Source organism: Xaviernesmea rhizosphaerae (genome assembly GCF_001938945.1).
Taxonomy (GTDB): domain Bacteria; phylum Pseudomonadota; class Alphaproteobacteria; order Rhizobiales; family Rhizobiaceae; genus Xaviernesmea; species Xaviernesmea rhizosphaerae.
The window spans coordinates 1-55,802 of sequence record NZ_MKIO01000031.1; the positions used below are offsets into that span (position 1 = coordinate 1).

Sequence of the window (55,802 nt, forward strand, 5' to 3'; positions counted from 1 at the left end):
GCGCGCATACCTTCTTCTCAAGCATATGCATCGCTGCAACCGTTATCTTTTGGTTGTGATTTATGAGTCCTGAGCCTAGCTCTTTGCGCGCGTCCGCGCGGTAAGCTTGTTTCCGTCGGGATCGCGCAGATAGGCGACGAAGACGCCATTCGGTCGTTCGGTGGGCGGAGTTTCGATCGACATGCCGCCATGGGCGACGCCCGCATCGTGCCAGGCGCGGACATGCTCGGCGCTTGCGGCGGCGATGCCGATGGTGCCGCCATTTGCGGCGGTGGCCGGCTTGCCGTCGATCGGCGTCGTAATCATCAGCCTGCCGCCCTCATGGGAATAGATCAGCCTGCCTCTGGCGTCCTTCTCCCCCGGCTTGCCACCCAGCGCGGCAAAGGTTGCATCATAGAAGGCTTGCGAGCGATCGATGTCGTTGCTGCCGATCATGATATGCGTGAACATGCTCTTTCTCCACAAACAAAGCGGGCCGTGGGCCGGCGCGGTTCGACGATGCGGATCCCGCGCCGCAAGGACCCTTGCGCCTTCCAGGATATAGAAAGAGAATCGTGCTGTGCACAGCGCGGTCAGGCTGCGCAGGCCTTCAGCTGAACCTTCCGCTTTTTCAGAAAGCCTGCAGATTCTGAAAAAGTTGACAGCTGTCGACAAGCCGAGAGCATCGGACTGAAAGTCGTCTGCAGCCCGATGCTCTCGCTTTTGTTTTTGCATCGGATTTTCCAAAAACCGGTTCCCACTTTTCGGCCCGATGCTCCAAGGGCGCCCCCCCTATTGCGCCCGCTGCAACATGCCGAAGAGGTCGCGCGGATCATCGGGGTCGGCGATCATGTCCAGCATGGCGCAAAGCCCGGTGTCCTTCAGCCTGGCCCTGACATAGGCGAGGGCGGAAAAATCCTCGACGGCGAAGCCGACGCTGTCGAACAGCGTGATCTGCCCGGCCTCGCGCCGGCCCGGCGCCTCGCCGGCAATGACCTTCCACAATTCAGTGACCGGATAATCGGCCGGCATCTGCTGGATTTCGCCCTCCACCCGCGTCTGCGGCGGATATTCAACGAACGTGTCGGCGCGCAGAAGAATGTCGGGATGCAGCTCGGTCTTGCCGGGGCAATCCCCGCCGATCGCATTGATGTGTACGCCGGCGCCGACCATGTTGTCGCTGAGGATCGTGGCGCGCTGCTTGTCGGCTGTGCAGGTGGTGACGATATCGGCCCCTTCCACCGCTTCCTCGGCCGAGCGGCAGACAATCAGCCTCAGGCCGCTGTTCTTCAGGTTGCGCCTTGTCTTCTCAGTGGCGCGCGGGTCGATGTCGTAGAGGCGGACGGTGTCGATGCCGTTGACGGCCTTCATCGCCAGCGCCTGGAACTCGGCCTGCGCGCCGTTGCCGATCAGCGCCAGCACTCGCGCATCGCGCGGCGCCAGATGGCGGGCGGCCATGGCGGAGGTTGCCGCCGTGCGCAGCGCTGTCAGCAGCGTCATCTCGGTGATCAGCACGGGATAGCCGGTGGAGACATCCGCCAGCAGGCCGAATGCGGTCACCGTCTGAAGGCCGCTGCCCATGTTCTTGGGATGGCCGTTGACATATTTGAAGCTGTAGGTCTCGCCATCCGACGTCGGCATGAGCTCGATCACCCCATCGCGCGAATGGCTGGCGACGCGCGGCGTCTTGTCGAACAGCGCCCAGCGGACGAAATCCGCCTCTATCGCGTCGGTCAGCTCAGCCAGCACGGTTTCGATGCCGATGGCATGGACGAGGCGCATCATGTTTTCGACGCTGACGAAGGGGACGAGGGCCTTCTGCGAGGGCGGCATCAGCACGGCGGGATCTCCTTGGAGCATCGGACCGAAAACTGGGAACCGGTTTTCGAGAAAATCCTATGCGGGGAACAAAATCCCAGAGCCTTAGATTGCCTATGACTTTCAGTCCGATGCTCCGGGCAAGAACATGCGCAACTGTAGCGGCAGGCGCTGCCTGGCCGAAAGCGCAATCCCGTGCTATTTCAGTCAGAAATTTACGCAATTTGCGCAGGGTGACCTGACAATGTGTTCGGTCTTCTCCGACAGCTCGGGGCAAAGGCCGAGGACGAGCGAGGAGGTGGAGATGACAGTGGAGACCTATGTGCCGGACGCGCTCGACCGGCGGCTGATCGCCCATCTTCGCGCCGATGGCCGGGCCTCGCTGTCAAAGCTCGCCGATGTGCTGGGCGTGGCACGCGGCACGGTGCAGAACCGGCTGGAGCGCTTGATGGAGACCGGCACGCTGCTGGGCTTCACCGTGCGCGTGCGCGAAGATTACGACGCGCAGTCTGTCCATGCGGTGATGATGATCGAGGTAACGGGCAAGGCCACCATCCAGGTCGTGCGCCGGCTGCGCGGCTTTGCCGAGATTCAGAGCCTCCATACCACCAATGGCAAATGGGATCTCGTGGCCCGCATCCGCGCCGCCACGCTCACTGATTTCGACCGCGTGCTGCGCGAAATCCGCATGATCGACGGCATCGCCAACAGCGAGACGAGCCTGCTGCTCAGCACGGCCTGAAAAGGCGTCGGGCGGACCATGAGGAGGACAGGGCTGCTAAAATGCGGTCTCATACCAAGTGTCGATGATAGGGACCTATAGGATGGCTCAGGTCTGGTTTCTGGCTAGGCGCGATGGGCAGCGCGATGCTGTCGCATCGGGCAAGCATCGCAACGACGCCAGAGACCAGACCTGAGCCACCTTCGGCAGTCTTTCCGGGCCTTCTGGCGTTGTCGAGGCTCTTGACCGATGCAGTGGCATCGATCTGCGAACCTCTCCTAGCCAGAAAACCCGGAAAGCCTGTCCTATAGGTTCCTATCATCGACACTTGGTATCACAGGCGCAATACGCGCGCCGCTCATCCCTTACCGCCATCATCGACATCCTGAGCGGCAAACCAGTCGGCATAGGGCGTGTTCCTCACCATGCGGCGGTTGAAATCCGGCGCGCCATCCTGCCACCAGACCGGCCCGCGCTCGCCGAGCGCAATCTTGGCGGCATCGACGCGCTGGCGCGCTTGCGCCGTTGCGGCCGCATCGCCCTTGCTGTCGCGCACCGCTCGTCGCGCCGTCATCAAGGCTTTTACCCAATTCGTGCGACCGGCTTCGTCGAGTGCAGGATTGCTGCGCCGCCAAAGCCGACCGCGCACGACGAAATAGCGGCCGTCGGGCGTCTCCGGATGATCGGTCATTGGCTGAGCCCTTGCATTACAACAGCCTGCGCTGGTCGGCCTCGCCGGCTTGAACAGGGTCTGTCCCCTGCCGCCGCGCGATTTCGGTCTCGGCGCTGAAGCGGATATCGCCATCCCGGTCACGCGCCAGTTCGGCTAGCCGCTCAAGGCTCAGACGGTCCCAGCTCTTGCCGCGCTCGGGGCCATTTGGCACGCGCGGCAGCAGGCCGGGTTCTCGGCTCCAGCGCAGCAGATCCCCAAGCGGCGCGGCCTCCAGCAGATCGCGCAGATGGTGGGCGGCGACATAGGCATCGGGCAGGGCGCGATGCGCCGGCAGGCCCAGCGCATGATCCAGCCCTTCCGGCCGACGCAGGTAGCGCAGCATCTGGTTGGAAAAACGCGGCAGCTCGGGCCAGACCCGCAGCGCGCATTTCCAGGTGCAGATCCACGGTGTCGCGCCAGTCAGCCGCGGCGTGCAGTAGCGTTGCTCAAAGGCGGCGCGATGGGCGGCCAGCGCCAGAATCGGACGCTCCGGCCGCAGCACCGACGGCGCCGCCTCCTTCCAGAAGGGCGCGCCTGCCACGTCCTCGTCGCGAATGTGATGGATGGCCATGGTGTCGGCCGAGATTGGATGCCCAGGATTGATCAGCATGGAGCCGCGCCGCTCAGAAACCACCCAGCGCCCGTCATCCCTGCGAATGACATCCTGCCAGCCGATCTCGCAGACATCGTCACGGCCATTGCCGGCGGTTTCGAGATCGATGACGCGCAGGCAGGGCTCGGCCAAAAGGGCGGGTGGGGTCTGATCGACAGGCATGCCTATCAAGTTCCGGCGCGCGGGCCTTGTTCCCGGTCCTTCTTTCGCGCCCTCAATCTTTTGTTCCCGTGATGCGCTGGCAGGACGCGATAGCGGCCGCGCTGCTGCGGGGAGTCGACGCGGCGGACGGCACAGCCGTTTTCGGCGCGGATCGGTGGCACTTTATAATGCACGGATGAGACCGCCAAACCACATCCGGTCGATGTGGAGGCGGCCGACGGGCGGAGGCGTACAACGGATCAAGCATCGCGACCTCTCAAGTTTACCCGCCTCGGTGGTACGGAATGCGCCTTTTATTAACATTCGAACATTAGAAATAATGCCCATATCGATCGAACTGCATCAGAATTCCCTAAATTCATGAACGCTGCTCCCTTTACTCGAACGCATACCACGTTTGCGAGCAGCCATTTCGAAGCAATTGGCGGCATCTGCGTGATGATGCCCGGAGGAAAAAGAGGTCGCGATGTCATTTTTCAAAAACGCTTCCATTCGGATGAAAATATGTTCGATCATCGCGCCGATCTGCATCGTTGGCATGGCTTGCTCGTCTTACATGGCTAACAACTACAAAGATGCTGACAACTCATACTCTGATCTCGTTGCGCAGGACGGTGTTGCAGCGGTAATGACATCGCGGGCTGTGTCCTCAATGATCTTCATCCCCTACGGAATTTATCAGGCTGCCTCTGATCATGCTGGCGCCGACGAGCTGAAGACTGCTCACAAGAACCTGGCCGATAGCAAGCCAAACATCATCGCAAGGATGGAAGAGGCGGCAACACTTGTCCCGGACACCGCTGCAACACTGAAGCCGCTGCTGGATAGCGCAGGCTCTCTCATCACGACCTATCAAAAAGCCATGGACCTCGTTGACGCGGGAAAGCGCAAGGAAGCCTTGGCGATCCTGAAGGATGCCGATCCGGCGCTCATTGCATGGCGCGAAGCATTACGGCAGTTCAACACGCAGCGGCAGAAACACATTATCGCCGAAAGCGATGCGCTGACGGATCAGACCAACTCGACTATCCTCGTGTCGCTTGCCATGATCGTCACCATCTTCCTCCTGGGGGTCGTAATCGCGCTCTTTGTCGCGTCCTTCGCCATTACTGGACCAATCGCGAAGCTGGCACGGCGGATGGGCTCACTGGCGGCAGGCGACACAGCGGCTGACATCGACGGCATCGATCGCAAAGACGAAGTCGGCCAGATGGCCAGGGCGGTCGAGGTCTTCAAGGAGAATGCGGTCGAGCGTCTTCGACTCGAGCGATCCGTCGAGGCCGATCGCTCCCTGTCGGAGCAGGAGCGGATGGAGCGCGACAGGGAGAAAGCCCGCCAAGCCGAGGATATCCAGTTCGCAGTCGACAGCCTCGCCGATGCTTTGGCAAGGCTGTCAGATGGCGATGTCTCCCACCGGCTCCCGCATCCCTTCGTCGCGAATCTGGACAAGCTGCGCAATGATTTCAACCTCTCGGCCGCCAGGCTTCAGGACGCGCTGAAAAGCGTTGCCCAGAATGCACGCGGTATCGATGCAGGCGCCAACGAGATCAAGAATGCCGCCAATGATCTGGCGAAGCGGACGGAGCAGCAAGCGGCCGCAGTGGAAGAGACGGCCGCCGCGCTCGAACAGATCACCACCACCGTGCGCGATTCCACCAAGCGGGCTCTGGAGGCGGGGCAGCTGGTGGCACGCGCCAAGGCGGGCGCGGAGCACTCGGGCGAGGTGGTGCGTGAGGCCGTGCGGGCCATGGAGCAGATCGCGACATCGGCCGACGAAATTTCCAGCATCATCGGCGTGATCGACGAAATTGCCTTCCAGACCAATCTGCTGGCGCTCAATGCCGGCATCGAGGCCGCGCGGGCGGGGGAAGCCGGCAAAGGCTTCGCCGTGGTCGCCCAGGAGGTGCGCGAACTGGCGCAGCGCTCGGCCCGCGCAGCCCAGGAGATCAAGACGCTGATCACGACCTCGAACGGTCAGGTGTCGCGGGGCGTTCGCCTTGTCGGCGATACCGGTGCGGCCCTGACGACGATCGTTTCTGAGGTTCAGGAGATCAACCGCCACGTGGCGGCCATTGTCGAGGCGGCGCAGGAGCAGTCCTCGGGCCTCCAGCAGATCAACACCGCCGTCAGCCAGATGGATCAGGACACACAGAAGAACGCGGCAATGGTCGAGGAATCCACGGCGGCCAGCCACGGCCTCGCCAGCGAAGTGTCCTCGCTCAACAATATGCTGTCCCGGTTCAAGATCGACAGGGAGGCTTCCTCGAGCAGGGGCCGACCGGCACCGGGGAGCGCCGCTCCAGCGCCGGTCAAAGGCAGTGCTCCGAGAAGGGCTGCCTTTGAAGGAAACGCAGCGCTCGACCTGTCGAAGGACCAGTGGCAGGAGTTCTAGATCATGATTCGACCGGAGTGGAAAAGGGATCGATTAGCGCACGCTTGAAACGAAAGAGATTAGAGCGCCGACCGGATTCATCAGATCGGCGCTCTCTCAATTCTGTCCAATCTTTTGTTTCTGTATCGGATCTTTCGAAAACGGGTAAGGCCGGCCCAGCCCGATGATCTGCCCTTTTACCAACGACAGCGATGCCGAATGGCGCGACCGACTGGGACCATTGTCGCCGCATCGCCTATCTGTTCTCCCTCCGCAAGAGCAGGCGGATCACCCATTCCGCCGCCACATGCAGCAGTATGCCCACCACGCCGCTCAGAAGCACCTCTGCCCCGCGCAGCAGGCCAACCTCCCAAATGGGCAGGCCCGGCGTGGCGGTCAGGAAGACGATCGGGCAGGTCCACATGCAGACCTTGAGCAGCGGCCAGCGCCGCGCGGCGACGGCCGCCAGCGCCACGGCGATCGCCACCTCCGCCGTCGTCCCGGCCTCGGCCCAGCGCGCGACCAGGCCGACGAGAACGGCAATGGCGACGCCGAGCAGCGTGCCGAGAAAGCGGCCGATCGTCGCCTGCTGCGTGTCGCCGAGCCGTTCCTGGCTGACGATCACGCCGGACATGGCGGCCCAGACGGGATGCGGCAGGCCGACCGCCTGGGCCAGAAGGATGGAGACCGTGGCGGCAGCGGAGCAGCGCAGGACGAAGAGCAGATCGCGCAGCCGCGCCTCGCGCCGCGCGGCCGCCCCGGTCTCACCGTCAGCCTCAGCGCAGGACATTGGTTCTGGCAAGCTCCAGCACCTCGCTGCCCCGGCCGCTGATGATCGCCTTGAGCATGTAGAGGCTGAAGCCCTTGGCCTGTTCGAGCTTGATCTTCGGCGGCATCACCAGCTCCTGCTTCGCGGTCACGACATCGACCAGCGCCGGGCCCGGATGGGCGAAGGCAGCCGACAGCGCCGCGTCGAGATCCTCCGAAGCCTCAACCCGGATCCCCTTGACGCCCATGGCATTGGCCATGGCGGCGAAATCCGGGTTCTGCAGATCCGTTCCGGTATCGAGATAGCCGCCGGCCTTCATCTCCATCGCCACGAAGCCGAGCGAGCCATTGTTGAAGACCACGATCTTCACTGGCAGGCCGAGCTGCGACAGGCTGATGAAATCGCCCATCATCATACTGAAACCGCCATCGCCCGACAGTGAAACCACCTGACGGGCGGGCGCGGCCGCCTGCGCGCCGATGGCCTGCAGCATGGCATTGGCCATGGAGCCGTGATTGAACGAGCCGAGCAGACGGCGCCGTCCGTTCATGGCGAGATAGCGCGCCGCCCAGACCGTCGGCGTGCCGACATCGGCGGTGAAGATCGCGTCGTCGGCAGCAAGCTCGCTGATGCGCCGGGCGAGATATTGCGGATGGATCGGCCGGCCGGCCGGCGTCGGCGTGGCCAGCTCGTCCAGCCCTTCGCGCGCTTTCCGATAATGCTTGAGAGCGGTATCCAGGAAGCCGCGCTCGTCGCGCGGGGGAAGATGCGGCAACAAGGCGTCGATCGTCTCGCCGACATCGCCGACCAGTCCCTGCGTCAGGCTCGCCCGGCGGCCGAGCGCGCCGGGGTCACGGTCGATCTGCAGGATGGTCGCCTTTTCAGGGTAGAAGGCGCGATAGGGGAAGTCCGTGCCGAGCATCAGCAGCGTGTCGGCCTCTTCCATGGCGTGGTAGCCGGAGGAAAAGCCGATCAGCCCGGTCATGCCGACATCGAAGGGATTGTCCCATTCCACATGTTCCTTGCCGCGCAGCGCATGCACGATCGGGGCCTTCAGCCGGTCGGCCAGCGCCACGAGGCGGTCATGATGGCCGGCGCAACCGCTGCCGGCGAGAATGGTGATGGCCTTGCCTTTTTCCAGATGGGCGGCCAGCTGCGCGAGCTCGGCATCGGCCGGGATCAGCCGGGGTTGCGCGGGCAGGGCCGGCGCGGGCGCGCGCTCCACCGGCGCGGCCGAAAGCGCGACATCACCGGGAATGACGAGGACCGCCACGCCGTTGCGGCCGATCGCCGTGTTCAGCGCGCGATGCAGCACCCCGGGCATCTGCGCGGGGTTGGAGACCAGCTCGATGAAATCGGCGCATTCGCGGAAAAGCTCCTGCGGATGGGTTTCCTGGAAATAGCCCAGCCCGATCTCGGATGAGGGGATATGCGCCGCGATCGCCAGCACCGGCACATGGTTGCGCTTGCAGTCGAACAGGCCATTGATGAGGTGCAGGTTGCCCGGCCCGCAGCTTCCCGCGCAGACGGCGAGCTTGCCGGTCACGGCGGCCTCGGCGCCAGCGGCGAAGGCGGCGGTCTCCTCATGGCGCACATGCATCCATTCGATCCGGCCCAGGCGGCGCAAGCTGTCGTTCAGTCCGTTCAGGCTATCGCCCGTGACACCCCAGATGCGCTCCACCCCGGCATCGGCCAGGCTCTGCGCCAGCAGATCGGCGACGGTCATCGACATGTGTGGTCTCCTTGATTTGCGTCATAAAGGCATTGCGCAAGAGACTTGTCGCCCGCACCGGGAATGTCCACAGCGCCGCGGGCGGCCATTGGTCATGGCAGCCGTGCCCGGTCTGCATGACTTGCCTGCATGCCTTCCGGCCCGCGCCCCACCTTTTTGCATGACGGACGAACGCTGTGTCGGGACCCGACACGCCTGCATAGGAAAGGCCGCGGCGCACCGGCGGATGCGTCGCGGCCTGGACCGGGGTCGGATCGAGCGGGGATCAGGCCGCGAGCGGCACGCCGGTGCGGTTGCGCCGGAGGATGAGGATCACCGTCGCGGCGCCGCAGACGGCGGCGATCGGCAGCAGCGTATAGAGGAGCTGCTGCGGGCCCATGCCGCTGGCGAGCAGCCAGCCGGCCACGAGCGGACCGACGATCGAGCCGACGCGCCCGACCGAAACAGCAAGGCCGACGCCGACGCCGCGCACCTCGCCTGGGTAGCATTGCGGGGCAATGCCATAGAGCAGCGCCTGCACGCCGATCACCGTCGCGCCAATGAAGGCGCCAGCCGCAAGCGCTGCGGGAACGCTGCCCGCCGGCACCATGGCGAGAAGCGCGATCGCCAGCATCAGCCCCGCAAAGCCGAGGGCTGACGCCAAGGCCGGGCGTGTACCATCGAGCAGCCGGCCGCCGAGAATCGCCCCGGCCGCTCCGCCAATATTGAAGACGATCTGCACCAGAGAGGCCGTTTCGCGGGCAAAGCCGAGCGAAACGAGAATTTGCGGCAGCCAGTTGAGCAGGAGGTAGACGACGATCAGGCCGAAGAAGAAGGCAGCCCAGAGCAGCACGGTCTGCGCCAGCACGCTGGGGCCGAGCAGCACGTCGCGCCGGCGCGCCGGCCCCCTCGCATCGCGCACCACCCGAAACGGCGCCATCAGCACCTGAAGCGGCACGACAAGCAGCAGCGGCAGGATGCCGCCGACCACGAAGATGGTGCGCCAGTCATCATGCAGGCCGACCATGGCGACGAGGCTTGCCAGCGCCCCGCCGAGCGGCACGCCGGCATACATGAAGGCGACGGCCCGTCCGCGCCGCTCGGGCGACACGGATTCGGCGGCAATGGCGATGAGGTTCGGCAGTGCGCCGCCAAGGCCGACGCCGGTGAGGAAGCGCATCGCCACGAGATGCTCGAAGGTGTCGGCGAAAGCCGTGCCGATCGAGAACAGGCCGAAGGCTGCGAGCGACAAAGCAAGCCCGGTTCGCCGTCCCCAGCGATCGGCGATCACGCCGCCGCAGAGCGCGCCGAAGACGAGGCCGAAGGTGGCCGCCGAAAAGAACAGCCCCACCTGGTCGGGCACGAGCTTGAAGGCGGGCACGAGCTTGGGCGCGGCGACGCCGGCCGCCTGAAGATCGAAGCCTTCGATGATAGCCGCGAGGAAAACGAGCGCAAGCGCGCGCGTCCCCGCACCGGTGTGCGTGGTTGTGGTCATGATTTTCTCCTCCCAGAGACCGCCCCTGCGGCGGCGACGCTGATGATCGACCTGCGACTGCCTCGGGCGAGGGATGGCTCCGACATCCCCCGAAACCCGATCCTCCATCGATCGGCCGCATTCTCCTGAAACCGCCCTGCAATCTTCTAGGGCGCGCGCCGGTCGCCCGGCGCCTCAGTGTCATCGGAACGGCACCCCGGACACATCAGCCGGCCCGCCGCTCGCCTTCCTCGTTTCTGCATCGGCCTGAACCAAAACTGGTTCCCACGTTTTTGGGCCGATACAGGGTCTTCGTTTGCGCATCGGCTTGAACCGAAAACCGGTTCTCACTTTTCGGGCCGATGCGGATGCTCGTCAGGTCTCCTTCCAGACGCGCGCCAGCAATTGGCGCAGCAACGCCCGCTCTCCCGGCGTCAGCGCGCCGAAGGTCCGCTCCTCCTGCGCCATGGCGCGCTCGCGCCAGTCGGCGAGCATCGTCGCGCCCAGGGGGCTCAGATGCAGAAGCTGGATGCGCTGGTCCTCGGCGTCCGCACGGCGCTCGATCAAGCCCTTCGCATCGAACTCCGCCAGCATGGGCGCCAGATTGGCCCGCTGCAGCCGCGCCTGCCGGCCGATCTCGGCGGCCGTAATGCCCGGCATCTCGTCGATCAGGCAGAGCACGGTAAAGGAAACCGGCTTGATCTCGTCGCCCAGCGCCTCGGCAAAGCCCGCGAGGTCGAGAATGGAGGTCCGGCGCAGATGATAGCCGAGGAGGTCGTCCAGCACGGGCGCCCTTGCCATCTCGATCTCTCGTGCCTTCGATCCCACTTCCGTTCCTCTTCCGAAAATCGCCGCAGCAGCCTCTTGTCAGTTCAATACCGTTATGTCATATAGCAGTCAATCGCTATTTCACATAGCAATGTTCGAGAGCCGGGAGCCTCGAACGTCTCGGGAGGAGACAAGATGACGACCGACACCCTGTTTCGCAGGATGAATCCGATCAGCGGCGAGATCGCGAGCGAGGCCCCCGCGCAGACGCCGGATGACGCCCGCGCCGCCGTCGACGCGGCCGCAAGCGCGATGCCGGCCTGGGCCCGGCTCGGTCCCAATGCCCGCCGCGCCGCGCTGCTGAAGGCGGCCGATGCCGTTGCCGCTAAGGGCGACGCCTTCGTCGCGGCGATGATGGCGGAGATCGGCGCCACCGAGGCCTGGGCCCGCTTCAACATCATGCTCGGCGCCTCGATGCTGCGCGAGGCCGCCGCACTCACCACGCAGGTCGCGGGCGAGGTCATTCCCTCAGACAAGCCGGGCTGCCTGGCCATGGCAATGCGCGAGCCGGCAGGCGTCGTGCTCGGCATCGCCCCCTGGAATGCGCCTGTCATCCTCGGCATCCGCGCGATCGCCACGCCGCTCGCCTGCGGCAATGCCGTGGTGTTCAAGGCCAGCGAGCTCTGCCCGCGCACGCATAGTCTGATCGTCGAGGCGCTCGGCGAAGCCGGCCTGCCGGAGGGCGTGGTGCAGCTCGTCACCAATGCGCCCGAGGATGCGGCCGAGGTCGTCGGGGCGCTGATCGACCATCCGGCCGTACGCCGCGTCAACTTCACCGGTTCCACCGCCGTCGGCCGCATCATCGCCGTTCGCGCGGCACAGAACCTCAAGCCCTGCGTGCTGGAGCTCGGCGGCAAGGCACCACTTCTGGTGCTGGAGGATGCCAATCTGGACGAGGCGGTAAAGGCCGCCGCCTTCGGCGCCTTCTTCAACCAGGGGCAGATCTGCATGTCGACGGAGCGGATCATCGTCGTCGACGCCGTCGCCGACGCTTTCCTGGAAAAATTCGCCGCCAAGGCCCGCACGCTCGTCGCCGGTGATCCGCGCGAGGGCGCGGCACCGCTGGGCGCCGTGGTGGATGTGAAGACGGCCGAGAAACTCTCCGGCCTGATCGAGGACGCGGTCGCCAAGGGAGCAAATGTGATTGCGGCCGGCGAGGCCAGCGGCGTGCTCGTTCCCGCCCACATCGTTGCCGACGTCACCGCCGGGATGCGGCTTTACGCCGAAGAGAGCTTCGGCCCCGTCGTTGCCGTCATCCGGGCGCGCGACGAGGCGGATGCCATCCGCATCGCCAATGATTCCGACTACGGCCTTTCGGCCTCGGTCTTTTCCGGCGATGCCGCGCGCGGGCTCAAGGTCGCCCGCCAGATCCGCTCCGGCATCTGCCATGTGAACGGCGCAACGGTGCATGACGAGGCGCAGATGCCTTTCGGCGGCGTCGGCGCCTCCGGTTACGGCCGCTTCGGCGGCAAGGCCGGCATCGCCGAGTTCACCGAGCTGCGCTGGATCACGGTCGAGACCGAACCCGGCCACTTCCCGATCTGAGCGCGTCGGCCGTTCGGCCGCACCCTTTACCTTCCCCGTATTTCACCGATTGAACAGGACATGACCATCATGACCGAGACTGCGAACACGACCGATATCGTCAGCGTCGAGATTTCCGAGCGCATCGCCTGGGTGAAGCTCAACCGCCCGGAAAAGCGCAATGCCATGAGCCCGGCCCTGAACCGGCGGATGATGGAGGTGCTGGACGCGCTGGAGTTCAGCGAGGATGTCGGCGTTCTCGTGCTGACCGGCGAAGGCAGCGCCTGGACGGCGGGTATGGACCTCAAGGAATATTTCCGTGAGACGGAGGCCAAGGGCCTGGCCGGCGTCCGCCAGAGCCAGCGCGAGAGCTATGGCTGGTGGCGTCGCCTGCGCTGGTATCAGAAGCCGACCATCGCCATGGTCAATGGCTGGTGCTTCGGCGGTGGCTACGGCCCGCTCTTTGCCTGCGATCTGGCCTTTGCCGCCGACGAAGCCAAGTTTGGCCTTTCGGAAATCAACTGGGGCATCCTGCCCGGCGGCGGGGCCACCAAGGTGGCGGTGGAACTGATGCCTTTCCGCCAGGCGATGTATCACGCCATGCTGGGCGAGCCGATCGACGGGCAGAAGGCCGCCGCCTGGGGCCTCGTCAATGAAAGCCTGCCGCTTGTTTCCCTAAAGGAGCGGGTTACCGAAGTTGCCAAGGTGCTGCTGGCCAAGAACCCGGTCGCGCTCAAGGCCACCAAGGATGCGGTGCGCCGCGTCGGCGTCATGACCTATGACGAGGCCGAGGATTATCTGGTGCGCGCGCAGGAAGCGGCCAATTCCTACGACAATGAGGGCCGCAAGGAAGGCATCCGCCAGTTCATCGACGAGAAGACCTACAAGCCCGGCCTCGGCGCGTACGACAAGAGCAAGAAGCACGGCTGAAGTCGGTTCCACTGGGAGGAGGACTGAACTCATGCACGACTGGCTAGCCCCTGATCCGGTGGGCCTGCATGCGCAGGCGCGCCCGGACAAACTCGCCCTTGTCGATCTCGCCTCCGGGAGGCGCTGGACCTACAGGGCATTCGACCGGGCGATCGAGCAGGCGCGCGCCGTGCTCGACGCTCTGGGTCTCCGGCCGGGCGACCGGCTGGCGGCCATTGCCCGAAATTCTGCCGATCTTGTGATCGCGCAGCAGGCCTGCCTGCGCTCGGGCCTGATCTTCACCCCGCTGAACTGGCGGCTGGCGGCAGCCGAGCTCGACGCGATCCTTGCCGATTGCACACCGGCGCTCATCCTTGCGGACGGCTCCGCCGCCGGCTTCACCGCGCCCGCCGGCGCGCGGCTGATGGAGGTCGCGGCGTTTGCCGCCCGCTATCAGACCGCGGCGCCGGGCCCCCGCGGCCCGGCCCGGAATGCCGGCGAGCCCTGCGTGATCCTCTATACCTCCGGGACATCAGGCCTACCCAAGGGCGTGATCCTGACGCCGCAGACGCTGTTCTTCACCGGTGTCAATTTCGGCGTCCTGGGTCAGGTCTCGGCGAATTCTGTCTTCCTGGCGGAATCACCGATGTTCCATGTCATCGGCCTGGTCACCTCCATCTGGCCGGCGCTGGTGCAGGGCGGCACGGTGCTGGTCTCCTCCGGCTTCGACCCTGCCATGACCAATGCGCGGCTGGCCGACCGCGCGCTGGCGATCACCCATTATTTCTGCGTTCCGCAGATGGCCCAGGCCCTGCGCGATGCGCCGGGCTTTGCGCCGGATACCTGGTCGTTGGCCGCGCTGTTTACCGGCGGCGGGCCCAATCCGCCGGCCAATATCCGCTGGTGGCTGGAGCACGGGGTGCGGATGGTCGACGGCTATGGCATGACGGAGGCGGGAACGATCCTCGGCATGCCGCTCGACCCCGCGCTGATCGGGGCGCATGCCGGCGCGGTCGGCCAGGCGGGACCCGCCACCGCAATCCGCATCATCGATGAAGAGGGCGGCGACGTGCCGGACAATGCGGCCGGCGAGATCATCGTCAAGGGTCCGCACATCACGCCCGGCTATTGGAACCGGCCGAAGGAGCACGAAAGCGCCTTCACCCGGGATGGATGGCTGCGCACCGGCGATATCGCCGTGCGCGATGCCGAGGGCTTCGTGACGATCGTCGATCGCCGCAAGGACATGTTCATCTCCGGCGGCGAGAACGTCTATCCCGTCGAGATCGAAAGCGTGCTGGCCGAGCATCCGGCGGTTGCGCTCGCGGCGGTGATCGGCGTGCCGGATCCGCGCTGGGGCGAGGTCGGCCACGCCTTCATCCTGCTGGCGCCGGGACATGAAGGGAGCGAGAGCGAACTTCGCGCGCATTGCGAGGCGCGGCTCGCCCGCTTCAAGGTGCCCAAGCACTTCCGCATCGTCGAGGATCTGCCGCGCACCAGCACCGGCAAGATCCGCAAGAACAGGCTGCGCGAGAGCCTCGTGGTCTGACACCCCCCGAAATCCGCCGTTCGACGCAAGCAAACGATCGCCGCCATGCCGCGGCCTGTTGGGAGACACCATGCGCACGCAAGTCGCCATCATCGGCGCCGGCCCCGCCGGCCTCATTCTCGCCCATCTGCTCCACGCCGCCAATGTCGAGACGATCGTGATCGAGCGCCAGACCCGCGCCTATGTCGAGGGCCGGGTGCGGGCCGGGGTTCTGGAACAGGGAACGGTGGAGTGCCTTGCCCGTCTGGGGCTGGACCAGCGGCTGCGCGCCGAGGGGCTGCGCCATTCGGGCACGCATCTGTCCGCCGATGGCGAGGATTTCCGCATCGACCTCGAACAGGCCTCGGGCGGAGCCTGCGTCACCGTCTATGGCCAGCAGGAGGTGACCCACGATCTCTTCGAGGCGGCGCAAGCGCGCGGGCTGACGATCCTGTTCGAAGCCGGCGATGTCCGCCCGCAGGACATCGAGACGGAAAAGCCCTTCGTCACCTGCCGCACGCCGGCAGGCGAGCAGCGGATCGATTGTGATGTGATCGTCGGCTGCGACGGCTTCCACGGGGTCTGCCGTCAGGCGATCCCCGCCCATGTTCTGCGCAGTTTCGAGCGGGTCTATCCCTTCGGCTGGCTCGGCATTCTCACCGAGCGCCCGCCCGTCAGCGACGAGCTGGTCTATGCCAGCCACGAGCGCGGCTTCGCACTGGCCTCGATGCGCTCGATGACGCGCAGCCGCTATTACATCCAGTGCGACATGGAGCAGCGGCTGGAGGACTGGCCGGACGAGCGCATCTGGGACGAGCTGGCGCTGCGGCTCGGCCCCGCGCTGGGCGCGCGGCTGCAGCGCGGTCCCTCATTTGAAAAGAGCATCGCCCCGCTGCGCAGCTATGTGGCCGAGCCCATGCGCCATGGCCGGCTGTTCCTGGCCGGCGACGCCGCCCATATCGTACCGCCGACGGGCGCCAAGGGCCTCAATCTCGCGGTTTCCGATGTCACCATGCTGGGAGAGGCGCTGGCGGAGTTCTTCGGCGAAGGGTCGTCGGCGGGCATCGACACCTATTCCGCGCGGGCCTTGGCGCGCGTGTGGAAGGCCGAGCGCTTCTCCTGGTGGTTCACCAGCCTCACCCACCGCTTCCCGGACACCGGGGATTTCGAGCGCCGCATGCAGGTGGCCGAACTCGCCTATCTCCGGTCGTCGCCGCGCGCTCAGGCAAGCTTTGCCGAAAATTACGTGGGCCTGCCGCTCGCCTGAACCGCTAAGCCGGACCGGGGTTTGTCTCCGTCGGAAACGACATCCCCGTTTCGGGCATGACCGAGGCATTTCCGGCCCCGACACGATTAACGACACGATCAACCGAACGAGGGCAGACATGAAGAAGGCGATCGTCATTCTGATGAGCTTGACCCTGGGAGTTTCAGCAGTGTCCGCACAGACCGCATCCAGCACCAGCGCCTTGCCCGGCTATGCCGAGGGCGCAGAAGTGATCCGCCTCACCGGCGACCGGCCGCAGATCGACGAGGTCGGCGGCGTCGTCTATGCGCAGGTCACGACCATGCGCGCCAATCGCCAGATGCGCATGAGCCTGCTCGTGCCGCGCACCGAGGATCTGAAGCCCGCCATCCTCTATCTGCCCGGCGGCGGCTTCATGACGACGGATTACCTTAAATTCCAGGAGATGCGGTCCGCGCTGGCACAGGCCGGTTTCGTCGTGGCGGCGGCGGACTATCGCGTCGTGCCGGATGTCTTCCCCGCACCGCTGGAGGATGGCAAGGCGGCGGTGCGCTATCTCAGAGCCCATGCGGCCGACTACGGCATCGATCCCAGGCGCATCGGCGTCATCGGCGATTCGGCCGGTGGCTGGCTCGCGCAACTGCTCGCCACCACCGGGACGGAGAAGGCCTATGACAAGGGAGACTTCCTCGATCAGCCCTCCGACGTTCAGGCGGCCGTTTCGCTCTATGGCATTTCGGATGTGCGCAATATCGGCGAAGGCTTCCCGCCCGAGCTGCAAAAGGCGCATGACTCGCCTGCCGTGACCGAGGCGCTGCTCGTCAACGGGCCCGCCTTCGACACTTTCGCCGGCGCGCCGGTCAATGCCGATCCCGCCAAGGCGCTGGCGGCAGGGTCCATGGGCCATCTCGATGGTCCCAAGCCGCCGATGCTCCTGATGCACGGCAGCGCGGACAGGCTCGTTTCCCCCGTGCAGAGCCGGCAGCTTTTCGAGGCGCTGCGCACGCGGGGCGATCAGGTGGATTACGTTCTGGTCGAGGGCGCCGCCCATGGCGACCTGCCCTGGTATCAGCCGGATCTCATCGACCGCGTCACGGCCTGGTTCAAGAAGAGTCTGGGCGCGCCGATCAAGGGCGCGGCCCATACGGGCCCGCAATCGCATCTTTGACGATCCCTTCGGCGGTGGCAGTGCTCAAGCCTGCCGCCGCCGATGTCAAAGCCGAAATAGTTCAGATCGCATTCGCCACCTTCCGCGCGACATAGAGCGCGCGCAGCTTCAGCGTCAGCGGGCCGGGCTTGCCGGCGCCCACCGGCTGGCCATCGATCGCCACGACCGGCAGGACGAAATTGGTGGCCGAAGTCATGAAGGCTTCCGCCGCCGCCTTGGCCTCCTCGGGCGTGAAGGCGCGTTCCTCGCAAGCGATACCAGCGTTCTCGGCGATCTCGACGATGCTTGCGCGGGTAATCCCGTGCAGGATTGCCTGCGACAGCGGGCGCGTGACCAGCGTGCCCTCCGCCGTGATGATGTGGGCATTGGCGGCGCTCGCCTCGGTCACGAAGCCGTCTTCCACCAGCCAGGCCTCCTCCGCGCCGCGCGCGGTGGCCTCCATCTTCGCCATGGACGGGTAGAGCAGCTGCACGGTCTTGATGTCGCGCCGGGCCCAGCGATGATCGGGCAGCAGGACGACGGAAATGCCTGTTGCGACCTTGGGATTGTCGAGCACCGCCTTTGCCTGGGTGAAGAGCGTCAGCGTGGGGGTCGCGTCCTTCGGATAGGCGAAATCGCGGTCTGCGGTGCCGCGTGAGATCTGCAGATAGATCAGCCCTTCCTCAAGCGCGTTGCGGCGGACGATCTCGCGGTGAACCTCGAGCAGCTCGTCCTGCGACAGCGGGCAGGCGATGCCGAGCTCCGCCATCGAGCGCTGGAGGCGGGCGGCGTGCCCCTGATATTCCAGGAGCTTGCCGCCAACGACGCCGGTAACCTCGTAGATCGCATCGGCAAAAAGAAAGCCGCGATCGAAAATCGACACCTTGGCATCTTCTTCCGGCAGCCAGGCGCCGTTGAGGTAGACAATACGGGACAAGGAAAGGGCCTTTCGGAGACTGTCGCAGGTTGGGCCGAAGCAGGGTCGCTCCGGCGCCGGGCAGGCGAGAGACATAAACATGGCAGGCGGCCGGGGGAAGTCGTCAGCCCCGGTTTTGGCGGGCGAAAGGATGTTGATATCGCCGTCTGCCTGCGATCCGGCCCTGTCGTCCGGTCTTAGGGACGCAGCGGCCCAATGTGAGCGCGATGATCCGTTAAACAGCCTGGCTTGCCTCGGGATCATCAAATGACGACAAGTTTATTGGTGCCTCACATCCACAGTGGCCCTCTATGGCAGGATGCGGGATAAAGCGGCATGTCCGCGCGCTTATCCCCCGCAGACAGGCAAAGGAATCGGGCGAAACTGGAGCGAGGAATGACCATGGCTGATCATGCGCCTCCGGCCTATCCGCGTCTTGCCGCAAGTGGCGACCGCGCCGTCGTCATCGAGCTCTCGGACGAGATTTCCGAGGAGACGAACCGGCGCGTCGTGGCGCTTGCCGAGGATCTCGACCGGCACCCGATTGCCGGTGTGGTCGAGACTGTGCCGACCTATCGCTCGCTCCTCGTCTCCTACGATCCGCTGATATTGCGCGGGCGCGATCTGCGCTCGCTCTTGCTTCAGCGGCTGGCGACCATGCGGATCGATGGCACGCGCGGGCGGCGCCTGATCGTGCCGGTGCTTTATGGCGGCGGGGCGGGCCTGGATCTGGCGGCGATGGCCGAGATGAAGCAGATGCATGCGGCCGATCTCGTCGCCCTGCATGGCGCGGCTGATTACCGCGTCTACATGATCGGCTTTGCGCCCGGCTTCGCCTATCTCGGCGGCCTGCCGGAGGTGCTACACACGCCGCGTCTCGCCGTGCCGCGTCAGCGGATCGAGGCCGGCTCGATCGGCATTGGCGGCAGGCAGGCCAGCATCAATTCGGTCGCCGGGCCCAGCGGCTGGCGCTTCATCGGCCGCACACCGCTGCGCCTGTTCGATCCTGCCCGTGAGGATCCCTTTCTGCTGAAAGCCGGCGATCACGTCCGTTTCCGCGCAATCGATCAGTCTGAGGCCGAAGCGCTGGATGCCGCCGTTGCGGCCGGCACGGCGCAGGCCGACTGGGAGGACGCATGACGAAGCTGATCGTCAAACAAGCCGGTCCGCTGATGTCGGTGCAGGATCTCGGCCGCACCGGCTTCGTGCAGATGGGCGTCTCCGCCTCCGGGCCGATGGATGAGGTCGCCATGCGCATCGCCAACCGCCTCGTCGGCAATCCGCAAAACCATGCGCTGCTCGAATTCGCCGTCTTGGGCGGACAGTTCGAGGTGGACGCACCGACGAGCTTCGCCGTGACCGGTGGTGCGGCGGCCATCACGGTCGACGGCGAACGGGTGGATGGCTGGGCAAGCCATGTGCTGCTGCCCGGTCAGGTCCTGCGCATCGGCGCGCTGACCAATGCCGTCTGGGGCTATCTGGCGCTTTCGGGCGGGATAGAGACCGAGCCGGTGCTCGGCTCGCGCTCCACCCATCTGCGCTCGGGCCTTGGCGGGCTCGATGGCCGACGCCTGGCGCCCGGCGATGCACTGCCGCTCGGAACGCCCGCCGACGATCCGGTCGGCATGCCGCAACGGGTGCTGCGCCTGCCGCTTCCCCGCGCTGCGGGGCCGATCCGCGTGATCGACGGGCCTCAGGCCGGACATTTCGATGAGGCGACGTGGCAGCAGTTCCTGCGCGGGCCCTTCCTGGTCTCCGGCAGCCGCGACCGGATGGCACAGATCCTCGAAGGGCCGCCGATCCGCGCGGCGGGCGGCCACGACATCGTTTCCGACGGCACGGTGATGGGCTCGATCCAGGTTCCGGCCTCCGGCCGGCCGATCGTGCTGATGGCGGAGCGCCAGACCACGGGCGGCTATCCGAAAATCGCCACCATCGCCTCGGTCGACCTGTCGCGGCTGGCCCAGGCCATGACCGGCAGCCTGATCCGCTTCAAGCGCGTGACGCAGGATCAGGCGGAAGACCTCTGGATCGCCCGGCGCCGCTGGCTGGAAACGGCTTGTGCCTGCCTCAACGGGAACGGAGATGCGGGGATGCCCGAAGGAGGCGGGTCTTGACCAATCCACCGGCCGGGCAGGCCTCTTCCCGGATCATCGAGATGATGCTCGCAGGCGCGTGGGCGGGACAGCTAATAGGCGCGCAGGTCGCCCATGCGCGCGACGCCACTCGTGCCCACCTCAGCAACCCTGCCCGCCGCAGCGATCCACAACGGAGACCCTTGTGATGAAATGCCTGATCGTCCAGCCCGTCCATGCGGCAGGCCGCGCGCGTCTCGAGCACGGCGGCGTGACGCCTGTCCTGTGCCCCGATACCGAGCTTGAAACGATCATCGGGCTGATCGGCGATTGCGATGCGGTGATGACCCGGGATGCCGGGCTCTGCGCTGAGGCTATTGTCGCCGCCGACAGGCTGAAGGTGATCGTCGCCCATGGCGCGGGCCATGATGCGATCGACAAGGCCGTTGCCAGCCAGCGCGGCATTCTCGTCTGCAACACGCCGGGCGCCAATGCCCGCTCGGTCAGCGAGCTGGCGCTCGGCCTGGCCATTGCCGCGGCCCGGCTGATTCCGGCGGCCGACCGCGCGGTGCGCGAAGGTTCAAAGGGATTTCGCGAGGCCGAGCACTTCCACGAACTCTTCGGCAAGACCGCGCTGATCGTCGGCTGGGGCGCAACCGCGCAGGGGCTCGGGCGGATGCTCGACGTTGCCTTCGGCATGCGCATCCTCATCCATTCCCCGCGCAGCATGGGGACGCTGCCCTATCCCCGCGCGGCATCGCTGGAGGAGGGGCTCGGCCTTGCCGATCTCATCTCCCTTCACACCCCGCTGCGCGAGGAGACCCGCAACCTCTTGGACCGGCGCGCCTTTGCTGCGGTCAAGCGCGGCGCGATCCTGGTCAACACCGCGCGCGCCGGCCTGATCGACGAGGCCGCCCTTGCCGACGCGATCGCCGACGGCACGATCGCTGGCGCCGGGCTCGACGTGTACACGGCCGGGGCCGCGCAGGGGCTGCTGGGGGCGAGCAACCGCGTGATCTTCACCCCGCATCTCGGCGGCACCACGGGCGAGGCGCTGGAGCGTGTCGCCTTCGCCGCCGCCGGCCATGTGCTGACCGCGCTGTCGGGCGAGCGCCCGGAAACCACCGTCACACTGCCCCTGGTGACGGCATGAGCCACAGGGAAAGGCTGCCGCGGCAAGTCTGTCGCGACCTCAAGCAACGCATTCTCGATCAGCAGCTTTCCTCAAACGATGGGCAGATGCAGCCGCACCCTGGCGCCGCCCTCGGTGATGCCCCACACGCCGCCGCGCGCCGCAATCGCGCGGATCAAGAAGGACAATGCGATCGCGCGCCTGCCCGATGGCGCGCTGCTGGTGCGCAACTTCGCAAACATCGACCTGCCGGAGACGCTGCGCCGCTTTGGGCAAAGAGCCATCGGGTCCTTGGAAGCGGCGACCGTTTGACCGGGACGCTTTTACATTGCCGTCCCATCCGCCGACCGCACAGTCTGTTCAAGACTTGCTGTTGGTCTGACGAAAATGGTGATTTCGAGCACCGAAAGCGCAGAAATTGCCATTTGCAGGCGGCCAACGGCGATTCTTGGACAGACTGTCAGATCTTTCAGACGAAACGGAGCATACCATGCGTTCCCTCTTCCATCTTGCCTATCACGTCACCGATCTTGACGCGGCACGCGGCTTCTATGGCGGCATCCTCGGCTGCGAGGAAGGCCGCTCGACCGAGACCTGGGTGGATTTCGACTTCTTCGGCCACCAGATTTCGCTGCATCTCGGCACGCCCTTCGAGGTCACCCGCACCGGCAAGGTCGGCGACCACAAAGTGATGATGCCCCATCTCGGCGTGATCCTGCCGCTCGACGACTGGTTCGCGCTGGCCGAGCGCCTGGAAAAGGGCGGCATCGCCTTCGATATTCCGCCGGTCATCCGCTTCGAGGGCGAGCCCGGCGAGCAGCGCACCATGTTCTTCTTCGACCCGAGCGGCAACCCGATCGAGGTCAAGGGCTTCAAGGATTTCGACAGCGTCTTCGCCCGTTGACGGCAAGACCCCGGGCGGATCCTTCATCCGCTCGGGCTTGGGTCTGGATAGAGAGCATCAGACTGAAGAAGGGAAAACAGCGTTCGGCCGAGGCTTCCGCGCTCAGGCGGTCAGCCGCTCGGCGGTGAAACGGTCGGTGACCAGCATGTCGATGACGCCGAGGCGCAGGGCGCCGGCGATGGCGTCGGTCTTGGCCTTGCCGCCGGCCAGCGCGATCACGCGGTCCACCTTGGCGAGCTCTTCGAGCGACATGCCGATCACCCGGTCGTCGAGCGGCGTTTTCACCATCCGACCCTGCCTGTCGAAGAAGCGCAGGGAGATGTCGCCGACCGCGCCGGCTTCGGCGAGATCGGCGAGTTCGCGGGCCGAGAAGATATTGCCCGAGCGGGCCAGCAGCTCGGACGGCTCCACAGCGCCGATGCCGACGATGGCGAGCGTGATCGCGCCGAACAGGTCCATCGTGTCGCGCACGAAGGGATCAGCCATCATCAAGAGCTTGGCCTCGCGCGATGAGGTGACGCCTTGGACCGACAGCAGCTTCGGCTCGGCGCCGGTCAGCTTGGCCAGACGGGCGGTGAGCTGGGTGGCATGGGTCTGTACGGAGGGATCGCCCATGCCGCCGAGCGTCTGCACCACATAGCGGGCGCCCGCGCCCTTCTGCGGATGGATGTTCTCCACCATCTTGAAGATCGTCTGGCTCCAGCTGGAAACGCCGATGATCTCGCCGGGCGAGAGCGTGATTTCCAAGAGATGCGCCGCACTTTCGCCGATGCGCGCCATGATCGCGCCGTCCCGGTCCTCCGAGCAATCCACCACCACGGCCTCCGGCAGGCCGAAGCGCTCGCGCAGCGCCTGTTCCAGATCGCTATAGGTGCCGGCCGGCGGGATGACGCTGGTGCGCACGATCCCTTCCGTCTCCGCCCGCTTGAGCATGCGCGAAACGGTGGCCTGGGACAGGCGCAAATGCTCGGCAATCTCCGCCTGCCGCTTATGCTCGACATGATACATCTGGGCCACGCGGGAGATCAGGCGAAGTTCGTTGATGCGACCCATGGCGGCTCCGACAGTTTCACGCGCCCCTTTCAAACCGGTTATCGGCCAAAATGGCTCCATACCCCTTTAGAGCATCGGACCGAAAAGTGGGAACCGGTTTTCGGAAAAATCCGATGCGAAAGCCAAAACCCAGAGTGTTGGAAGGATGTCCGTTTTCAATCCTGCGCTTTGGCCGGCGGCGGGCAGAGGGTCGCGCGCTGGATTGCGTCGGCCCAGACGGCAAGCCGGGTGCTGTCTCTGTCGGGAGCGGGGACGATCTCGTGATGCGCGCGCGGCAGGCGGGCAATCGCATCGAGATCCGGCCAGAGGCCGAGCGACAGGCCGGCGAGATAGGCCGCGCCCAGCGCCGAGGCCTCGGGGGCGGCGCACTGGATCACGGCATGGCCGAGCGTGTCGGCCACCGTCTGCATCAGGAAGCGGTTCTGGCTGGGGCCGCCATCGACATAGAGCGCGCCGAGTGGGGTGGTCGTCTGGTCGCGCATGGCGCGGAAGACGTCGTGAACCTGGAAAGCGAGGCTGTCGGTGACGGCGCGGGCCATCTGTGCCCGTGTGGTGGAAAAATTGATCTGCGAAAACAAAGCGCGCGCCTGCGAATCCCAATAGGGCGCGCCGAGTCCCACGAAAGCCGGCACGAAGCCCGGGCCGTCGGGGGCGGCGGTTGCGGCGAGATCGACCAGCGCGGCGACGTCAGGCAGGCCGAGAATTTCCGCCATCCAGGGAAGGCTGGCGGCGGAGACGAGAATATTCCCCTCGAAGGCAAAAGTCGGCCGCCCCCCAATGCGCCAGGCTACCGTGGTGGTGATACCGTCGCGCGGTGGCACATAGCTGTCGAGCGTGGCCATGACCGAGGAGCCCGTGCCGAAGGTCACCTTGCCATCGCCGGGATGAAAGGCGCCATGGCCGAACAAAGCGGCATGGCTGTCGCCGATGGCGGCGCGGATCGGCGTGCCGTCGGCAATGCCCGGAACGTTCAAGGTCACGCCGAAATCGCCGGCGCTGTCGCAAACCTCCGGCAGCCGTGCGAGATCGACGCCGAACAGGCTGGCCAATTCCGCGCTCCAGACCTGGCGCTCCAGGTCGAAAAGCTGGCTGCGGGCGGCGTTGGCGGCATCGCAGGCATGGTTGCGGCCGCCGGTCAGGCGGTGGATCAGCCAGCTGTCGATCGTGCCCAGCCGGTAATCGCTGCCCGCAGGGGCGCGCTCGCTCAGCCAGCGCAGCTTGGCGCCGGGAAACATCGGGTCGAGCGGCAGGCCGGTGATCGCCTGCACCCGCTCCTGATGACCTGCAGCGATCAGCCGCTCGCAGTCCGGTGCGGTGCGGCGGCACTGCCAGCTCAAGACCGGCCCGAGTGCTTCGCCGGTCTTGCCATCCCACATCGTCACCGATTCGCGCTGGTTCGATAGGGCGACGGCCAGGATCTCGATCCCGGCGGGCGCGGCCGCAAGGCAGGCCGCGATCGCCTCGCAGACCGAAGCCCAGATGCGGTTCGGGTCCTGCTCCACCCAGCCCGGCTGCGGATAGGCGATGCCCACAGGCGATGCGCCGCGCGCCACCAGCGCGCCGCTTTCGTCCACCAGAATGGCCTTGGAATTGGTGGTCCCCTGGTCAATCGCCAGAATGGCCCGCATATGTTTCACTCCCAATGAACTACCGGCGACCCTTCGGTTTGTCCGGCTTCTCCTCTTCACCCGGCCGATGCCCTTTCAGGCCGGGACCGGGTGGCCGCACAGAGGCGGTTGTCCTCTCCGGTCGTCATGCTCGGGCTTGTCCCGAGCATCTGCAACGGCTTAATTTTACTGAGGTCAGCAGATCCTCGGGACAAGCCCGAGGATGACATCAAGGAGAGGTTTCACCTCATCGCAACCTAGTGCAGAGGGAAATCTCCTAACCTCAATTGAAGGCAGACATCGCCAGCAAATCGATCGCGTCGCGCGCTGTGCTGATAAGTCTCAGGCCAGCGCTTTCAAGCCGGCTGAAAACCCGATGCCCACCGGTCATAAAGGCCATCAGGCCTTGCGCTGAACCAGCGCCGCGGCGGCATCGGCGATCGCGGCAGGCGTCATACCATATTCGTCGAGCAGCATTTCCGCAGAGCCCGTATGGGCGAAGACGCCGGGCACGCCGAGGCGTTTCATCGGCACCGGCGCGTGATCGACCACCACTTCCGCCACGGCCGAGCCGAGCCCGCCGAAGATCGAATGCTCCTCGGCCGTGAGGATCGCGCCGGTCTCGCGGGCGGCGGCGATGATGGCCGTCTCGTCGATCGGGCGCACCGTCGCCATGTTGAGCACCCGCGCCGCAATGCCGCGCTCGGCCAGGATGCCGGCGGCGGTGACGATCCGGTGGGTCAGCGTCCCATTGGCGATCAGCGTTACGTCGCCGCCGTCGCGCAGGAGATTGGCCTTGCCCAGCTCGAAGACATGGCCTTCCGGCAGAAGATCGGGCACGCCGACGCGCGACAGGCGCAGGAAGCACGGGCCGGCATAGGAGGCCGCCCATTTCACCGCGGCGGCGGTTTCGATCCGGTCGGCCGGCGCGATGACGGGCAGGTTCGGCAGCACGCGGGTCCAGGCGAAATCCTCGATCGAGTGATGCGTCGGCCCCAGCTCGCCATAGGCCATGCCGGAGGAGATGCCGACCAGCTTCACATTGGCATTGGAATAGGCGAGATCGGCCTTGATCTGCTCCAGGGCACGGCCGGTGAGGAAGCAGGCGGCGGCACAGACGAAGGGCAGGCGGCCGCCATTGGCCAGGCCGGCGCCGACGCCGACCATGTTCTGCTCGGCAATGCCGACATTGACCAGCCGCTCGGGAAACTTGGTCTTGAAGCCGCCGAGCTTGGAGGAGCCGACCGAATCATTGCAGACGGCAACCACGGTCTCGTCGGCGGCGGCGAGCGCCTCCAGCGTCTCGGCGAAGGCGTCGCGGCAATCAAACAGCTTGGGGGAGGAAAGGGGGGCGTTCATTTACAGGGCCTCCGACAGCTCGGCGAGAGCGATGGCATATTGTTCCTTGTTCGGCACCTTGTGGTGCCAGTCGACGCGGTCCTGCATGAAGGAAATGCCGTGGCCCTTGTTGGTGTGGGCGACGATGCAATAAGGGCGACCACTGCGATGCTCGAGCGCCGGAACGACCTCTGCCATGGCATTGCCGTTGATCTCGGCAACCTCCCAGCCAAACGCCTCGAGACGCGGACGCAAGGGCGCAAGACCGTTGGTGTCGGCCAGCGATGCGCCCTGCTGGAACCGGTTGTGGTCGATGACCAGGGTGAGATTGTCGAGGCCGAACTGGGCGGCAGCCATGATGGCTTCCCAGTTGGAGCCTTCCTGCATCTCGCCATCGCCTGTCACCACATAGGTGTGATAGCGCGCGCCAGACAGCTTGGCCGCCTTGGCCATGCCGACCGCAACGGGCAGGCCGTGGCCGAGCGGTCCGGTATTGGTTTCCACGCCCGGCACCTTGTTGCAGTTCGGGTGCCCGTTCAGGCGCGAATGCGGGGCGAGAAAGGTCTCGATCTCCGCTTCGGGCAGGAAACCGCGCTTGGCCAGCGTCACATAGAGCGCGCAGGCCGTGTGCCCCTTGGACAGCACGAAGCGGTCACGCTCGGGAAGCTTGGGCTGGGCCGGATCGATCTTCAGCACGCGGAAATAGAGCGCGGTCAGAATGTCGATCACAGACATCTCCCCGCCAATATGTCCGGCACCGGCGGCAAACACCGCTTCCAGATCGCGCCGGCGGATGGAGCGCGCCATCCGCTCGAGTTCGTGGATCTCCATGGGTTCCTCACTGAATAAATATTCGTATGTAGATATTTTTGCACAGGATGCGCTTTAGTCAAGCGGCTTTTTAACGAAGCTTGCGCGCGGAGCGCCCGCAAGAGTGCGCTGCAGCACCGGAAGCGTGTTGACACCCCATTGGAGAGTTGCTAATGAATTTTCCAACAAGCATGAATATTTATTCTGCTTTGGAGGAGAGGCGGTCCAAGGGGCCGATGACGAGGGAGGAGACGATGTCCGTAGCCGGCATCAATGAGCAGAATCACGCGGCCAAGCCGTCCTTCTCGTGGCTGCGTGGCGCCACCGGCCCGCTGATCGGACTGATCGGCCTGTGCCTCTTCCTGAGCTTTGCCACCGACACCTTCCTGTCGACGCGCAATGGCCTGAACATTCTCGACCAGATCACCGTGCTCGGCATCATGTCGGTCGGCATGACCTTCGTCATCCTCATTGGTGGTATCGATCTGTCGGTCGGCTCGGTGCTGGCCCTGTCGATGATGGTCATGGGCTGGACGGCCAATGTCGCCGGCCTGCCGCTGGGCATCGGTATCATCTTCGGGCTCGCCGCCTCCGCCGTCAGCGGCCTGCTGGTCGGGCTGATGGTGACGATGTTTCGCGTGCCGGCCTTCATCGCCACGCTTGCCATGATGTCGGCCGCGCGCGGCGTGGCCAATATGATTACCGATGGCCAGCAGATCGTCGGCTTTCCCGACTGGTTCATGATGCTCGCCATCGATCGCCATTTCGGCATCCTCACCGCCACCGTCTTCCTGATGCTGGTCGTCGTGATCGTCGCCTGGGCCTTCCTGCAGCTGCGGGCCGAGGGGCGCATGCTCTATGCCGTCGGCGGCAACCAGGAAGTGGCGCGTCTTGCCGGCATCAACGTCACCCGCGTCACCATCGCCGTCTATATCTGCTGCGCCATGCTGGCGGGCCTGGCCGGCATCGTGCTCGCCGCCCGTCTCGACTCGGTGCAGCCCTCGAGCGGCTTCGGCTATGAGCTTGATACCATCGCGGCGGTCGTCATCGGCGGCACCTCGCTGTCGGGCGGCGCCGGCGGCATCGGCGGAACGCTGATCGGAGTGCTGATCATCGGCGTGCTGCGCAACGGCCTCAACCTTCTCAACGTCTCGCCCTTCATCCAGCAGGTCATCATCGGCGTGGTCATCGTGCTGGCCGTGGGTGCCGAGACGGTGCGCCGCAAACGCGGCTGAGCCTGAACACAACGGCCGGGCCTTGAGAGCCGGGCTGGCATGAATTGCCGCGCTGCCAAAGGTGGCGCGGACAGGAAAGGCCCGAGGCGGGAGGAACCTTATCCCCGGGCCGGAACACCACCCCCCGATAATTCAATGGAGGAACGCATGAAACTGTCCCGCATCCTGCTGGCATCCGCTGCCGTGCTCGCGCTGTCGCTCGGCCCCGTCCAGGCCAAGGAGCTGAAGAAGGTCGGCCTCGCCGTTGCCAATCTTCAGGCCAACTTCTTCAACCAGATCAAGCAGTCGGTCGAGGCGGAAGCCAAGAAGCGCGGCATCACCGTCGTCACCGTCGATGCCAAGGGCGATGGCCCGACGCAGGTCAACCAGATCCAGGATCTCCTGACCCAGAACATCGACGCGCTGATCTACATCCCGGCGGGTGCTGCCGCCGCCACCGTTCCGGTCAAGCTCGCCAAGACGGCCGGCGTCCCGGTCATCAATGTCGACCGCAATGCCGAGGGTGCCCCGGGCGATACCTTCCTCGCCACCGATTCCGTCTCCTCGGCCAAGGCCGTCTGCGAGCACATCATCGAAAAGGCCGGCGGCAAGGGCAATATGGTCATCATCCATGGCCAGAAGGGCACGACGCCCGAGGTCGACCGCACCAAGGGCTGCATGGAAGCCGTCAAGGCGCATTCCGGCGTGAAGGTCGTGGCTGAGCAGTGGTCGAACATGTGGAGCCAGGACGAAGGCTTCCAGATCATGCAGAACATGCTGCAGGCCCATCCCGACGTTTCGATCGTCTTCGCCCAGGCTGACGGCCTGGCGCTTGGCGCTGCGCAGGCGATCAAGGTCGCCAATCCCTCGGGCAAGATCGTCGTCGGCGGCTTCGACGGCGACACCGCCGCGCTGGAAGCGCTGAAGAACGGCGTGTTCGACGTGACCGCGACCCAGCAGACCCAGAAGATGGGCCGCATGGCCGTGGACATGGCCGCCAAGATCGTGGCCGGCGAGAAGGTTGCGCCGGTGCAGCTGATGGATGCGACGCTGACCACCAAGGACAATGTCGCCTCCTTCATCGCCGAGCATCCCTGATCCAGGGAAGATCGCCCGGCCAGCCGGCTCATCCGGACGGCCGGGCGCATGCCCCGCAAGCCAGACCTCATGGTCGGCAGGGCATATTCCCTGCCTCCGGCGGCTCCTCACAGCCGGAAGCGGCAGGGCAAAGGCCTTGGGCGGCGCGGATCCTTCTCCCTTCGCGCCGCTGCGGGCTTTCGTGAGACGCATATGCTTGCAGGCCTCGGCCTGCGTCGGGCGCAGCCATGCGCCGGTGGATGCGGGCCATGCGGAGGCCTGACCGCCTCCCTCCTATCCAACTGCCAAATCGAGGTGCGCCATGCGCGAGCCGGTCCTGTCCCTGAAGGGTATTTCCAAGCGCTACGGCCCGGTGCCGGTGCTGAAAGACGTCAGCTTTGACATCCATGCCGGCGAAGTCGTGGCGCTGCTCGGCGAGAATGGGGCGGGAAAATCGACGCTTTCGGGCATCATCGCCGGTTCGCGCAGCCCGAGCGAGGGCAGCATGACCTGGCTCGGCCAGCCTTACGCGCCCGCCAATCCGGCCGAGGCCATCGACAAGGGCGTGGTGCTGATTCATCAGGAGCTGCAGCTGCTGCCGGAACTCTCGGTCGCCGAAAATGTCTTCATCGGCCGCTGGCCCATGAAGAACGGCGTGGTCGACCGGGCGCAGATGGTGCGCCGCGCGCAGGAACAGCTGGCCCGCCTCAATCTGCACATTCCCGCCACGCGCAAGGTCGCGGGCCTCTCCACCGCCCATCAGCAACTGATCGAGATCGCCAAGGCGCTGGCGCTCAATGCCCGCCTGCTGATCCTCGACGAGCCGACGGCGGCGCTGGGCGGCGCGGAGACCGAGGCCCTGTTCGAGCAAGTGCGCAAGCTGCGCGCCGAGGGCGTCGGCATCATCTATATTTCCCACCGCATGGAAGAGATCCGCAAGATCACCGACCGCATCATCGTTCTGCGCGATGGCGAGAAGGTGCAGGAATTCGCCGACAGCGCCACGCCGGTGCGCACCGTCGTGGAGAGCATGGTCGGCCGCTCGCTGGAGCGCATGTTCCCGAGCCTTCCTGAACCTCAGGCAAGCACCGTACTGGAGGTGGAGAAGCTCACCTCTTCCGAAGATGCCTTCCGCGACGTCTCCTTCAGCGTCAAGGCGGGCGAGATCCTCGGCATTGCCGGTCTGGTCGGGGCAGGGCGCACCGAGCTGGTGCGCGCGATCTCGGGCGCCGATCCGGTCGCATCGGGCACGGTCAAGCTCAACGGTACGCCTCTGGCGCTGAAAAGCCCGGCCGACGCAATTGCCCGGGGCATCGTCATGGTGCCGGAGGACCGCAAGGAGCAGGGCCTCGTCGTCGCCCACGGCATCGGCGAAAATCTCGTCTATGCCAATCTCGACCGCTTCTCCAGCCGCTGGCTGACGCCGTCTGCCAAGCGCGCCTTCGCCGACAAGGCGATTGCCGCCTTTGGCGTCAAGGGGCGGGGAGAACAGCCGGCCTCGGACCTTTCCGGCGGCAACCAGCAGAAGGTGGTGATCGCCAAATGGCTGATGCGCGACCCGAAGGTCGTGGTGCTGGACGAACCGACGCGCGGCATCGATGTCGGCGCGCGCGCCGGCATTTACGACATCATCGTCAATCTCGCCCGGCGCGGCGTGGCGGTGATCGTCGTCAGCTCGGACCTCGAGGAGGTGCTCGGCGTCTCCAACCGTATTCTTGTTCTGGCCCAGGGCAACCAGGCCGGCATTCTCTCTCGCGAAGAGGCCAATGACGTCTCCGTCATGGAACTCGCAACCCTGTAAGGAAAGGAAAAGCGATGGGTGAGATCACGCTCAACGCACCCCGTCTGTTCGATCTCTCGGGCAATGTCGCACTGGTGACAGGCGCCGGCAGCGGCATCGGCCAGCGCATCGCCATGGGCCTTGCCCAGTGCGGCGCCGATGTGGCGCTCGTCGACCGGCGCACGGATGACGGGCTGGCCACCACCGCCGCCTTTATCGAGAAGGCCGGGCGCAAGGCGATCCAGATCGCCGCCGATGTGACCACGAAGGTAGCGATGGCCGAGGCTGTCGCCCGCACGGAGGCCGAACTCGGCCCCCTTTCGCTCGCCGTCAATGCCGCCGGCATCGCCAATGCCAATCCGGCCGAGGAGATGGAGGAGGAACAGTATCAGACGCTGATGGACATCAACCTCAAGGGCGTCTTCCTCTCCTGCCAGGCGGAAGCGCAGGCGATGCTGAAACATGGGCGCGGATCGATCGTCAACATCGCCTCCATGTCCGGCGTCATCGTCAATCGCGGCCTCAGCCAGTGCCACTACAATGCCTCCAAGGCCGGCGTCATCCATATGTCGAAGTCGATGGCCATGGAGTGGGTCGGGCGCGGCATCCGCGTCAACACCATCTCGCCCGGCTATACCGCCACGCCGATGAACACCCGCGCGGAAATGGTGCATCAGACCAAGCTCTTCGAAGAGCAGACGCCGATGCAACGTATGGCCAATGTCGATGAAATGGTCGGCCCCGCCGTCTTCCTTCTCTCCAACGCCGCAAGCTTCGTCACCGGGGTCGATCTCCTGGTCGATGGCGGCTTCTGCTGCTGGTGATGGCGATGGGTGCTCTGCTCCAATCCCACACCGCGCCCCGCAAGCTGATCGCCGGAAACTGGAAGATGAACGGCGTGGGCGCCGCGCTGGCCGAGATCGAGGCCATGGCGGCGGCGGCGGAGCGCCTTTCCTGCGATCTCGTGCTCTGCCCCGCCTTCACGCTGATCGAGCGGGCGGCGGGCCTGGTGCGCGACACGCCCGTGAGGATCGGCGCGCAGGATTGCCACGCACAGCCTGCTGGCGCCTTTACCGGCGATATCTCGGCCGACATGCTGGCCGATGCCGGCGCGTCGCATGTCATCATCGGCCATTCGGAGCGGCGGATGGCTTATGCCGAGGCCAATGAGCAGGTGGCCGCCAAGGCGCTCGCCGCCTACCGCGCCGGGCTGACGGCCATCATCTGCGTCGGCGAGACCGAGGCCGAGCGCGATGCCGGCCGGGCGCTCGACATCGTCGTAGCCCAGCTTTCCGCCTCGCTGCCGGACGGCGCGACGGCCGCCAACACCGCCATCGCCTATGAGCCCGTCTGGGCCATCGGCACCGGCCGCGTGCCGGCGGAAGCGCAGATCGCCGATATGCATGCCGCCATGCGCCAGCATCTCTCGGCCCGTTTCGGCATGGAAGGCGTGCAGATGCGCCTGCTCTACGGCGGCTCGGTCAAGGCGGCCAATGCCGCCGACATCTTCGCCGTGCCGCACGTGGATGGCGCGCTCGTCGGCGGCGCCTCGCTGAAGGCCGCAGATTTTCTCGGGATTGCCGCAGCTGCCTGAGCATGCGCGGCGTAAGAAGGAGCACGACATGGCCCGTTTTGACGGCAAGACCGTGGTGATCACAGGCGCAAGCCGCGGCATCGGCGCGGCGATCGCCAAACGCTTTGCCCGCGAGGGCGCGCAGCTGGTGGTCTCGGCCAATGAAGAGGCCGTGCATCAGGTGGCGCGCGATATCGAATCTTCAGGTGGCAAGGCGATCTCGGTCCTGTGCGACGTGACCGACAAGGCCAGCGTGATCGCGCTCTATGACCGGGCTGAGGAGGCCTTCGGCCGCGTCGATGTGTCGATCCAGAATGCCGGCGTCATCACCATCGCCCGGATCGAGGAGATGACGGAGGCGGAGTGGGACAAGGTGCTTGCTGTCAACACCAAGGGCGTCTTCCTCTGCGCACAGGAAGCCATCGCGCGCATGCGCCGGCACGGCCAAGGCGGCCGGATCATCAACACCGCCTCCGGCCAGGCTCGCGACGGCTTCATCTACACGCCGCACTATGCCGCCTCGAAGATGGGCGTCGTCGGCATCACCCAGAGCCTCGCCAAGGAGGTGGCGCGCGACGCCATCACCGTCAACGCCTTCTGCCCCGGCATCATCGAGACCGATATGTGGGCCTATAATGACGAAGCCTGGGGCAAGCTGCTGGGCAATTATGCGCCGGGCGCGCTGATGAAGGAGTGGGTGGAAAACATCCCGATGAAGCGCGCCGGCTCCGGCGAGGATGTGGCCGGCCTCGTCACCTTCCTGGCCAGCGAGGATGCCGCCTATATTACGGGCCAGACGATCAATGTCGATGGCGGCCTGATCATGTCCTGACCCTAAACGTTGAGCATCCATGGGTGTGCGGGGTCCAGTCCGATGTTCTTACCAGCCACCATCGGCGTGCCGGAAAAGATCTGCGGCTGGCCATTCCAGAAGCTGCGCCGGCCCCGCTTCCAGCCGCCAATGACGCGCGGGATCTCCCGCACCGCGTCTGCCGGGCTGGCGCAGTCGATCAAGATGATGGTCGCATCCTCCCCCTGCTTCAGCCCGTAGGACCGCCCCATCAGCTGTGCCGGCGCGCTTGTGACCATCGCGAAGACCTGCGCAAGCTCCGCCTCGCGCGCGAGCTGGGCGATGTTGGCGTAGAGATTGGCCATGCGCAGGAGCGACGCATCGCCATAGGGCGTGAAGGGATTGAGAATGTTGTTGCTGGCAATCGTGGTCAGCACGCCGCATTCGGCCAGCACATGGGCCGGGGCCACGCCGCGCGGCACCAGCATCTCGGCGCCGCGCCCATTCAAAAAGAGGTCGGTGGCGGGCAGGACCGTGAGCGCGATGCCGGCCTCGGCAAGACGGGCGCCGATCGCGCGCACCTGCTCGGACGGCATTGCCGAGAGATTGGTGACATGGCCGATGGAGACGCGCCCGCCCCAGCCGTGCTGCATGGTCGCGTCGATGACGGCAGGAAGGTCGGTGTGGCCGGGGTCGAGGCTGAAATCCAGATGGAAATCCACGGCCACGTCGTGCCGGCGGGCCAGCGTGAAAATCCGCTCGATATGGGTTTCGGCGTCGGGATCGGTATAGGGACAGCCGCCAACGAGATCGGCGCCGGCAGACAGCGCCTCGTCCAGCATGGCATAGGTCGCCGGCTCCTGTGTCAGCCCCTCCTGGGCGAAGGCGCAGATTTCCAGATCCAGGGCAAAGGCATAGTGCGCCTTGATCTTCAGGATGGCTTCGAGCGCGCGAAAGCCTACCCGCGGGTCAACTTCCACGAAACTGCGCATCCGCGTCGTGCCGTGAAGAATCGCCTTCTCCACCACGCGGGCGGCGCGGGCATAGACATCCTCCACCGTAAAACCAGCCTTGGCCCGTGCCGTTTCGCGCACGGCCTCGGCCAGCGTGCCCTCGCAAAGCGTGCAGCGGCCGAGAATGCCGGCCTTGTCCAGATGGATATGGCTCTCCACGAAGCCGGGAAAGGCGAAGGCGCCGCCAGCCTCCACGGTTTCGGCCGCCTCGCAGCGGAGCGCTGGCCCGATTGCGGCGATGCGCCCATCCGCAACCGCGATATCGACAGGTGCGGCGCCCGCTGCTGTCACCGCCTGTCGAATCAAGAGATCCGCCCTCATGCCGATCCTCCCTGAACGGTGATCGCGCCGCCATCGCTGCGCGGATCGTGGGCGCCGCTGAGCGCGCCATCCGCGCCGATGCGGATGATGCCGGCCTGGCCGCCGAGCGGGCTGAGCGCGCCGATGGCCGAAACCGTGTGGCCCAGGGCAGAGAGCGCGGAGAAGGTCTCCGGGCCGGCATTTTCCTCAAGCTTCAGCGAGTCACGGCTGTCAGAGAAGGTCTTGCCCAGGAGGAAGCGCGGCATGGACAGCGCGTCTTGCGGATCGAGCCCATGGTCGATCAGCAGGCTCAGAAGCAGGGCCAGCGTCTGTGGCTGCCCGTCCGCCCCTTGCGTGCCATAGACGAGATGCGGCCGGCCGTCCTTGAGGCCGAGGCCGGGATTGAGCGTGTAGAACGGCCGCTTGCCCGGCGCCAGCCGGTTGGGGCTGTCGGGGTCGAGGCTGAAGGCGGCACCCCGGTTCTGCCAGAGAATGCCGGTGTCGCCGACCACCACGCCGCTTCCCCAGTCGAAATAGATGCTCTGCAACACCCCGGCGCAGCGCCCCTTGCCATCCACCGCGCCGAGAAAGGCGGTATCGCCCGGCCGATGGAGATGCGGCCAGGCCATGGCCCGGACGGGATCGATGCGGGCGGCCTTGGCTGCGAGACGCGCGGGGTCGAGCAGACCCGCCATCGCGGCGCGGCCCGCCTCCTCGGCGAAATCAGGATCGGCGATGAGCTGACGGTCAAGAAAGGCCTGTTTCACCGCCTCGACCAGATGATGATAATGGGCGGCGCGACCGGGCGCCATGGCTGCGACATCGAAAGCCGCGAGCGCGCCGAGAATGCCGAGCGTGGTGATCCCTTGTGTCGGCGGCGGTGGGGCGAAGAGCCTCAGGTCGCGATAGTCGAGGTGGACCGGCTCGGCAAAGCGCGCCTCGGTTGCCGCGAGATCGGCGGCCGTCAGCGGCGAGCCGGCCTCGGCAAGCCCCCGGGCAATGCGCCGGGCCAGCGCGCCCTCGTAGAAGCTGCGGGCACCATCGCGGGCGATGCTCTCCAGGGTGCGCGCGAGATCGGGCTGGCGCTGATGGCCGTCGCCCGTGAAGATGCGCTGGAAGCCCGGCCAGCCCGCACTTTCGCCCGCGCGGAAATCGAACCAGAAGCGCTGCGACCGGCTGACGGGAAAGCCGTCTCTCGCCAGTCGGATCGCAGGCTCGATCAGATCGCCAAGCCCTTCCCGGCCGCCCCATTGTGCACTCGAGATGGCCATCAGCCTGTCCCAGCTATCGACGAGACAGGCCGTCGTCAGCGTTGAGCCAGGACCCCGCATGGGAATGGCCTCCATGCGCGCCGGATCGCTGACGGCGGCGGCCTGGCCGATGCCGAGCAGGCAGGAGACCTCGCCCTTCGCGTCGGCGAGCATCCACACGGCATCGCCACCGAGACCGCAGAAATGCGGATAGAGCACGGACAGTGCTGCGCCGGCGGCGATCACCGCCTCGATCGCATTGCCGCCACGCCGCAGGACAGCCGCGCCCGCTTCGCTCGCGTCGTGATGCGGCGTGACGATCATCGCGCCGGCCTGGCGGCCTTGCCCCGCCGGGCTCTCGCCCCTGGCAACCATCAGGGCAGCACCTTGCCGTTCTCGGCCACCAGACGCCCGCCTTTGAACACGCGCCGGTTCGGCGGCACGGCAACGACCGCCTGCGGCACGTGCTCGGCCTCGAGCGTGACGAAATCCGCCCGCGCGCCGACCGCGAGCCCATAGCCCTCCAGTCGCAGGGCCTTGGCACCGGCCGATGTCACCACGTCGAAGGCGGCGGCCAGTTCGTCGTCCCGGTAGAAACCGGAGCGATAGCCGATGATCTCGGCCCGGCGCAGCATGTCGCCATCGCCATAGGGCCACCAGGAATCGCGGATATTGTCGCTGCCGCTGAAGACGGTGACGCCAGCGTGGCGCAGCAGGGCCACAGGCGGGAAATTGTGCGCGCCCGGCGCATTGGTCATGATCGCCACGCCGCTCAGCGCGATCAGGTCGGCGATCTTGCGCGCCGCATCGGGCGGAAGATCGCCGAGGCCATAGGCATGGCTGACGGCGACATGGCCCTGCATGCCGACCGCCACCGTGCGCGCGCAGATCTCCTCTATGGTGAAGGCGCCAAGCGTGCCGGCATCGTGCAGGTGGATGTCGATGTCCACGCCATGCTTTTCGGCCGTGCCGAAGACGACATTCAGATGGGCGGTCACATCGCGGTCGAAGCTGCCCGGATCGAGGCCGCCGACGAGATCGGCGCCCAGCCCGATGGCGGCGTCCAGAAGCTCGGGCGTGCCCGGGCTCTTCAGGATGCCGCTCTGCGGGAATGCCACGAGCTGGATATCAATTCGGTCGCGATAGGCTTCGCGCACGGCGAGGATGGTTTCGAGCGAGGCGAGCCCCACAGAGCCATCGACCATCACATGGCTGCGCATGCTGGTCGAGCCCTTGGCGATGCAGAGATCGAGCTGGTTGGCCGCGCGCTCCGCCATGGGGGCGGCCTTCGCCATGTTCTCGGCCTGCAAGGTGACGCGTTCGTGCACGTCGAAGCCGTTGGTGCAGGGCCGGTGCGGGACCCAGGCATCGCCATAGAAACTGGTGTCGAGATGAATATGTCCCTCGACAAAGCCGGGGATGACCAGCGCGCCGCCGAGATCGACGCCGCCCGCCGCCGGCGACGCGCCGGCAGTCTCGATGGCGGCGATCCGCCCCTCGCGCACCGTGATGTCGACCAGCCGGCCATCGGCCAGCCGCGCCTGTGTGAACACCGTCTCGGTCATCCTATCAGCCTCTTCGCCTAAACACGTCCTCTGCTTAGCAAAAAGCGGGCCATGCGTCCTGCCGTGCCGCCTTCGCCGCGGGCGCTTCTTTCCTTATGCGCCTGCTGCCCGATAGGCACGCCAACCGCCGAAATGGCTGATATCGGCCTGCCCCGCCACGGCCATGCCTTCGCAGAGAAAGCCCGTGACCTCGGAGCCGTCGTCCAGCGCCAGCTTGCCGACGCCGAGCGGTGCGGGGATGCGGCCGATGAAATCGCCGAAGCCTTCGACCGGCAGCGCCCAGACCTCCACCGCAATGGCCGCGCCGTCGTCGGCCACGCGGATCAGGCCCGGCTTGGGCGGCACCGTGCCACCGAGCGCGAAGAGCCGATAGGCGGGCAGGGTGCTCGCCGCACGCAAGAATATGCCGCCCCGCTCGATCAACTCGTGATTGAGCGGCATGCCCGAAAGATGGGCGCCGACCACGGCGATCTCCCTGTAGCCCTCCGGCAGCGCCGAGGGCTCGGCGGGCGGATAGGGATTGTCCGACTTGCCGAGCGTCAGCCCGGTTTCCCGGTGAAAGGCGGCGGCGATACCGGCCGCGCGCGCCTCTTCGAAGCCGGGCGCCAGGAAGGTAACCCCGAGCGGCAGGCCGTCGGCGCGGAAGCCATTCGGCACGGCAATGCCGCACAGGCCCATCAGATTGACGAAATTGGTGTAGATGCCGAGCCGGCTGTTCAGCTCGATCGGGTTTTCGGCGATCTCCGCCTTGGTGTAGATTGTCGGCGTGGTCGGCACCATCAGCACGGCAATGTCCTCCCAGACCGGTCGCGTGTCGCGCTTCAGCTCGGCGATACGGTGAATGGCGGCGAACGTATCGAGCGCGGTGAAATTGCCGGAGCGCGACAGGATCTGGCGGGTGACGGGGTGGATCGCCTCGCCATATTTTGCCAGCACGCTGTCGAGGCTTAGCGCCCGTTCGGAGATCCACGGCCCCTCGTAGAGAATGCGCTGGGTCTCGTCGAAAGGCGTAAAGTCGATCTCGACCTTCTCCCCGCCCATGGCCGTCATCCGCGCGATCGCCTCATTGAACAGGCGCTCGGCCTCGGTGTCTCCGAAGAAGCGCAGGGCTTCCCCCTTGGGCACGCCGAAGCGGAAGCGCGGCGGCGGCGCGGAGGGCGTTAGCGTCACACCGTCGGCTTCCGGCCTGGAGAAGGGATAGGTCGGGTCGTAACCGGCCATCAGGTCGAGCACGGCCATGCCGTCCTCCACGGTCAGCGCAAAGACGGAGAGCGTCTCGATCGTCTTGACGCAACCGCCTCCCGAGACGCAAGCATTGCTGACGAGGCCCGGCGTCGGCTTGATGCCGACGATGTTGTTGAAGCCCGCCGGCACGCGGCCGGAGCCGGCGGCATCGTTGGCAATGGAAAAGCTGCTCAGCCCCGCTGCCACCGACACGCCGGAGCCGGAGCTGGACCCGCCGGAGATGAAGCGTTCGTCGAAGACCGAGGAGCAGGCGCCATAGGGCGTGCGCATGCCGACAAGGCCGATGCCGAACTGGTCCATATTGGTCTTGCCGATCAGCAGCGCGCCGGCCTCGAAGATCCGGTCCAGCGCCTGGCCGCTGGAGGTGGCGACATAGGCGCCTTCCTTCAGCGCATTGGTGGTCGGCAGGCCGACAATATCGTTGCAGTCCTTGACGGAAAAGGGAATGCCCCAGAGCGGGCGGCCATCATAGCCTTCGGTCTCCAGCTTGCGCGCGGCCTCAAGTGCCGTTTCGCGCGCAACGAGGTGGATCCAGACGTGGTCGTCGCCACGGGCAGCGATGCGGTCATAGATGGCGTTCACCACGCGGCTCGGCGTGAGCGAGCCGTCCTCGTAGCCGCGGCGAAGCGTGGTGAGGTCGAGGCTGCCAGTGGCATCGGACCAGGCGGTGGCGGACATGGGAGACTCCTGAGGCCTGCCTCCAGGGATCCCGCGAGGGGGCCGGGGCGACAGGGTGCGAGACGAACATAAAAGCGCGCGGATCGGCGGGATCGCGGCGCGTTTCAGGCGAAGTGGAGCGCCGAGAGAACCTCGGCCGCGCTGGCAACCGTGCCGAACAGGCCGTTGCCGAAGGTGGTGATGCGCAATTGCGCGGCGTGACGCGCCGGCGACGTGCCCTTGCAGGCATCGGCGATGGCAAGGCATTCAAAGCCCATGTCGTTGGCGGCGCGCTGCGTGGCGTGGACAAGGCCTTCGGTCGGCAGGCCGGTGACCAGCAGATTGCGGATGCCCCGTGCGCGCAGACGCTCTTCGAGATCGTTGCCGAAGAACGCATTGTCGCCCGCTATGTCGATCAGGATCGCGGCGGGCGGCAAGGCGAGCCTGGCATCGAGCGCCCAGCCGGCGCTGCCCTGCGCGGGGATCGGGTCGCCCAGATCGCGCCGCCGCCGGGCGATCGGGCTCTCCTGGTCTGTGTGGCCGCGCCGGACGGCGACGATGGTCATGCCTAGGCCTGCGGCAGCCTCCACCAGGCGGCAAGCCACGGCAAGTTCCGCCTCGGCCGAAAGTGCCTGCACCGGCCCTGTCTGAAACCCGAGGATAAGCAGCGCGGTATCGGCGGCGGACCAGCGGCCGTCGAAGGGCCAGGCATAGGGTTGGGCCGCCAGCGCCGGCAGACGATAGGGGACGTGATCAGGCATCGGCGGCCTCCAGCATCGCATGAAAACGCGGCAGATCGGCAACGCCACCCCAGCGCCCGCCATAGGCCTTGAGGATCTCCAGCGTCGCCTCATGGTTCGGGCTCTCGACGGCGGCGGTGCAATCCTCCAGCAACACGCATTCGAGCCCGTGCTCATAGCCGTCTCTGAGCGTCGACTGCACGCAGCAATCGGAGGTGACGCCGGTGATGACGAGCCGGTCGATGCCGCGCCGTGCGAGCTCGGCCGCCAGTTGCGTGCGGTGGAAGGAGGACTTTCCCGGCTTGTCGATCACGAGTTCATTGTCCTCGGGCGCAAGCTCCGGGATGATCTGCCAGCCGGGCTCACCCTGCACCAGAATGCGCCCGCCATCCCGGCCGGCATCGCCGATGCCGAGACCGTGGACACGCGTGCGCCATTGCTTGTTTGGGTGCAGATCGGAGAGATCCGGCCTGTGGCCTTCCCGTGTGTGGATCACAAGAAGGCCGGCGGCACGGGCGGCCGATAGCGCCTCGCGGATCGGCGCAATGACCGAGCGTGTATTGGAGACGTCCTCGCCCAGCTGATCGACCCAGCCGCCGGGGGCGCAAAAATCCACCTGCATGTCGATGATGACGAGCGCCATGCGCGTCCTGCTGATCGGGCCGCCGAGCGGCCAGAAGGCTTCTGCTTTTGCGCGTGTGTCCATGGCCAGCTCCGTCATAGCGCCGCCCCTGTCGCCGGATCGAAGAACAGAATGAGCGCGGGATCGACGGTGAGGTGCACATTGTCGTCGCGGACCACGCGGGCGGCGCTATCGACGAGCGCTTTCAGCTTGGGCGCTATGCTCATGAGATCGCGATCGTCATCCACCATATTTGCATGGCCGATGGTGATGCCGTGCTGGTCGAGATGCAGGAGCAGCGTCGCGCCGAGGTCCTCGACGAAAGCGGCACGGGCCGACAGCGTGCCGGGACCGGCGCCCGATGGCGCGACCTTGAGATGTTCCGGCCGGATGCCGACGATGATCTTGCTGCCCTCGCGCGCGGACAGGCGCTGCGCGTGGGAGCCAAGCGGGAAGAGCAGCGGACCGCATGACAAGGCCGCGCCGCCCTGATGCGCCACCAGCGTGCCCTCCATGAAGTTGATCGGCGGCGAGCCGATGAAGCTGGCGACAAACATATTGGCCGGCCTGTCATAAAGCTGCCGCGGGGTATCGAGCTGCTGCAGCGTGCCGCGGTTCATCACCGCCACGCGGTGGCCCATGGTCATGGCCTCCACCTGGTCGTGGGTGACATAGACGGTGGTGATCGCCGACAGGCGCTGCAGCCGGGCGATCTCGGCGCGCATCTGGCCACGCAGGCGGGCATCGAGATTGGACAGGGGCTCGTCCATCAGGAAGGCATTGGGCGCGCGCACCAGTGCCCGGCCCATGGCCACGCGCTGGCGCTGCCCGCCGGAGAGCCGCGCCGGCTTGCGCTCCAGGAATTCGGTGAGTTCCAGAAGCTCTGCGGTCTCGCGCACCTTTTTTTCGATCACGTCCGGCTTGGCGCCGCGCACCCTCAGGCCAAAGGCGATGTTGTCCGCCACCGTCAGGTGCGGATAGAGCGCGTAGCTCTGGAACACCATGGCGATGTCGCGGTCGCGCGGCGCGAGATCATTGGCGATCCTGTCGTTGATCTTCAGCGTGCCGCCGGAAATCTCCTCCAGCCCCGCAATCATCCGCAGCGCCGTGGTCTTGCCGCAGCCGGAGGGGCCGACGAGAACGAGGAACTCACCATCCTTGATCGTGAGGTTGAAATCGGTCAGCGCCGCGGCCTTGCCGCCAGGATAGGTCTTGGAGACGTGTTCAAACGAGATCTGGGCCATGCTGTCGGTCCTACTGTACGCCGTTGGTGGCGCCCTGAACGAAATAGCGGTTCATGACGAGCGCCATCAGGACAATCGGGATCGTGGAGAAATGGGCGAGCGCGCCGAGCGTGCCCCAGGTAATGTCCTTGGTGCCGTAGGCCGTCAGCAGCGCCACCGAAATCGGCTTGGCGTCGAGCGTGGTCAGGAACATGGGATGCAGGAAGTCATTCCAGGAAAACATCATGCAGAACAGGGCGCAGGCGATGATGCCGGAGCGCACGGCGGGCACGGCCACCTTCCAGAAGGCGCCCATCTGCGTGCAGCCATCCGTCAGCGCCGCCTCTTCCATGTCCGGCGGCAGCGCCTTGAAATAGGAGAACATCATCCAGGTGACAAAGGCGCAGTTGAGCATGGTGTTGAAGACGATCACCGCCCACCAGGAGCCGAGCAGGCCGATATCGCGCATCATCAGATAGAAGGGGATCAGCGCGGCCACGGCCGGGATCATGCGGATCGCCAGGAAGAAATAGGCAAAACCGGCCGAATAGCGCGACCGCGAGCGGGCCAGCGCATAGCCTGCGGGCACGCCGAGAAGAAGGGAGAGCAGCGTGGTGCCGAGGCTGATGATCACGGAGGAGCGCACCAGGGCGGCCACGTCAAACAGGGCGAAGGCGGCGCGGAACTGGTCGAGCGTCGGTGTGAAGGTCAGCCGGGGCGGCACGGAGAAGATCTGGTTCGACGGCTTGTAGGCCGTGGAGATCAGCCAGCAGACCGGCAGCAGGAAAAGGATGGTGACGACGAGCGCGGTCGTGCGCTCCAGGACGATGCGGCGTGTGGAAACCCTTGCCATCAGCTTTACTTCCCGTTGATGCGGACATCGGCCCGGCGCACAACCAGGAGCAAGCCGGTGGCAATCAGCGCGATGAACAGAAGGGTGACATTGCCGACGGCCGAGGCGAAGCCGACATTGAAGAATTGCAGACCTTCCTTCACCCCCAGCATCATCAGCGTGTTGGTGGAATCGTTCGGCCCGCCGCCGGTGGTGACGAAGACGCTGTCGAAGACACGGAAGGCATCCATGCTGCGCAAAGTCAGCGCCAGGAAGATCGAGGGCAGCATCAGGGGCAGGATCAGCATGTGGAACCGCTGCCAGCCGGTGGCGCCGTCCACCCGGCCGGCCTCGAGCACATCGCCGGGCAGGGCCTTCAGCCCGGCCAGCAGGATCAGCGTCATCAGTGGCGTCCACTCCCAGCAGTCGATCAGGATCAGCACCCAGAGCGCGGTGCTGGCATCGGTCAGCAGGCCCGTGCGCGGTCCGATCCCGGCTTCGGCGAGAAAGAAGCCGATGATGCCGTAATCGGCACCCAGCATCGCCTTGAAGATCAGGCCGACCACCAGCGGCGTGATGGTGGAGGGGATCAGCAGGAAGGCCAGCACGATCCGGTTGAAGCGGCTGTCGCGCCACAGGAGGAGGGCCAGCGCGAAGCCGAGCACCAGCTGCAGCGCGACGCTGAAGAGGGTGAACTGGAAGGTGTTGAGAATGGCCGTTCGCGTCGAGGCATCGGCGAAGATATCGACATAGTTCTGCAGGCCGACAAATTGGGTGCGGGCCGGCCGCAGGAGATTGTATTTGTAGAAGCTATAGCCGATCCCCTGTGCCAGCGGCCACAGGCCGACGGCCGCGACATAGAGCACCGCCGGGGCGGCCATCAGAAACAGGAAGATTTTTCGGCGGTCCGAGAAGGTGGTGCGCATCGCTGCAAACTGCTCATATCCATGAAAGGGCAGGGGCGGGCCGAAGATCGCCTGACGCGATCGCTGTGGCCCGCCGAAGCCTGCGCGAAGCGCTGCCGCCTGCGCGGCTGCGCGGAAAATCCCCGCGGTTATCCCAGGCGGCCCGGCCGTAACCGCTGCGGCTGGCGGAGGCGAGAGATAGGCGGGCAGGCAGGCCGGAAGGGATGACAGGGTACGTCATCTCGCCATGATCGGGCCTCTCGCGACCATCCGCAAGAAGGGCGGACCGGCCGAACCCCGGACGATCCTCGGCACAAGGCCGAGGATCCTGTCGCGGTGCGTGCCCCGTTGCCGAGAGCGCAATCCTGCCGGTTCCGGCAAAGGCCTGTCAGAACAGCTTCTTTGCCGCGTCCTGCGCCTTGCCGAGCGCTTCTTCCGGCGTTGCCGCGCCTGCCAGCACCGCGTTCACCGCCGTGCCGAGCAGATCCTGAATCTCGGGATATTCGGGAATGCGCGGGCGGAACTCGCCATTGCCGTGCTCATAGGTTTCGGCGATTACGGGGAGGAAGTCATATTTCGCCAAGAGATCGGGATCGGTCATCTCGCTCTTGCGCATGAAGCCGCCGGCGCCCAGCATGTTGAATTCCTTGTGGATCTTCTTGCTGGTCACCCATTTGATGAAGGTCCAGGCGGCTTCCTGCTTGGCCTTGTCGACATCGGCATTGATGGCCAGGCCCCAGCCGCCGACGCCATATTGCGGCGTCATGCCCTTGGCCACGGGGGCGACCGCGATGCCGACCTTGCCGACGATGTTGGAGACCTTCGGATCGGAATAGGCCGCCGCGCCCACCGACCAGGTCTGCATGAAGGCGGCCATGCCCTGGCGGAAACTCTCTTCGCGCCCGCCCCAGTCATATTCGATGGCGCCGGGCGGTGCGGCCTCGGTGAAGAGCTCCTTGTAGACGGCCAGGCTCTTGATGTTGGCCTCGGAGTTCAGCGCCGGCTTGCCGTCCTTGTCGAGGATCGAGCCGCCGAGCTGGTTGTTGTACTGCATCCAGTCCTGGGCAACCGCCGGGCCCTTCTGACCATTGGCGACGAAGCCGTAAAGCTTCTTGGCCGGGTCGTTCACCTTCTTGGCGTCGGCCACCAGCTCTTCCATGGTCGCAGGCACCTTGAGACCGGCAGCCTGCAGCACGTCCTTGCGATAGGCCAGCACATTGGCATAGGCGGCGAAGGGATAGGCGACATAGCGGCCCTGATATTGGCCGAGCGATTCCAGCGCGACAGGATAGATGTCGTCAAGATCAAGCTCGGCGGCGTCGCGCTTCACCCAGTCCGTCAGGTCGAGCGAATATTTGTTCTCGGCATAGGCGCCGGCCCAGACGATATCCATGGTGACGAGGTCGTAGCCCTTGGTGTCGCCGATGAAGTCCGCTGTGGTCTTGGTCAGCAGGGTGCCGTAGTCCATGATTTCGACCTTGAGGTCGGCGCCGGTCTCCTCCTTGAACTTCGGCGCCAGCTCGGTCAGCACCTTGGAGAAACCGTCATTCATCGAAGCGATGGTCAGCGTCACGCCGTCGAGCGACTTGGCGCTGGCGCCTGCCGTGCTCGCCATCAGAGCGAGGACGGCCGCCGCCATGGAGAAAGCCGCCGATTTCGGCCGAAAGAAGGAAGATGCGCGTGTCATGACTGCAACCTGTTCCCGTTTTGATGTTGATTGAGGGCGAGGTTATCGCGGCGGCAGATCAAGTCAAACAAAAAAACACATATATAACATATCGCACGTCGAAAAACTGCGACCTGCTTAGAGCGTGCGCATTTTGCTTAACCGCTAATCGGTACATGTCGAAAAAAGCGGCATAGGTCGCGACGATGGAGATCTGTCGGCATTCTTGTCAAAAATTCATCAAAAGGGGTAGTTCTGCGCCTGAATGCGTTCCGGCGGCGATCACGCCCATCCACGCGTCGTCGGCTTGGCCGGGCCGGGGAGCGTTCGGAAGCGCTCGCGGTAAAATAACAGAATCTAACACTTTACAACGTCATGATGTTCGCTAGGCTTCTCCAAAACGCCGGAGTCCTCTCGACATGCGCGCCTCTCCCCCCGACGACCACCCTCAGTCCCGATCGTCCGATACCCGCCCTGGCGATGCGGCCGGGCTGGCGCGGCTTGCGGCGCGGGTTCAGGAGGATCTTCAGGCGATCGAGGCCGGCCCGCGTGCCTGGGTTCCCGAGCGCCACGATGCCGACGGCCAGATCCTCTGCGATGTGGTGATCGTCGGGGCGGGCCTCTCCGGCCTGTCCGTCGCCTTCGGCCTCCGGCGCCAGGGCGTGGAGCGGGTTCGCCTGATCGATGCCGCGCCGGCGGGGCGGGAGGGCCCTTGGGTGACCACGGCGCGCATGCGCACCCTGCGCTCGCCCAAAACGCTGAGCGGACCGGACCTCGGCGTGCCAAGCCTCACCTATCGTGCCTGGCACGAGGCGGTTTACGGCCTCGAAAGCTGGCAGGCGCTCGACAAGATCGATCGCACAGACTGGATGGCCTATTTGCGCTGGTTTCGCGCTGTTCTCGGCCTGACGGTGGAAAACGACACGCGCCTTCTGGCGATCATGCCGGAGGGCGAGCATCTGCGCCTTCTCGTTGAACGCGCTGATGGCCCCACGAGCATCAGCTGCCGCAAGGTGGTGCTGGCGACCGGCCTCGAAGGCGCGGGTGAGCTGAACGTGCCATGGGCCGTCCGGGATGCCGTTCCGCGCGCATGCTGGACGCACAGCGGCGAGGATCTCGCGCCGGGATGCCTTAAGGGCAAGCGGGTGGGCGTTCTCGGCGCAGCCGCGTCGAGCTTCGATTGGGCCGTCGCCGCGCTGGAGGCGGGCGCCGCCGGCGTCACCGTGCTGGCGCGCGCGCCGAGCCTGCCGCGCACCGAACTTCTGGACTGGTCGAATTTCCCGGGCTTTCTCAATCATTTCGCCGATCTGAGTGACCGCGACCGCTATCGGTTCACGCGGCGCATGTTCGCCTTCAAGACGCCGCCGACGACCGAGATGTACAGTCGCGCCATGGCGTCACCGACCTGCCGCCTGGTGATGGGCGCGGAAATCCGTGGCGTCGCCATGGCAGGAGACACCGTTCATCTCGACACAGCGGCCGGTGTCTTCGACTTCGATCACCTGCTGCTCGGCACCGGCTACCGGATCGATGTCGCGGCCCGGCCGGAACTGCGCGACCATGCAGCCGAGATCGCCACCTGGGCGGATCGTTTCACACCGCCACCGGGGGAGGAGGACGCCACCCTCCTGGGCTATCCCTATCTCGGTCCGGCCTTCGAACTGCAGGAAAAGCGCCCCGGCAGCCTGCCGATGCTGGCGCATATCCACATTTTCAACAACATGGCCGTTCCCAGCCTCGGGCCGATCTGCAACGGGATCACCGGGCTGAAATCCGGCGTGCCCAAGCTCGTCGCCGGCCTCTGCCGCAGTCTCTTCGTCAGCGAGCTCGACCACTTCTACCGTGCGCTCGACGGCTACGAAAAGGTCCATTTCCAGCCGCAGCCGACCCCCGTCTGATCCGGTTTTCGCCTGCGCCCGTCAGGGCAGAGCACTGACGCGAATGGCCTCCGTGTGCCGCCCCGATAGCCGCGACGGCCTTTCCATACCCCGATTTTCGTGTTCGCAGACGTCCTTACGCGATCAGCCCCACCCGGCGCGCGGCCACGACCTTGTAGAGCCGATCGCCGGTATAGCGGAACTCCTCGAAGGCCGAGAAGACCAGCGAATGGTCGTGCTCGTCGTCGGAGGCGACCGCGGCGCTGGCGATCGCGTTGTCGTCCGGCAGCGGCAACGACCGCCATTCGTCGAGAAGCGCCGGCGTGGGCACCGGCGGCATGCCGATCTTCGTGTAGAGCGCCATCACCACCTCCCAGAAATGCCGGGCCAGTGTCTGCGGTTCATCGATGACGGGGCTGACGAGCCGCAGCCAATGGCATCCGGTGACGGCGTGCAGGGCTTCGAAGCTCATGGTGCCGGCATAAAGCGCCAGTGCCGCCGGGCGGCTCCGGTCAAGAAAATCTGGCCCGGCGCGCATCCGGCCCAAGCGATCCCGGAATTCCGGCATATGGCCCATGGCCTCGATCCATTTCCAGAGAAGATGGGTCGGCGCCTCCACGCCGTAAAAGCTTGGCTCCTCGCGCATGGAGAGCAGGTGGGCGAGCGGGTCGTCCAGGTCGGCAATGCGGGATGCCGGCACGTCCTCATAGCAAAGATAGGTCGCGGCCCAGTAGCCGAGGGAGGCGGCGATCTCCCTGTCGTCAGCGCGCAAAATCGCATAGGCCAGCCGCATCAGCCCGTGCGTGGCCGAGGCCGCCACCCCGGGAGCCAGCACCGGCATCGTCTGGCGCACGGCCTCGGCCCCGCCAAGCTCGGCCACCAGCCCTTCGAAAAAGCGCCTCAGATCAGCCTCGCGCTCCCGCCGGCCAAGCGCAAAGCGCCAGCTCTCCGCGTCCAGCGGGGCAACAGGGGCGGGGGGGAAGGGCACGGAATGGCTGGCCGTGTAGATCCCGGCATAGGCTTCGAGACGCTCGGGCCCGGCGCCAAGCCGCGCCATGGCCTCAAGAACCATGGGCAAATGATTGGCAAGGCAGACGGGAAATTCGCCGCTGCGCTGGCCGACCTTGGCGATCAGCGCCTTGAGCGGCTCTGCGACCGCCGCATCGGCATAAAGTCTCTCCGGCGAGAGCGCCGCGCTCGACAGGGACATCACGGCCCTCCTTTTCCCAGCTTCGGCTGTATCGCGTCAAGAGTTCGATTTCGATCAATATCAAACAAAAAGAAACATCATTCAACTGAAATTGCGGCGTCCCGCGCAGCGATCGAGGCAGACGGCCCGCGGATAGATGGCCAATCCCAAGTCACGCGGGCAGGCGGCTGACGGGGTGTCGCCGCTCGCAAAGGCTTGTGCCGCGCACTTTGGCCAGATGCCGTGCCATGCTCTGGTTTGTTGTTTTGCCTGGAATTTTCCGAAAACGGCTCTCGCCCTTCGGAACAATGCCCTAGCGGGCGACGATGATGTCCACGCCGGCGCGGGTCAACGCCGCCTGCAGCTCGTCTGACGGTGCCTCGTCGCAGATCAGCGTGTTGAAATCGAGAAGTCCGCCCACCAGCACCAGCGACATCCGGTTGAACTTAGTGCTGTCGCACAGAACGACGCGGCGCGAGCTGCGCGTGAGATAGACGCGCTTCATGTCGGTTTCTTCGAAGGAGTAATCGTAAATGCCTTCCCTCGTCAGTCCGGAAACGCCGACAAAGGCGATGTCGAACCAAAGCGTCTCGAACTGGCTGACAGCCGAGGGTCCGCTGGTCGACATTTCCTCCGCACGGATCCGGCCGCCGGCGAGGTAGGTCTCAAGCCCGCGGGCGGAGAGCTGGCCGGCGCTGCGGATGCTGTTGGTGAAGAGCTTTGCCTGCGGCCGTGGCGTCAAAGCTTCCGCCACGAAATAGGTGGTGGTGCCGACGTCGAGTGCGATGCTGCGTGCGCCCGCGGCAAGCTCCGCCGCCGTGGCGGCGATGCGGCGCTTGAGCGCGGCGTTGCGGGCCAGGCGCGCGTCGAACGCCGGCTCCTCACCGTCGAAATTGTCGCTGCGCGCCATGGCGGGCGCCTGGTCCGGCTTGACCGCGCCGCCATGGGTGCGGATCAGCCTGCCATCCTTTTCCAGCTCGACCAGATCGCGGCGCACCGTCATCTCGGACACGGACAGCTGCTGGGCCAGCTCGCTCACGGTGACGGAGCCGGCGCGCCCGAGCTCGCTGACGATGGCGGCTTGACGCACCTGCGCGAGAAACTTCGGCTTCTCAATCGTCTTGGTCGCGCTTCGCTCGCTTGCCATCGATGCTTCCGTCTTTCTCGTTCGCACACATGCCGATCCCGCCATCGTCGCCGCAGCGCCACGGCCTGAACGGCCGGCGGCAGGGTTTCAAACATATCATGTTCGAATCAAACATATAGCGCCTTGTTGCACAATGCAGGAGCCCGGCACAGCTCAGAGGCGCACATTTCTCAGGATTTCAGGAAAATGGCACCTTTTGCGGGAAAAAAGCCAACAGGTCCGTCAGTGCCTCGAGCATTCCATCGGGTTTTGGCTCTCCGGCCCAGACGCCGCCATTGTCCGATGTGCGCAGGAACAGAGCGTGCAGCCCGGCAGCCCTGGCCGAACGGATGCCGGTGGCGCTGTCTTCCACCGCCACGACCGTTTCCGGCGCAAGTCCGAGCCGCTCCGCCGCGCCGGCATAGGGCAGCGGCGAGGGCTTGCCCTCCGTCACATCGTCGAGACTGATGGAAAAGGTCATGCAGGCCGCCACGTCCAGCGCATCAAGATTGGCATCCACCACGAGACGGCAGGAATTGGACACGCAAACCTGCGGCACGCCCTGCCGGTGCAGCGCACGGATGGTTTCGACCGCGCCGGGCAGGGGCCGCAGCGTGCGGCGGCCGGCGACATAGTGTCGGTTGATCGCATGGGCCCATACCTCTTCGGCAAGCGAGGGCGGCAGCCGGTCGCGCAGAAGCTGCCAGACATCGCCCATATGGATGCCGCGAAAGGCCATGTCCGGGAGGTTGCGCAGATCGGTTCCGAATTCCAGCGAGGCCGAGACCAGGGCCCGGTGATGCAGCGGCTCGCTGTCCACCAGCGTGCCGTCGATATCCCAGGCCACCGCCTGGAAACGCGCCGGCATCAGGGCCTCTGCCGCCAGCTGGGCTCCAGGCGCCGGTAGAGGTCGCGGTAGCGCCGATAGCCACGCTCATAGACCGCCACGCTTTCCGACTGCGGCGCCAGCACGTCGGAAAAGGTGACGAAGCGGGTGACGCCGCGCCAGTCGCTTTCCAGCCCCACGCCGATCGCTGCCGCCCAGGCCGCGCCGATGCAGGAGCCCGGATGGCCCGACAGCCGCTGGACCGGCGCGTTCAAGACATCGGCGACGATCTGCATCCAGAGCGTCGACTGTGAACCGCCATCCGAGACGAGAAAGCGGCGCGGCGCATGCCCCATGTCGATCAAGACCTCGACATGATGGCGAATGGCATAGGCGTAGGATTCGAGCAGGGCGCGCCAGAGGTGGCCGATATCGTGGGACAAAGTCAGCCCCTCGATCACGCCGCGGGCGTCGGGATCGTGGATCGGCGTCTTTTCGCCGAGCAGATAGGGCAGGATGGTCAGGCCATCGGCCCCGGCAGGCTTGGTCGCGGCCAGCCTGTCCAGATGCTGGTGAATGCTGAGCCCGGCCGAACGCGCCGCGGCCTCCTCGCCGCCGGCAAATTGCCGGGCGAACCAGTTCAGCGCCGAGCCGCCGGTCGACATGCAGCCGTTCGGCATATAGAGGCCGGGCACCAGGTGATAATCGAGGAACAGGCGCGCATCCGGCTGGACCCGGTCCGTGGCGGTCAGGATATCGACCGCGCCGCCGAACTTCAAAAGCACATCGCCGGCATCGACCACGCCGGCGCCGAGCGCCGAGGCGATCATGTCGGCCGCCCCGCCGACCACGGGCGTCCCTTCGGCAAGCCCGGTCTCGGCTGCGCCGCGGGGATCGATATGACCCATGATCTCCGAGGAGGCACGCTTGGGCGGCACGATGTCCGGCCCGATATGGGCGAGGGCCACAAGCTCCGGGTCGATCAGCCCGGTCGACACGTTGACGAAGCCGGCTTCCAGCGCCCAGTTCTGCTCCACCGCCCGCGTGCCGGTCAGCCGGTAGTTGATGTAATCATAAGAGCCGAAAACGGTGGCGCTCCGCGCGAAGACCGTGGGCTCGTGCCGCTCGATCCAGCGCAGCTTCGCCGTGACGAGCTGCTGGTTGATGCCGTTGCCGGCGCGGGCGAGAAAATCCGCCTCGTCCCATTCGCCGCGCAGCTCCTCCACCTCGTATCCGCAGCGCCCGTCGCTCTGCTGGATGCTCGGGCGCAGCACCGCTCCGCCCTTGTCCAGCAGCACCACGGCCGGCAGCATGCCGGTGACCCCGACCGCCTTGATGTCGCCGGGCGCAATCCCGGAGGCGGCCAGAAGCTCCGCGATGATGGCACGGACATTCTCCCACCACTCGCCGGGGTCCTCCTCCGCCCAGCCCGCCTGCGGCGAGGCGAGCGTCACTGGCCGCGAGGCCGTGGCGAGGATCTTACCCGGCAGGCCGACGAGAATGCCAATGGTGGAGGTCGTGCCGATATCCAGGCCGAGAACGGCGTTCATCAGGGCGATCCGTGCTTTTCAGAAGGGTTGGCGGACAAGCGGCGGCTTGGGCGGCGGTCTATCGCAGAGTGGCCACTACGTCCATGAAACGCTTGACGCGGGCGGCGTCCACCGGGTTCCAGGTGTTGCCGTCCACCTTGAAATGCGTGCCGATCACACAGCCCTGGGCCATGGAGAACACATCGCGGATGTTGTCGATGTTCACGCCGGTATTGGCGAAGACAGGCACATCCTTCACGGTTTCGCACACGTCGCGCAGGTCCGACTGGCTGGCCGGCTGACCGGTGATCGGACCGGAAACTAGGATGGCATCGGCAAGCGAGGAGAAGACCGCGCTCTTGGCGCGCAGCGCGATCGGCCGCTGGTCGAGCGAATGGGCGAACTCGGCATTGATGTTGAACAGCATCTTCATGTCCTGCCGGCCAAGCTGCGCGCGCAGCCGCGCGGCACTGGAGCAGTCCGGCTCCCACAGGCCCATATCGGAGGCGAAGAGCCCGGTGAAGATTTCGCGCACGAAGCTCGCGCCCGTCACCGCGCCGATGGCGACGCTGGAGAGCGGGTCCCAGAGATAATTGACACCGAAGGGGACGTTCAGCGACGGCTTGATCGCCTGCACGATCGCCGTCATGGCGGCGATGCTTTCCGGGGAACCCTTGAAGACATAGGGCCGGTCGTTCTCGTTACCGAACATGATGGCATCCACGCCGCCGGCCTGCAGCTTCTCGACATCGGTGGCCACGTCGTCGATCAGCTTCTGCAGCCCGCCATCCTTGTCATAGAGCGGCGCACCGGGCAGCGCACCGATATGCGCCATTGCGATCACGACCTTCTTGCGATCTCCGAAGCAGTCAAAAACCATTCTCACATCCTCAGTGGCGCCCGTGAGCGATCCCGATGGGGATGGCTCGATTGTTCTGTCCCGACCATAAGCAGCGAAACGAACTTAATCAAACAGAAAAAACATTTGCCGAGTTAGATTTTGTTGGATACGGTTTCGAAAAACGACCAGAGGAGCAGCCATGTCACAGCCTGTGTTTCCAGAGCTTGCCGGCCGCCGAGCCTTTCTGACAGGCGGCGGCACCGGTATCGGTCTTTCGATCGCCAGGGCGCTCGCGGCTCAGGGCGTGGCCGTGGCGCTGGCCGATATCGATGGCGCAGCGGCCGAGCGCGCGGCGGCGGAGATCGGGCAGGGCGCGGTGGCGATCGAGGTCGATGTGCGCAAGCGGGCCTCGGTTGAAAGCGCCTTTTCCGCCGCTCTGGAGCGCCTCGGCGGCTGCGAGATCGTCATTGCCAATGCCGGCGTCTCGACCATGCAAAAGGCGCTGGAGCTGACGGACGAGGAGTGGGATTTCAACTTCGACGTCAACACGCGGGGCATCTTCCTCACCAACCAGATCGCCGGCCGCCATCTTGCGGGCCAGGGCAAGGGCTGCATCGTCAACACCGCCTCGCTCGCAGCCAAGGTCGGCGCGCCGCTTCTGGCGCATTACTCCGCCAGCAAATTCGCCGTGCTCGGCTGGACCCAGGCACTGGCGCGCGAGCTTGCGCCACAGGGCATCCGTGTGAACGCCGTCTGCCCCGGCTTCGTCAAGACCGGCATGCAGAGCCGAGAGATCGAATGGGAAGCCAGCCTGCGCGGCATCAGCGCGGAGCAGGTCTTCAACGAATATGTGGCGCAGACGCCGCTCGGGCGCATCGAGACGCCGGAGGATGTCGCCGATGTCGTCGTCTTCCTCTGCTCCGACAGCGCGCGCTTCATGACCGGCCAGGGCATCAACGTCACCGGTGGCGTCTACATGACCTGACCGCCGCTGCGGGCACGCCTGCCCGACAGGGCAGGCAAACGGACCGGCAGGCTGCCCTTGTTCAAGGGCCGCCCGCGCACGCGCATCAGGCGGAAGGTGGCGAATGGCATCGATCGATCTTCGAAGCGTTTCCAAGCTCTATCCCAACGGCTCCTATGGCGTTCGGGACGTCGATCTGCGCATCGAGAACGGCGAGTTCGTGATTTTCCTCGGCCCCTCGGGCTGCGGCAAGTCGACCACGCTGCGGATGATCGCAGGGCTCGAATCCATCAGCGCGGGCGACCTGTTCATCGGCGACCGCAACATGAACCGCGTGCCGCCGCGTGACCGCAACGTGGCCGTTGTGTTCCAAAGCTATGCGCTCTATCCGCATATGAGCGTGCGCGCCAATATGGGCTTCGGTCTGAAGATGCGCGGCGCGACGGGCGAGGAGATCGCCCGAAAGACCGAGGAGACCGCGGCGCTGCTCGGCCTCGGCCAGCTGCTCGACCGCAAGCCCGCCGCCTTGTCCGGCGGCCAGCGCCAGCGTGTGGCGCTCGGCCGTGCCATCGTTCGCGAGCCGGATGTGTTCCTGCTCGATGAGCCGCTCTCCAATCTCGATGCGCAGCTGCGTGCCGAGATGCGGCTTGAACTGGTGAAGCTTCATCGTCGGCTCGGCCGCACCACCATTCACGTCACCCACGACCAGGTGGAGGCGATGACGATGGGGGACCGGATCTGCATCATGCGGGAAGGGCGGCTGATCCAGGCGGGCAGGCCGCTCGACATCTATGCCGATCCGGTCAATCTCTTCGTCGCCCGCTTCCTGGCGAGCCCAGCCATGAACCTGCTGCCGGTGCGGCTCAGCCAGGAGGCCGGCAGCCTGGTGATCGACGGCGGCGAGGGGCTGCGCTTCACCGTGCCGGCGCGCCATGTGGCCGCCTATGCGCCGCATGCAGGCACGCAAGTGATCTTCGGTCTCCGGCCGGAAGACATCTACGAGGCGCCGCAGGGGGCGAGAACCCAGCCCTTCGCCCTCAGGGTGACGGCGGTGGAGGCGCTCGGCGCGGAAATCATCCTGTCTGGCACTGCAGGCGGTGGCACGGCCCGCCCGCTGGAGATCACCGCCCGGCTGAGCCGCCATGCCCGGGTGCAGGCGGGCGAAACCGTAACGCTTCATGCCGATCTCCTGCCCGCCCATCTCTTCGACCCGGTGAGCGAGACAGCGATTGCGCGGCCCAGCCTGAGGGGGGCGGCATGAGCGCGGATGCCGACAAACCCCCGATTGCAAGGCGCGTCGCCCTGCATGCCGGCCTCATCGCCATGTGCCTGGCGATCGTGCTGCCGCTGCTCTGGGTGCTGCGCGTCAGCTTCGTTGCGCCCGAACAATCCTACAGCACCACGCTGCTGCCGGGCTTCTCCACGCAAAACTACCAGGCGCTGCTCTCCGGCCGTTTCGGCCGCTCCTATCTCAACAGCATCGTGGTGTCGCTGGGCTCGGTGCTGATCGCCTTACCCTTCGCCGCCATGACGGGCTATGCCTTCGCCCGGTTCTCCACCGGCGGCCGGTTTGCCCGGTTCCTGATGCTCGCCACCCAGATGCTGCCGCCGGTGGCGCTGGTGCTGCCGAGCTTCACCCTGCTGAAGGGCC

At 65.8% G+C, this 55,802-nt stretch carries 50 protein-coding genes (1 of these 50 running past the window's edge); 22 read left to right on the forward strand and 28 right to left on the reverse strand.

All coding sequences use genetic code 11. The annotated features are described in order from the left end of the window. Positions 1-75: 75 nt before the first annotated feature. Positions 76-450 carry a VOC family protein gene (locus tag BJF92_RS13320; RefSeq protein ID WP_075635243.1) on the reverse strand — a complete coding sequence of 125 codons (375 nt, stop codon included), beginning with the start codon at positions 448-450 and terminating at the stop codon, positions 76-78. A 321-nt stretch (positions 451-771) separates the two neighbouring features. Beyond that, positions 772-1,812 (reverse strand): ornithine cyclodeaminase, encoded by a 1,041-nt coding sequence (locus tag BJF92_RS13325; protein WP_075635521.1) that lies wholly within the window; start codon positions 1,810-1,812, stop codon positions 772-774. A 289-nt stretch (positions 1,813-2,101) separates the two neighbouring features. Between BJF92_RS13325 and BJF92_RS13330 the strand changes: the two genes are divergently transcribed. Beyond that, the gene (locus BJF92_RS13330; RefSeq protein WP_075635244.1) at positions 2,102-2,539 is read left to right on the forward strand and encodes an Lrp/AsnC family transcriptional regulator; all 438 of its coding nucleotides are present in this window, start codon (positions 2,102-2,104) and stop codon (positions 2,537-2,539) included. A gap of 337 nt (positions 2,540-2,876) precedes the next feature. On the opposite strand, the gene BJF92_RS13335 is transcribed toward BJF92_RS13330, so the two are convergent. Then, complete coding sequence (locus BJF92_RS13335) at positions 2,877-3,209, reverse strand: hypothetical protein (RefSeq protein WP_075635245.1); 333 nt, start codon at positions 3,207-3,209, stop codon at positions 2,877-2,879. A gap of 16 nt (positions 3,210-3,225) precedes the next feature. Further along, positions 3,226-4,005: an exonuclease domain-containing protein gene (locus BJF92_RS13340; protein ID WP_075635246.1), complete on the reverse strand. Its 780-nt coding sequence runs from the start codon at positions 4,003-4,005 to the stop codon at positions 3,226-3,228. Between the two features lie 466 nt (positions 4,006-4,471). On the opposite strand from BJF92_RS13340, the gene BJF92_RS13345 reads away from it, so the two are divergent. Then, on the forward strand, positions 4,472-6,397 hold the full coding sequence (locus BJF92_RS13345; protein ID WP_075635247.1) for a methyl-accepting chemotaxis protein: 1,926 nt from the start codon (positions 4,472-4,474) through the stop codon (positions 6,395-6,397). Between the two features lie 235 nt (positions 6,398-6,632). Here the strand turns inward: BJF92_RS13345 and BJF92_RS13350 are convergent, their stop codons facing one another. The 4 genes from BJF92_RS13350 to BJF92_RS13365 form a co-directional block, all read right to left on the reverse strand. Continuing rightward, the gene (locus BJF92_RS13350) at positions 6,633-7,166 is read right to left on the reverse strand and encodes an FUSC family protein (RefSeq protein WP_075635248.1); all 534 of its coding nucleotides are present in this window, start codon (positions 7,164-7,166) and stop codon (positions 6,633-6,635) included. Continuing rightward, positions 7,153-8,877 (reverse strand): ubiquinone-dependent pyruvate dehydrogenase, encoded by a 1,725-nt coding sequence (gene poxB, locus BJF92_RS13355; RefSeq protein ID WP_075635249.1) that lies wholly within the window; start codon positions 8,875-8,877, stop codon positions 7,153-7,155. Before poxB ends, BJF92_RS13350 begins: the two co-directional genes overlap by 14 nt. A 265-nt stretch (positions 8,878-9,142) precedes the next feature. Continuing rightward, entirely contained in the window at positions 9,143-10,351 is a 1,209-nt protein-coding gene (mhpT, locus tag BJF92_RS13360; protein WP_075635250.1) for a 3-(3-hydroxy-phenyl)propionate transporter MhpT, read from the reverse strand. A 354-nt stretch (positions 10,352-10,705) separates the two neighbouring features. Beyond that, positions 10,706-11,131, reverse strand: a complete 426-nt coding sequence (locus tag BJF92_RS13365; RefSeq protein ID WP_075635251.1) for a MarR family winged helix-turn-helix transcriptional regulator — start codon at positions 11,129-11,131, stop codon at positions 10,706-10,708. Between the two features lie 162 nt (positions 11,132-11,293). Here BJF92_RS13365 and BJF92_RS13370 point away from each other — a divergent pair, with 162 nt between their 5' ends. The 5 genes from BJF92_RS13370 to BJF92_RS13390 all read left to right on the forward strand — a co-directional run bounded on the left by BJF92_RS13370 (position 11,294) and on the right by BJF92_RS13390 (position 17,533). Next, positions 11,294-12,703 (forward strand): aldehyde dehydrogenase, encoded by a 1,410-nt coding sequence (locus tag BJF92_RS13370; protein ID WP_075635252.1) that lies wholly within the window; start codon positions 11,294-11,296, stop codon positions 12,701-12,703. 69 nt (positions 12,704-12,772) lie between these two features. Further along, complete coding sequence (locus BJF92_RS13375; RefSeq protein WP_075635522.1) at positions 12,773-13,612, forward strand: p-hydroxycinnamoyl CoA hydratase/lyase; 840 nt, start codon at positions 12,773-12,775, stop codon at positions 13,610-13,612. A gap of 31 nt (positions 13,613-13,643) precedes the next feature. Then, a complete protein-coding gene (locus tag BJF92_RS13380) occupies positions 13,644-15,140 on the forward strand; it encodes an AMP-binding protein (RefSeq protein ID WP_075635253.1) in 1,497 nt (498 codons plus the stop codon). A gap of 70 nt (positions 15,141-15,210) precedes the next feature. Continuing rightward, entirely contained in the window at positions 15,211-16,386 is a 1,176-nt protein-coding gene (gene pobA, locus BJF92_RS13385; RefSeq protein WP_075635254.1) for a 4-hydroxybenzoate 3-monooxygenase, read from the forward strand. 118 nt (positions 16,387-16,504) lie between these two features. Next, on the forward strand, positions 16,505-17,533 hold the full coding sequence (locus BJF92_RS13390; protein ID WP_075635255.1) for an alpha/beta hydrolase: 1,029 nt from the start codon (positions 16,505-16,507) through the stop codon (positions 17,531-17,533). Between the two features lie 61 nt (positions 17,534-17,594). Here the strand turns inward: BJF92_RS13390 and BJF92_RS13395 are convergent, their stop codons facing one another. Beyond that, entirely contained in the window at positions 17,595-18,449 is an 855-nt protein-coding gene (locus BJF92_RS13395; protein WP_075635256.1) for a D-amino-acid transaminase, read from the reverse strand. Between the two features lie 375 nt (positions 18,450-18,824). Between BJF92_RS13395 and pxpB the strand changes: the two genes are divergently transcribed. The 5 genes from pxpB to BJF92_RS13420 all read left to right on the forward strand — a co-directional run bounded on the left by pxpB (position 18,825) and on the right by BJF92_RS13420 (position 22,539). Continuing rightward, on the forward strand, positions 18,825-19,568 hold the full coding sequence (pxpB, locus tag BJF92_RS13400) for a 5-oxoprolinase subunit PxpB (protein ID WP_078058011.1): 744 nt from the start codon (positions 18,825-18,827) through the stop codon (positions 19,566-19,568). After that, positions 19,565-20,545: a 5-oxoprolinase subunit C family protein gene (locus tag BJF92_RS13405; protein WP_075635257.1), complete on the forward strand. Its 981-nt coding sequence runs from the start codon at positions 19,565-19,567 to the stop codon at positions 20,543-20,545. The genes pxpB and BJF92_RS13405 overlap by 4 nt, the downstream gene beginning before the upstream one ends. Before the next feature lie 166 nt (positions 20,546-20,711). Continuing rightward, positions 20,712-21,656, forward strand: a complete 945-nt coding sequence (locus BJF92_RS13410; protein ID WP_075635258.1) for an NAD(P)-dependent oxidoreductase — start codon at positions 20,712-20,714, stop codon at positions 21,654-21,656. A gap of 117 nt (positions 21,657-21,773) precedes the next feature. Next, positions 21,774-21,947 (forward strand): hypothetical protein, encoded by a 174-nt coding sequence (locus BJF92_RS25585; RefSeq protein ID WP_158032226.1) that lies wholly within the window; start codon positions 21,774-21,776, stop codon positions 21,945-21,947. Between the two features lie 178 nt (positions 21,948-22,125). Continuing rightward, complete coding sequence (locus BJF92_RS13420; RefSeq protein ID WP_075635260.1) at positions 22,126-22,539, forward strand: VOC family protein; 414 nt, start codon at positions 22,126-22,128, stop codon at positions 22,537-22,539. 102 nt (positions 22,540-22,641) lie between these two features. On the opposite strand, the gene BJF92_RS13425 is transcribed toward BJF92_RS13420, so the two are convergent. The 4 genes from BJF92_RS13425 to BJF92_RS13440 form a co-directional block, all read right to left on the reverse strand. Continuing rightward, a complete protein-coding gene (locus BJF92_RS13425) occupies positions 22,642-23,592 on the reverse strand; it encodes a sugar-binding transcriptional regulator (RefSeq protein WP_075635261.1) in 951 nt (316 codons plus the stop codon). Positions 23,593-23,747: 155 nt separating this feature from the next. Beyond that, on the reverse strand, positions 23,748-25,220 hold the full coding sequence (locus tag BJF92_RS13430; RefSeq protein WP_075635262.1) for an FGGY family carbohydrate kinase: 1,473 nt from the start codon (positions 25,218-25,220) through the stop codon (positions 23,748-23,750). 378 nt (positions 25,221-25,598) lie between these two features. Then, positions 25,599-26,558, reverse strand: coding sequence for a transketolase family protein (locus tag BJF92_RS13435; RefSeq protein WP_075635263.1), 960 nt, complete (start codon positions 26,556-26,558; stop codon positions 25,599-25,601). Next, positions 26,559-27,368 carry a transketolase gene (locus tag BJF92_RS13440; protein ID WP_075635264.1) on the reverse strand — a complete coding sequence of 270 codons (810 nt, stop codon included), beginning with the start codon at positions 27,366-27,368 and terminating at the stop codon, positions 26,559-26,561. Positions 27,369-27,601: 233 nt separating this feature from the next. Here BJF92_RS13440 and BJF92_RS13445 point away from each other — a divergent pair, with 233 nt between their 5' ends. The 6 genes from BJF92_RS13445 (at position 27,602) to BJF92_RS13470 (ending at position 33,823) form a co-directional block, all read left to right on the forward strand. After that, positions 27,602-28,582: an ABC transporter permease gene (locus BJF92_RS13445; RefSeq protein WP_075635524.1), complete on the forward strand. Its 981-nt coding sequence runs from the start codon at positions 27,602-27,604 to the stop codon at positions 28,580-28,582. 147 nt (positions 28,583-28,729) lie between these two features. After that, positions 28,730-29,659: a sugar ABC transporter substrate-binding protein gene (locus BJF92_RS13450; protein ID WP_075635265.1), complete on the forward strand. Its 930-nt coding sequence runs from the start codon at positions 28,730-28,732 to the stop codon at positions 29,657-29,659. A gap of 301 nt (positions 29,660-29,960) precedes the next feature. After that, complete coding sequence (locus tag BJF92_RS13455) at positions 29,961-31,439, forward strand: sugar ABC transporter ATP-binding protein (protein ID WP_075635266.1); 1,479 nt, start codon at positions 29,961-29,963, stop codon at positions 31,437-31,439. A 14-nt stretch (positions 31,440-31,453) separates the two neighbouring features. Further along, the gene (locus BJF92_RS13460; protein ID WP_075635267.1) at positions 31,454-32,242 is read left to right on the forward strand and encodes an SDR family oxidoreductase; all 789 of its coding nucleotides are present in this window, start codon (positions 31,454-31,456) and stop codon (positions 32,240-32,242) included. A gap of 5 nt (positions 32,243-32,247) precedes the next feature. Continuing rightward, positions 32,248-33,012: a triose-phosphate isomerase gene (tpiA, locus tag BJF92_RS13465; protein WP_075635525.1), complete on the forward strand. Its 765-nt coding sequence runs from the start codon at positions 32,248-32,250 to the stop codon at positions 33,010-33,012. Between the two features lie 28 nt (positions 33,013-33,040). After that, a complete protein-coding gene (locus BJF92_RS13470) occupies positions 33,041-33,823 on the forward strand; it encodes a glucose 1-dehydrogenase (protein WP_075635268.1) in 783 nt (260 codons plus the stop codon). Between the two features lie 2 nt (positions 33,824-33,825). Here the strand turns inward: BJF92_RS13470 and BJF92_RS13475 are convergent, their stop codons facing one another. The 10 genes from BJF92_RS13475 to BJF92_RS13520 form a co-directional block, all read right to left on the reverse strand. Then, complete coding sequence (locus BJF92_RS13475; RefSeq protein ID WP_078058013.1) at positions 33,826-35,115, reverse strand: amidohydrolase family protein; 1,290 nt, start codon at positions 35,113-35,115, stop codon at positions 33,826-33,828. Continuing rightward, positions 35,112-36,719 carry a gamma-glutamyltransferase family protein gene (locus BJF92_RS13480; protein WP_245294752.1) on the reverse strand — a complete coding sequence of 536 codons (1,608 nt, stop codon included), beginning with the start codon at positions 36,717-36,719 and terminating at the stop codon, positions 35,112-35,114. The genes BJF92_RS13475 and BJF92_RS13480 overlap by 4 nt, the downstream gene beginning before the upstream one ends. Continuing rightward, entirely contained in the window at positions 36,719-37,909 is a 1,191-nt protein-coding gene (locus BJF92_RS13485; RefSeq protein WP_075635269.1) for an amidohydrolase family protein, read from the reverse strand. Before BJF92_RS13485 ends, BJF92_RS13480 begins: the two co-directional genes overlap by 1 nt. 93 nt (positions 37,910-38,002) lie before the next feature. Further along, entirely contained in the window at positions 38,003-39,832 is a 1,830-nt protein-coding gene (gene atzF / locus BJF92_RS13490) for an allophanate hydrolase (RefSeq protein ID WP_075635270.1), read from the reverse strand. A 104-nt stretch (positions 39,833-39,936) separates the two neighbouring features. Next, positions 39,937-40,572 carry a cysteine hydrolase family protein gene (locus tag BJF92_RS13495; RefSeq protein WP_075635271.1) on the reverse strand — a complete coding sequence of 212 codons (636 nt, stop codon included), beginning with the start codon at positions 40,570-40,572 and terminating at the stop codon, positions 39,937-39,939. Then, the gene (locus tag BJF92_RS13500) at positions 40,565-41,257 is read right to left on the reverse strand and encodes a cysteine hydrolase family protein (protein ID WP_075635527.1); all 693 of its coding nucleotides are present in this window, start codon (positions 41,255-41,257) and stop codon (positions 40,565-40,567) included. Before BJF92_RS13500 ends, BJF92_RS13495 begins: the two co-directional genes overlap by 8 nt. Positions 41,258-41,268: 11 nt before the next feature. After that, positions 41,269-42,417 carry an ABC transporter ATP-binding protein gene (locus BJF92_RS13505; RefSeq protein ID WP_075635272.1) on the reverse strand — a complete coding sequence of 383 codons (1,149 nt, stop codon included), beginning with the start codon at positions 42,415-42,417 and terminating at the stop codon, positions 41,269-41,271. Between the two features lie 10 nt (positions 42,418-42,427). Continuing rightward, positions 42,428-43,249 carry a carbohydrate ABC transporter permease gene (locus BJF92_RS13510; RefSeq protein WP_075635273.1) on the reverse strand — a complete coding sequence of 274 codons (822 nt, stop codon included), beginning with the start codon at positions 43,247-43,249 and terminating at the stop codon, positions 42,428-42,430. Positions 43,250-43,254: 5 nt separating this feature from the next. Continuing rightward, entirely contained in the window at positions 43,255-44,154 is a 900-nt protein-coding gene (locus BJF92_RS13515) for a carbohydrate ABC transporter permease (protein WP_075635274.1), read from the reverse strand. A gap of 367 nt (positions 44,155-44,521) precedes the next feature. Further along, complete coding sequence (locus BJF92_RS13520) at positions 44,522-45,772, reverse strand: ABC transporter substrate-binding protein (RefSeq protein WP_075635528.1); 1,251 nt, start codon at positions 45,770-45,772, stop codon at positions 44,522-44,524. 446 nt (positions 45,773-46,218) lie between these two features. Here BJF92_RS13520 and BJF92_RS13525 point away from each other — a divergent pair, with 446 nt between their 5' ends. Continuing rightward, positions 46,219-47,697 (forward strand): FAD-dependent oxidoreductase, encoded by a 1,479-nt coding sequence (locus tag BJF92_RS13525; protein ID WP_075635275.1) that lies wholly within the window; start codon positions 46,219-46,221, stop codon positions 47,695-47,697. A 115-nt stretch (positions 47,698-47,812) separates the two neighbouring features. Here the strand turns inward: BJF92_RS13525 and BJF92_RS13530 are convergent, their stop codons facing one another. From BJF92_RS13530 to BJF92_RS13550, 5 genes are all read right to left on the reverse strand, one after another. After that, positions 47,813-48,886, reverse strand: a complete 1,074-nt coding sequence (locus BJF92_RS13530; protein ID WP_078058014.1) for a questin oxidase family protein — start codon at positions 48,884-48,886, stop codon at positions 47,813-47,815. A gap of 292 nt (positions 48,887-49,178) precedes the next feature. Beyond that, positions 49,179-50,012 (reverse strand): DeoR/GlpR family DNA-binding transcription regulator, encoded by an 834-nt coding sequence (locus BJF92_RS13535; RefSeq protein WP_075635276.1) that lies wholly within the window; start codon positions 50,010-50,012, stop codon positions 49,179-49,181. Positions 50,013-50,190: 178 nt separating this feature from the next. Next, the gene (locus tag BJF92_RS13540; protein ID WP_075635277.1) at positions 50,191-50,859 is read right to left on the reverse strand and encodes an HAD family hydrolase; all 669 of its coding nucleotides are present in this window, start codon (positions 50,857-50,859) and stop codon (positions 50,191-50,193) included. Beyond that, complete coding sequence (locus BJF92_RS13545; RefSeq protein ID WP_075635278.1) at positions 50,859-52,367, reverse strand: FGGY-family carbohydrate kinase; 1,509 nt, start codon at positions 52,365-52,367, stop codon at positions 50,859-50,861. The genes BJF92_RS13540 and BJF92_RS13545 overlap by 1 nt, the downstream gene beginning before the upstream one ends. 58 nt (positions 52,368-52,425) lie before the next feature. Next, positions 52,426-53,226 (reverse strand): BtpA/SgcQ family protein, encoded by an 801-nt coding sequence (locus BJF92_RS13550; protein WP_075635279.1) that lies wholly within the window; start codon positions 53,224-53,226, stop codon positions 52,426-52,428. Between the two features lie 160 nt (positions 53,227-53,386). On the opposite strand from BJF92_RS13550, the gene BJF92_RS13555 reads away from it, so the two are divergent. The 3 genes from BJF92_RS13555 to BJF92_RS13565 form a co-directional block, all read left to right on the forward strand. Next, a complete protein-coding gene (locus BJF92_RS13555; protein WP_075635280.1) occupies positions 53,387-54,172 on the forward strand; it encodes an SDR family NAD(P)-dependent oxidoreductase in 786 nt (261 codons plus the stop codon). Positions 54,173-54,275: 103 nt separating this feature from the next. Beyond that, entirely contained in the window at positions 54,276-55,412 is a 1,137-nt protein-coding gene (locus BJF92_RS13560; RefSeq protein ID WP_075635281.1) for an ABC transporter ATP-binding protein, read from the forward strand. Beyond that, on the forward strand, positions 55,409-55,802 hold the beginning of the coding sequence (locus BJF92_RS13565; RefSeq protein WP_078058015.1) for a carbohydrate ABC transporter permease. It continues 431 nt past the right edge of the window; 394 of the gene's 825 nt are visible here — the first part of the coding sequence; it begins with the start codon at positions 55,409-55,411; its stop codon lies beyond the right edge, outside the window. The genes BJF92_RS13560 and BJF92_RS13565 overlap by 4 nt, the downstream gene beginning before the upstream one ends.

Excerpts from the sequence above, each read along its gene's own strand:
- BJF92_RS13505 (WP_075635272.1), bottom strand. The coding sequence starts at position 42,417 with ATGGCCCAGATCTCGTTTGAACACGTCTCCAAGACCTATCCTGGCGGC.
- BJF92_RS13345 (WP_075635247.1), top strand. The coding sequence starts at position 4,472 with ATGTCATTTTTCAAAAACGCTTCCATTCGGATGAAAATATGTTCGATC.
- BJF92_RS13485 (WP_075635269.1), bottom strand. The coding sequence starts at position 37,909 with ATGACCGAGACGGTGTTCACACAGGCGCGGCTGGCCGATGGCCGGCTG.
- BJF92_RS13375 (WP_075635522.1), top strand. The coding sequence starts at position 12,773 with ATGACCGAGACTGCGAACACGACCGATATCGTCAGCGTCGAGATTTCC.
- BJF92_RS13530 (WP_078058014.1), bottom strand. The coding sequence starts at position 48,886 with ATGTCCCTGTCGAGCGCGGCGCTCTCGCCGGAGAGACTTTATGCCGAT.
- BJF92_RS13320 (WP_075635243.1), bottom strand. The coding sequence starts at position 450 with ATGTTCACGCATATCATGATCGGCAGCAACGACATCGATCGCTCGCAA.
- BJF92_RS13410 (WP_075635258.1), top strand. The coding sequence starts at position 20,712 with ATGAAATGCCTGATCGTCCAGCCCGTCCATGCGGCAGGCCGCGCGCGT.
- mhpT (WP_075635250.1), bottom strand. The coding sequence starts at position 10,351 with ATGACCACAACCACGCACACCGGTGCGGGGACGCGCGCGCTTGCGCTC.
- BJF92_RS13525 (WP_075635275.1), top strand. The coding sequence starts at position 46,219 with ATGCGCGCCTCTCCCCCCGACGACCACCCTCAGTCCCGATCGTCCGAT.
- BJF92_RS13335 (WP_075635245.1), bottom strand. The coding sequence starts at position 3,209 with ATGACCGATCATCCGGAGACGCCCGACGGCCGCTATTTCGTCGTGCGC.
- BJF92_RS13470 (WP_075635268.1), top strand. The coding sequence starts at position 33,041 with ATGGCCCGTTTTGACGGCAAGACCGTGGTGATCACAGGCGCAAGCCGC.
- BJF92_RS13450 (WP_075635265.1), top strand. The coding sequence starts at position 28,730 with ATGAAACTGTCCCGCATCCTGCTGGCATCCGCTGCCGTGCTCGCGCTG.
- pxpB (WP_078058011.1), top strand. The coding sequence starts at position 18,825 with ATGACCATGGCTGATCATGCGCCTCCGGCCTATCCGCGTCTTGCCGCA.
- BJF92_RS13510 (WP_075635273.1), bottom strand. The coding sequence starts at position 43,249 with ATGGCAAGGGTTTCCACACGCCGCATCGTCCTGGAGCGCACGACCGCG.
- BJF92_RS13495 (WP_075635271.1), bottom strand. The coding sequence starts at position 40,572 with ATGCCTGATCACGTCCCCTATCGTCTGCCGGCGCTGGCGGCCCAACCC.
- BJF92_RS13560 (WP_075635281.1), top strand. The coding sequence starts at position 54,276 with ATGGCATCGATCGATCTTCGAAGCGTTTCCAAGCTCTATCCCAACGGC.
- BJF92_RS13390 (WP_075635255.1), top strand. The coding sequence starts at position 16,505 with ATGAAGAAGGCGATCGTCATTCTGATGAGCTTGACCCTGGGAGTTTCA.
- BJF92_RS25585 (WP_158032226.1), top strand. The coding sequence starts at position 21,774 with ATGCCCCACACGCCGCCGCGCGCCGCAATCGCGCGGATCAAGAAGGAC.
- BJF92_RS13405 (WP_075635257.1), top strand. The coding sequence starts at position 19,565 with ATGACGAAGCTGATCGTCAAACAAGCCGGTCCGCTGATGTCGGTGCAG.
- BJF92_RS13540 (WP_075635277.1), bottom strand. The coding sequence starts at position 50,859 with ATGCCGGCGCGTTTCCAGGCGGTGGCCTGGGATATCGACGGCACGCTG.
- BJF92_RS13370 (WP_075635252.1), top strand. The coding sequence starts at position 11,294 with ATGACGACCGACACCCTGTTTCGCAGGATGAATCCGATCAGCGGCGAG.
- BJF92_RS13340 (WP_075635246.1), bottom strand. The coding sequence starts at position 4,005 with ATGCCTGTCGATCAGACCCCACCCGCCCTTTTGGCCGAGCCCTGCCTG.
- BJF92_RS13550 (WP_075635279.1), bottom strand. The coding sequence starts at position 53,226 with ATGGTTTTTGACTGCTTCGGAGATCGCAAGAAGGTCGTGATCGCAATG.
- BJF92_RS13380 (WP_075635253.1), top strand. The coding sequence starts at position 13,644 with ATGCACGACTGGCTAGCCCCTGATCCGGTGGGCCTGCATGCGCAGGCG.
- BJF92_RS13425 (WP_075635261.1), bottom strand. The coding sequence starts at position 23,592 with ATGGGTCGCATCAACGAACTTCGCCTGATCTCCCGCGTGGCCCAGATG.
- pobA (WP_075635254.1), top strand. The coding sequence starts at position 15,211 with ATGCGCACGCAAGTCGCCATCATCGGCGCCGGCCCCGCCGGCCTCATT.
- BJF92_RS13440 (WP_075635264.1), bottom strand. The coding sequence starts at position 27,368 with ATGGAGATCCACGAACTCGAGCGGATGGCGCGCTCCATCCGCCGGCGC.
- BJF92_RS13535 (WP_075635276.1), bottom strand. The coding sequence starts at position 50,012 with ATGGCAAGCGAGCGAAGCGCGACCAAGACGATTGAGAAGCCGAAGTTT.
- BJF92_RS13325 (WP_075635521.1), bottom strand. The coding sequence starts at position 1,812 with ATGCCGCCCTCGCAGAAGGCCCTCGTCCCCTTCGTCAGCGTCGAAAAC.
- BJF92_RS13365 (WP_075635251.1), bottom strand. The coding sequence starts at position 11,131 with ATGGCAAGGGCGCCCGTGCTGGACGACCTCCTCGGCTATCATCTGCGC.
- BJF92_RS13515 (WP_075635274.1), bottom strand. The coding sequence starts at position 44,154 with ATGCGCACCACCTTCTCGGACCGCCGAAAAATCTTCCTGTTTCTGATG.
- BJF92_RS13480 (WP_245294752.1), bottom strand. The coding sequence starts at position 36,719 with ATGGTTGCCAGGGGCGAGAGCCCGGCGGGGCAAGGCCGCCAGGCCGGC.
- BJF92_RS13420 (WP_075635260.1), top strand. The coding sequence starts at position 22,126 with ATGCGTTCCCTCTTCCATCTTGCCTATCACGTCACCGATCTTGACGCG.
- BJF92_RS13330 (WP_075635244.1), top strand. The coding sequence starts at position 2,102 with ATGACAGTGGAGACCTATGTGCCGGACGCGCTCGACCGGCGGCTGATC.
- BJF92_RS13500 (WP_075635527.1), bottom strand. The coding sequence starts at position 41,257 with ATGGACACACGCGCAAAAGCAGAAGCCTTCTGGCCGCTCGGCGGCCCG.
- BJF92_RS13520 (WP_075635528.1), bottom strand. The coding sequence starts at position 45,772 with ATGGCGGCGGCCGTCCTCGCTCTGATGGCGAGCACGGCAGGCGCCAGC.
- tpiA (WP_075635525.1), top strand. The coding sequence starts at position 32,248 with ATGGGTGCTCTGCTCCAATCCCACACCGCGCCCCGCAAGCTGATCGCC.
- BJF92_RS13435 (WP_075635263.1), bottom strand. The coding sequence starts at position 26,558 with ATGAACGCCCCCCTTTCCTCCCCCAAGCTGTTTGATTGCCGCGACGCC.
- BJF92_RS13445 (WP_075635524.1), top strand. The coding sequence starts at position 27,602 with ATGTCCGTAGCCGGCATCAATGAGCAGAATCACGCGGCCAAGCCGTCC.
- BJF92_RS13475 (WP_078058013.1), bottom strand. The coding sequence starts at position 35,115 with ATGAGGGCGGATCTCTTGATTCGACAGGCGGTGACAGCAGCGGGCGCC.
- BJF92_RS13555 (WP_075635280.1), top strand. The coding sequence starts at position 53,387 with ATGTCACAGCCTGTGTTTCCAGAGCTTGCCGGCCGCCGAGCCTTTCTG.
- BJF92_RS13455 (WP_075635266.1), top strand. The coding sequence starts at position 29,961 with ATGCGCGAGCCGGTCCTGTCCCTGAAGGGTATTTCCAAGCGCTACGGC.
- BJF92_RS13350 (WP_075635248.1), bottom strand. The coding sequence starts at position 7,166 with ATGTCCTGCGCTGAGGCTGACGGTGAGACCGGGGCGGCCGCGCGGCGC.
- BJF92_RS13430 (WP_075635262.1), bottom strand. The coding sequence starts at position 25,220 with ATGCGGGCCATTCTGGCGATTGACCAGGGGACCACCAATTCCAAGGCC.
- poxB (WP_075635249.1), bottom strand. The coding sequence starts at position 8,877 with ATGTCGATGACCGTCGCCGATCTGCTGGCGCAGAGCCTGGCCGATGCC.
- atzF (WP_075635270.1), bottom strand. The coding sequence starts at position 39,832 with ATGTCCGCCACCGCCTGGTCCGATGCCACTGGCAGCCTCGACCTCACC.
- BJF92_RS13545 (WP_075635278.1), bottom strand. The coding sequence starts at position 52,367 with ATGAACGCCGTTCTCGGCCTGGATATCGGCACGACCTCCACCATTGGC.
- BJF92_RS13460 (WP_075635267.1), top strand. The coding sequence starts at position 31,454 with ATGGGTGAGATCACGCTCAACGCACCCCGTCTGTTCGATCTCTCGGGC.